Below are 56,808 nucleotides of genomic sequence, written 5' to 3'. Positions count from 1 at the left end.
GACCTACAGCGCCCAGGCGGACATCGGCGAGGTGCTGGACACCGCGACCCGCATCGTCGCGGGGGATGACTGGAGCTGGCCCAATGAGTGGGTCCGCACCGCCGACCGCATCCGCGCCATGGGGGACGCGAGCCTGTCGCGCCGCCACGGCATCAGCGCGGGCAACGCCTACCTGCGCGCGGCCAACTACTACCGCGCCGCGCTCATCCACCACCCCGAGCCCACCCACCCGGGCGTGGTCGCCATCGGGCGCAAGGCGGTGGACGCCTACAACAAGGCGCTCCCGCTGCTGAAGATTCCGGGCACCCCCGTGCGCATCCCCTACGAGCGCACCACGCTGCCCGGCTACTTCTTCCGTGCCCCGAGCGTCCGGGGCGTCGCGCCGCTGCTCATCTTCCAGCAGGGCCGCGACGCGTGGCCGGAGGAGTCCAAGTACGTCATCGACGCGGCGCTCGCGCGGGGCTACCACTGCCTCATCGTGCACGCGCCCGGCCAGGGCATGGCCATCCGCGAGCAGGGGCTGCCCTTCCGCCATGACTGGGAGCAGGTCATCCGGCCGGTGGTGGACTTCGCGCTGTGCATCGCGGGCGTGGACTCGCGGCGCATCGCGCTCCTGGGGTGGAGCATGGGCGGCGCGCTGGTGCCGCGCGCGGCCGCGTTCGAGCGGCGCATCAAGCTCCTCATCCCCAACCCCGGCGTCCTCAACTGGGGCGACTCCTCCTTCGAGCAGTTCAACACCTACTTCCCGGAGCTGATGCCGCTCCTGGACAGCGACCCCCAGGCCTTCGACGCGGCCATGCTCCAGTTGATGGGGCAGGTGTTCCTCTACCGCTGGTACATGCGGGACGCGATGTTCAAGCACGGCGTGAGCACGCCGTCCGCGCTGCTCTTCGAGCTGCGCCGGTACAACAACGAGCCCATCGTCCACCGCATCCGCTGCCGCACGCTGGTGATGGACGGCACGGCCGAGGCCTTCTCGCAGGGGCAGGCCCGGCTGCTCTTCGACGCGCTGGAGTGCCCGAAGGACTACATGCTCTTCACCACCGAGGACACGGGGCTCCTGCACTGCCAGGAGGGCGCGCAGGCCGTGGCGAACCACCGGATGTTCGACTGGCTGGACGAGTACCTCTGAGGCTCAGTCCAGCACGCCGCTGGGCTCACCGGACAGCGCGAACTCCGCCTCTTCCAGGGTGGAGAACGCCCGGCCGTGACGCTTCAGGTAGGAGGTGAGGCGGCTGGCCAGCCCATCACCCATCATCACGGCGTCCCGCACGAGCGCGCCGTCGCGGGGCATGCGCGTCCAGTGCTGGAGCTCGCCGGCCACCAGCGCATAGGTGCCTCCGAGGAGCGCATCGTGATCGAGGATGTGTCTCACCGCCGCGGCCTCGCGCTGCTGGGCCTGCGTCTCCCGGGCCCGGCGCCGGCGCTCCGCCCCGCGAGGGGCGCGCCGCTTCATCGCGGGCCGCCGCCCAGCACGACGCGGAAGACGGCCTCCACCTGCTGCGCGTCCCCGTCCCGCTCCCGGGCCCAGGCGCGGCGCACGGCGAGCAGCGCCTCCGTGCGCGCGGGCTCGTCCCCGGAGGCCCGGGCGCGGCGCTGGCGGCGGACCAGCTCCTCGCGGCGGGCGAGCAGCTCCACCAGCTCCCGGTCGAGCGCGTCGAGGTGCTCGCGCGGCTCCTGAGGTGCCTGGGCTCCCGGCTCCAGGCCGGGCGCGGCGAGCCCCGGAGCCTCGGGCGCCTGCGCCGCGGCGGGGAGCGCCTCCAGGTCGCGGTGGATGTCCTGGAGCGCCGCGAGCAGCCGCCCCCGCGCCTGCGTGGCGAAGGGGTTCTCCTGCTGGATGGCGTTGAAGAGGTGGCCCGCGTCCGCGCGCACGGTCTCGATGGTGCGCGACAGCGCCTGGAAGCTGGCGGGCGCGAAGGGCACGTCCGCCGCCGCGCCCGAGTCCACCATGCCCTTGGCCACGAAGAACGTGAGCGCGTGCGTGCGCGCCATCACCTGGTCGTGGCCCTCCGGCGTCTGCTCGATCACCTCGCAGCCCAGCCCCTCGTAGAAGCGCCGGGCGCGCGGGGCCGCCTCCGGATGCAGCGGGTTGGGGCAGAGCACGACGCGCATGGGACGCTCCGCCATGGCCAGGCTCAAGGGGCCGAAGAGCGGATGCGTCCCCACCCAGGGCACCGCGGCGCCCAGCACCTCCGTCAGCGCCTCCACGGGCTTCACCTTCACGCTGCCCACGTCCAGCACCAGGTGCTCCGGCGTGAGGAAGGGCCGCAGCGAGCGCAGCACGTCCCGCAGCTGGGGCACCGGCACCGCCACCACCACCAGCTCCGCCCCCTCCAGCAGCTCTGGCATCGAGCACGCGCGCAGCGGCTCCGGGATGTCCGCCACCGGATCCAGGGCGCGCTGCTCCACGCCCACCGCCTCCAGCAGCGCTCCCAGCGCGCGTCCAAAACGTCCGTATCCCAAGAGGGCGACATGCGGCATGCGCCGGAGTCTACGCGGGCCGAGGGTGGATGGACGACCGCCGGGCCCCTCGTGGCGAGGGACCCGGCGGGGGATGACCCTCCACAGGCGGGAGGGCCGGGGACTACCGGCCGAGGAGCATCTGCTCCGTGAGGCAGGAGTCCGTCTTCTCCGGGACGACGAAGAAGGGCTGCTGGCGGCTCAGGCCCTGGGCGGTGCCCAGCCAGCCGTCGCCGATCTGCCCGGCGCCGTCGTACACCAGGGCCAGCCAGTCATGCTGCGACGCGGGGAAGATGTCCGTGCTGTCGCTGTCGCGGTTGAAGTTGTAGGCGAAGGACGCGGTCTGGATGGCGCCGTTGCCGTTGATGTCCAGGTTCGCGCTCGCGGTGCCGGCGCGCTGCGCGCCGTTGATGCGCACGCCGATGTGGGCCAGGTCCGCCTCCGTGGTGGGGGCGACGGGCGCGAAGGCGGAGACCTCGTTGACGGACGCCTCGTTGACGGAGGCGACGCGGACGCGCGAGTAGTCCAGCACGCTGTCCACGCCGTCGATGCGCAGGCCCACCGTCTGGTACTCGTAGTTCATCACGCTCAGGTAGTTGGGCTTGTAGTTGGCGTCGTCGTTGCCGCCGTGCCGCAGGCCGATGTTGTGCCCCAGCTCGTGCATGAGGGTGCCGGCCTGCTGGAGCTCCGTGCCGCCCGGCGTGGACCAGCCCCCCAGCGTCACGATGAGGTCATGCGCGGGGATGCCGCGCGACAGGCCGCTGGAGGTCGTCGTGCCGTAGGTGTTCGCGAACAGGGCGTAGTGGAAGAAGGGCGCCCGGCGCGACTTGAAGTACTTGGCCTTGATGGCGTCGACGCCCACCCAGCCCGTGTCCAGGTTGGAGATGGCGTCCGCGGCGGCGATCTGCGAGTCCAGCACCAGGTGCAGCGCGATGCCCGTGGTGCCGTTGGGGTTGGACACCGGCGCGTTGGCGAAGGCCGTCGTCACGCGGTCCAGCGCGCCCTGGGTGGGCTTGCGGTCCGCGTAGTAGTCCACCTCCACGAACACGTCCTTCTTGCGCGGATCCGCGCCCCAGTAGCGCAGGTCCACGCCGCCGTAGCCATACAGCTCCGCGTAGTCGCTGATGCGGTCGCCGTCCGTGTCGGAGTTGTTGGGGTTGGTGCCGTACTGGTTCTCGGCCGCGTCGCAGACGCCGTCGCCGTCCGTGTCCACGGCGTTGAGCGCGCACAGGTAGACAGGCTGCACGGCGGAGACCTGGTACTCGTTATCGCCCTGCGTCATCGTCGAGTACTTGGGCCGGTGGTAGACGGTGACGGAGCGGTAGCCCGCGCGGGAGTAGACGAGCCGCAGCGCCTCCTCGCCGGACGCCGGCATGATGATCTGGACGTCGTCCTCGCCGTTGTGGTTGCCGTACGCGTCGAAGACGAAGAGGCCGGACGAGTCCGTCGTCTGGGTCGGGAGGCCGGTGCCACACCCGCTGCCGGAGCAGGTGCCGGAGGCGACGTAGACCGTCACGCCCTCCACGGCGCTGCCCGTCGCCGAGTCGTAGATGAAGCCGTAGACACACCCATTCAAGCCGACGAGCGCCATGGACGCCGTCAGCAAGCTCTTGTGAAACGTGGACATACGTCCCCCTCGGATGGAATCAGGGGCTGGCTTCTGTGGCCAGCCGCCACATCTACGGCGCGCGGGGCGGATATTCTTTCGGAATTCATTTCCGGGGCCGGAGCGCGGCGGGGGCGGTCGGATTGACAAGGCCTCCCGGCTGTCTTACTCCTGTCTTGTGATGAGGCCCGTCTGCTTCCAGGTCCTGCCTGTCCTGAGCGCGTTCGCGCCGACGGCGGACGTGCGCCTCGACCCCCGTCACGAGGTCCTGCTCGATATTTGAGCAGGCGGACCGGAGTCCTCCGGCGCGCGCCGTGGCTGGTTGCCCGCGTGCCGTGAGCTCCGGCTCCGCCCGTCCCCTCTCCGGGAGGGCCTTCGTGTGTCCTCGCGCCTCTCCGTGGCGGCCTGACGTGCCGCTCCGGCCCCGGGTGCGCGTGCGCGCCTGAAGGCCGCCCCCGGCCCCTTCCTCACGTCCAACCAGCGCCTCAATCCAATACACCCGCGGGCCTCGCCGCCCGGACGGGAACGGGAGACTTCCATGCCTCGCACCACGCGCATCGAGCGGTATCGCAACATCGGCATCATGGCCCACATCGACGCGGGCAAGACGACGCTCACCGAGCGCGTCCTCTTCTTCACCGGCCGCATCCACGCCACGGGAGAGGTGCACGCGGGCTCCACGGAGATGGACTGGATGGAGCAGGAGAAGAAGCGCGGCATCACCATCACCTCCGCGGCGACGACGGCCTTCTGGCAGCCCCGGCACGGACGGGAGGCGGGTGTGCCCCACCGCATCAACATCCTGGACACGCCGGGCCACGTGGACTTCACCATCGAGGTGGAGCGCTCGCTGCGCGTGCTGGACGGCGCGGTGGCGGTCTTCGACGCCAGCCAGGGCGTGGAGCCGCAGTCGGAGACGGTGTGGCGCCAGGCGGACCGCTATGGGGTGCCGCGCATCGCGTTCATCAACAAGATGGACAAGGTGGGCGCGGACTTCGCCCTGAGCGTGCAGTCCCTGGTGGACCGGCTGGGCGTGCGCCCGGTGGCCGTGCAGTGGCCCGTGGGCGACGGCGCGGACTTCCAGGGGCTCGTGGACCTGGTGCGCATGCGGCTCGTGCGCTTCCTGGGCGACGACGGCCGCTTCGAGGACGACGCGCCAGTGCCGCCGGAGCTGCTGGAGGCGGTGAGGCCGTACCGCATGCGCCTCATCGAGGTCTGCGCGGACGTGGACGCGGCGGTGCTGGAGAAGTTCGTGGACGGGCGGGTGGAGGACATCACCGCGGAGGACCTGGAGCGCGCGCTGCGCGCGGGCACCCTCGCGCGGACGCTGGTGCCGGTGCTGTGCGGCTCGGCCTTCAAGAAGAAGGGGGTGCAGATGCTCCTGGATGCGGTCGTCAACTACCTGCCGTCGCCCGCGGACCTGGCCGCCGTGGAGGGCTGTGTGCCGGGCACCGGCGAGCGCGTCCGCCGTCCCGCGTCGGACTCGGGGCCGCCCACGGCGCTGGCGTTCAAGCTGATGAGCGACAGGGCCGTGGGGGGCATCGTGTTCCTGCGGGTGTACTCCGGCACGCTGTCCTCGGGCACCGTCCTCCTCAACCCCGCCACCGGCCGCAAGGAGCGGGTGGGGCGCCTGATGTTCATGCACGCCAACCGCCGCGAGGAGGTGGCGGAGGTGCACGCGGGCGACCTGTGCGCGGCGCTGGGGCTCAAGGGCGTGCGCACGGGCGACACGCTGTGCGACCCGGAGGCGCCGGTGGTGCTGGAGGCGCTGAACGTGATGGAGCCCGTGGTGCAGCTCGCCGTGGAGGCGCGCTCGCCCGCGGAGCTGCCGAAGCTGGAGGAGGGCCTGCAGCGGCTGGCGGCGGAGGACCCGTCGCTGCGCGTGGGCGTGGACGCGGAGAGCGGCCAGGTGCTGCTGTCCGGCATGGGGGAGCTGCACCTGGAGGTGGTCGTGGACCGGCTGAGGACGGAGTTCGGCGTCGAGGCGCGCGTGGGACAGCCGAAGGTGGCGTACCGCGACACGCTCCGGGGCTCGGTGCGCCAGGAGTACCGCCATGTCCGCCAGTCCGGCGGGCCCGGGCAGTACGCGCGCGTGGTGCTGGACGTGGGGCCGGCGCCGCGAGGGGCGGGGCTCGTCTTCGTGGACGCCACGAAGGGCGGTGCCATCCCCCGCGAGCTGGTGCCCGCGATTGAGAAGGGCGTGGCCGGGGCCATGGCGCGCGGCGTGCGCGAGGGCGTGCCGCTGGTGGACGTGGAGGTGCGGCTGGTGGATGGGGACACGCACGTGAAGGACAGCACGCCGCAGGCCTTCATGGTGGCGGGCTCGCTGGCGCTCCAGGAGGCCGCGCGGCGCGTGGGCGTGCAGGGGCTGGAGCCGGTGATGGAGGTGGAGGTGGTGACGCCGGAGGAGTTCCTGGGCGACGTGCTGGGAGACCTGGCGTCGCGGCGGGGACGGGTGCTGGGGATGGAGGCGAAGGGCCCGGCGCGGAGCGTGTCCGCGCGGGTGCCCATGGCGCGCCTGTTCGGCTACGTGACGGCGCTGCGCGGCCGCACGCAGGGACGCGCCCAGGCCAGCATGCGCCTGGGGACGTACGAGCCGGTGCCGGAGGCGGTCAGCACCCCCAGCGCCGAGGCGAGGGCGTGAGGTGACGGCCCCGGGCTCCCTCCAGGTGGGGGAGCCCGGGGCCGTGTCCGGTCGCTCCCCTGCCTGGAAGGGCGGGGGAGTGCCCTGAAGAAGAAAAGCGCGCCCGTGTGTCGATTTCCGGGGCGCTCATTCGGCGTGCATTTGATTGAGTTCGCGCCGTGACGATGTCCAAGGCTCAGGCCGCGGTGCACGCGGTGTGGAGAATCGAGGCGGCCCGGCTCATCGCCGGGCTTGCGCGCATGGTGCGCGACGTGGGGCTGGCGGAGGAGCTGGCGCAGGACGCGCTGGTGGTGGCGCTGGAGAAGTGGCCGGTGACGGGCGTGCCGGAGAACCCGGGCGCGTGGCTCATGGCCACCGCGAAGCGCCGCGCCATCGACGAGCTGCGCCGTCACAAGCTGCTCGCGCGCAAGCACGAGGAGCTGGGGCACGGGCTGGAGGAGGCGGAGGTGCCAGACCTGGACGCGGCGCTGGACGACGACGTCGGCGACGACCTGCTGCGCCTCATCTTCACCTCCTGCCACCCGGTGCTGTCCCCGGAGGCGCGGGTGGCGCTCACGCTGCGGCTGTTGGGCGGCCTGACGACGGAGGAGATCGCCCGCGCCTTCCTGGTGCCGGAGCCCACGGTGGCCCAGCGCATCGTCCGGGCCAAGCGCACGCTGGCGGAGAAGGGCGTCCCCTTCGAGGTCCCCCGGGGCGAGGAGCTGTCCGCGCGGCTCGCGTCGGTGCTGGAGGTCATCTACCTCATCTTCAACGAGGGCTACTCCGCCACCGCGGGCGATGACTGGATGCGGCCGGAGCTCTGCCAGGACGCGCTGCGCCTGGGCCGCATCCTCGCGGAGCTGGCGCCGGGCGAGCCGGAGGTGCACGGGCTGGTGGCGCTGATGGAGATCCAGGCGTCGCGGTCCCGGGCACGGGTGGGACCGTCCGGCGCGCCCGTGCTGCTGCTGGAGCAGAACCGCGCGCTGTGGGATCCGCTGCTCATCCGCCGGGGGCTCGCGGCGCTGGAGCGCTCGGAGAAGGCGGGGGCGCCGGGCCCGTACACGGTGCAGGCCGCCATCGCCGCCTGCCACGCGCGGGCGCGCACGCCGGAGGAGACGGACTGGCAGCGCATCGCGGCGCTCTACGCGGTGCTCGCGCGGCTCACGCCGTCGCCGGTGGTGGAGCTGAACCGCGCCGTCGCCGTGTCGATGGCGTCTGGCCCCGCGGCGGGGCTGGAGCTCGTGGAGCAGCTCGTGGCCGAGCCGTCGCTCAAGCACTACCACCTGCTGCCCGCCGTGCGCGGCGACCTGCTCCTGAAGCTGGGGCGCCTGAAGGAGGCCCAGGCGGAGTTCGAGCGGGCCGCGTCGCTCACGCGCAACGCGAAGGAGCAGGCCCTGCTGCGTGCGCGCGCCGCCGCGTGCGAGACCGAGCGGCCGTCGTAGCCCCGCTCGCTACGGGTCGTGGCAGGTGACGACGTTGGTGATGCCGGTGCCCTTCACCCGGTAGTCGTAGTTGTGCTTGCCGGAGCCGTGGGCGGACTCGACTTCGGGCTGGGCCCGGAGCCAGGCCGAGGAGCCACATGGTGGGGAGGGGCGGGCATCCGTGAAGCATGCCCGCCCTCCCGTGGGTCACACGCTCAGGGGCGCGGCGACAGCTCCAGGTTGTCGAAGTTCGTGTCCCAGCCGTTGGACGTCGTCACGGTGAAGACCGTGCAGGGCGACTGCCAGCTGGGCACCACGTGCGTCACCTGGCCCGCGGCCAGCGGGAAGGTGAGGGTGGGCAGGTCGATGCAGCTCAGGGTGAGCGTGGCGCCGCTGTCCCAGGTGAAGGCGTCCAGGCCCAGGACGCGCCGCTGACCGAAGATGGACAGGCTGGCCTGGGTGAGGCCACCGCCGTTGAACGAGATGCTCTTCGTGTCGAACCCGCCCCAGGGCGACGCGATGTACCAGCGGTCGAGGCCGAAGTGGATGGGGCCGTGCGGGCCGTTGAAGGTCTCGTCCTGACCGGGGAACGCGTCGAAGGTGACGAGGTTGGTGGACGGGCCCACCGGGATGGTCAGCGCGTGGGTGTTGTTGCCCGGCACGCTGTCCGTCTCCGAGGAGGAGACGGTGGCCTGGCTCGTGAACGTCCCCGCGCTGAAGGGGATGGCCTGCACCTGGATGGTGAAGCTCGCGCCCGGCGCCAGGGTGGGCGTGCCGCACTCCAGGTCGCTGACGAACGAGCAGTAACCGCCGCTGCCGGACGAGGGGGTCCCTGAATAGAAGAAGGAGCTCAGGCCGGCGGGGACCGGGACGTTGACCGTGACGTGGGTGGCGGTCGCCGTGCCCTGGTTCGTCACGGTGATGTCGTAGAAGAGCACGTCGCCGTTGGCGCCCGCGCCCTCCGGGAACGCCTGCTGCACGGTCAGGTCCACCGTCGACGGGCTCCCGGGCGCCGAGGGGGCGAAGGTCACGTCCACCCAGAAGTTGGTGTTGAGCCACGCCTCCGTGGGGAAGGCGCTGCCGTTGAGGTTGCGCACGCCGTTGCCACCGGCCTCCACGGTGGAGGGCGCGTGCAGCGGGGGCACGTCCACGCCCGCCGTGTTGAAGTAGTACGGGGTGATGGCGTAGCGCCCGCCCGTGGCGAAGTACGACACGACATAGGTCGTGTTCGCGGCCAGGCTCACCGGCGTGGGGAAGGACAGCTCGCGCCAGCCGAAGCCCGTCTCGGCGGGCGTCGTCTCCGTGGTGGCCAGCAGCGTGCCGGTGGCGCTCCACAGGTGGCCCACGTGCGGGCCGTTGTCGGTGCTGCCCTTGTAGTAGCGGACCTTCGTCACCGTGCCCGCCACGTCCGTGCGGAACTTCACGCCGACCTCCGCCGGGGTGGTGTCGGCGTTCTCGTACTGGGGGGCGCCCGTGACGGCGTCCCACAGGCTGCACGGGGCGCAGGCCGCGCTCGAGAGCGTGGTGGCGGTCACGGCCGGGGAGTCCACGCTCACGTTGCCGGCGGCGTCACGGCCGCGCACGGTGTACGTGTACGCGGTGGATGGAGCCAGGCCGGTGTCGCGGAAGCGCGTGGTGGTGCCGGGCAGCTCCGCGATGAGCTGGCCGCCCCGGTACACCAGGTGCCAGCGGGCGTTGCCCTGCGTCTCGCCACTGCCGTCCACGGACGCGTACCAGGTCAGATCGATGGCGGTGGGCGAGCTGGGCAGGGCGGTGACGTGGGTGGGCGCGCGCGGGGGCGTGGTGTCGTTGGGCTGGAAGGCCACGTCCACCCAGTAGTTGCTCGCGTTGTACGTGTCCGTGGGGACGCCGCTGGTGCCGTAGCGGTAGAGGCCATTGTTGGCCGCCTCGGCGTGCAGGGGCGGCGCGTCCAGCGCGGACGCGAAGCCGTTGCCCGTCACGGCGTAGCGCCCCGCGGGCGCGTGGTACGAGACGACGTAGCTCGTGTCGGCGGAGATGGTGACCGGCGAGGCGAAGCGCACCTCCTGCCAGCCGGAGGCCGTCTCGTCCTGGAACGTGGCGGTGGCCAGCAGGGAGCCGGACGCCGTCCACAGGCTGCCGGTGTGCGTGCCCGTGTTGCCGGCGCCCTTGTAGAAGCGCACGCCCATGATCCGCCCGGGCGCGTCGCTGCGGAAGCGCACGCCCAGCTCCACCGCGCCGCTGTCGTCCGCGGCCTCCACGGCCGGGAGCGCGGTGGTGCCCAGCAGCGAACGCTCACCGGCCAGCAGCGGCCGCGAGACCGACGCCGCCTCCGGCGACTGCGTCGTCGGCGGCTCAGCGGGGGCACAGCCCGTCTGCACACAGGCGAACCCCAGCATGAAGGTCGTCATCCATCGTGATGCATGTCGAAGCACGTCGGACTCCCTTGTCTGTGAAACCCGACGGTGGCTTCGCATGTTGTCAACATGGAATCCAAGTTTTTCATGGATGGCTGGCAATTCTCGCGTGGCTGACGGAAAAAGGTCGGGGCGCGCGAGACAATTCCGCCAGGAATTGAAACAGCGCCATCTGTGCGGGCGGGCATGGCTTCAGCGCAGCAGCGCGTCTTCACGCTTCGCGCGGGAACTTCCACTGTCGGACATCCTCCCGGAAGGGGGCCGCCCACGGGGGGTTGCGGGCCAGGGGGACGTGCCTAGCTTGGCCGCGTCCATGACGAACGTAATGCACCCAACGACGCCTCCGACGCGCGTGGCACATGTGATGTACGGCCTGGAGATGGGCGGCCTCGAGCAGCTGGTCGTCCGGCTGTCCCAACATGGCCGCGATCGGGGCATTGAATCCGTGGTGCTGGCCCTGGGGCCGGATGGTCCTGTGCGCGAGCTGCTCCAGCGCGCCAATGTCCCCACGGTCTGGTTGGGAGGCCTCGCCGGCATGACGCCCGCGGCCATCCGCCGGCTGGCCCAGGAGGTGGATGTCTTTGGCGCGGACGTGGTCCATGGCCACGACGTGGGGCCCTGGCTCAACGCCGTCGCCACCCGGACGCTGCGTCCGCGCACGCCCGTGATGGGCACCTTCCATCAGACGGTGGAACCGCGGGGCAAGTTGCGCCCCGCCGCCATGGCCGCCGCCATGTTCACCCAGTCCCTGGTCGCGTGTGGCAGCGAGGTGCGCTCCAGCCTGGAGCGCTGGAGCCCGAGGCTGCGCTCCAACGTCGTCACCATCGAGAACGGCGTGCCGCTGGAGGTGGCCAGCGGCGAGGAGGCCCGCCATGCCGCGCGTGAGCGCCTGGGCCTGCCGAAGGACGCCAGGGTGGTGGGCTACCTGGGCCGCCTCTCCGAGGAGAAGGGCCCGGACCTGCTGGTGGACGCCTTCCTGCGCCACTTCGCGGACGAGAAGGACACCCACCTGGTGATGATCGGCCCCGGCCCCATGGAGTCCTCGCTGCGGGCGCGCGCCGCCGCGTCGCCCTTGGCCGGGCGGATGCACTTCACGGGCGCGCTCCTGGAGGCGAGCAGGCTCCTGCCCGCGTTTGATGTCTACGTGCAGCCGTCGCGCCGCGAGGGCCGCTCGCTGTCGCTGCTGGAGGCGATGGCGGTGGGGCTGCCCACCGTGTCGCACGCCATCCCGGCCATCCGCGAGGTGCACCGCGAGGGGCAGACCGCGCTCCTGGTGCCGTCCGGGGATGTGGATGCGCTCGGGAGCGCGGTGAAGCGCCTGGTCCACGACGCGGAGCTGCGCTCCAAGCTGGGCGAGGCCGCGAAGCGCGAGGCGCAGCGCTACTCGCTCTCCACGATGGTGGACACCTACGCGAGGCTCTACCGGAGTGCCGCGGCTCGCGCCCAGGCGTGAGCGGGCACGGGAGAACCACGGTTGCCGCACTCCACCCTCCTCCATGTGCGCAGCACCTGCGGCCTGTATGGCGCGGAGCGGGCGTTGCTGTCGCTGGCCACGTCGACGCCGTCGCCCTGGCGGGCGCAGGTGTGCAGCCTCGTCGCGCCGGGGCGGGTGGACGTGCTGTCGGGCGCGGCCCGGGAGCAGGGGTTGGACGCGCTGACGCTGGAGGTCCCCGGCCGCTTCAGCGCGACGGCCGTGGCGACGCTCGCCTCGGAGATGAAGCGGCGCGGCGTGGGGCTCTTGCACGCGCATGACTACAAGTCACTCACGCTGGGCGCCGCCGCGAGCGCGCTCGCCGGGGTGCCGCTGGTGGCCACGTACCATGGTGACACCGGCGCCACGCCCGCGCTGATCGCCTACGAGGGGCTGGCGCGCGTGCTGGGCAACTGCACCCGCGCGGTGGCGGCGGTGTCGCGCGAGCTGACCGCGCGCCTGCGCCGGTATGTCCACCGCTCGCCGGTGGTCTACATCCCCAACGCGCTGCCGCTCGCGGAGGCGTGCACGGAGGCCGAGCGAGTCCAAGCCCGCGAGGCGCTGGGGCTCGCGCCGGACGGGGCCGTCATCACGCTGGTGGGGCGCCTGTCGGTGGAGAAGGGCCCCCAGGTGCTCCTGGACGCGATGCACCGGCTGGCCCGGACGCCTGGCGCCACGGTGCCCACGCTGCTGCTGGTGGGTGATGGCCCGCTGCGCGGGTCGCTGGAGGCGCAGGCGCGGGGACTGCCGGTGCGCTTCCTCGGGTTCCGCTCGGAGGTGCGCGGCGTGTACGCGGCGGCGGACGCGGTGGTGATGCCGTCCCTGCGGGAGGGCATGCCGCTGGTCGCGCTGGAGGCGATGGCGCTGGGGCGGCCGCTGGTGGCCGCTGGCGTCGGGGAGCTGCCCTACGTGCTGGGCACGGGGCGCGGCTTGGTGGTGCCGCCGGGGGACGCGGGCACGCTGGCCTCGGCGCTCGCGGCCCTGCTGGCGGCTCCCGGATGGCGCGCGCGGATGGCGCGGGAGGCGCGGGAGTACGTCGTGGCCCACCACGCGCCGGAGCGGATGGCGAATCGGTACATCGAGTCGCTCTACCTGCCCGCCCTCGTGGACTCGCGCGAAGCGCGCGCCGCGGCTGTCTAACCCAGCGAACGCGACTCCTGGGCGTCTGGTCTGTCGCTGAGGCCGATTTTGCGGCCCCGGGAGCCAACTGCCGATCCGGAAGCGTGAGCGAGCGTCTAGCGTCACCGGCGCATCGTCGTTCCAGGTACTCCCAGCAGGTCACGCTGCTCGACAAGGGGCCTGCGGTGGTGGTCCACCGCGCCCGGGCCGCGAGGCGCCGTGCCCGACGGTGGGCGTGCGGTGGTGGCCCACCGCGCCCGGGCCGCGAGGCTCAGGTTGCTTCCGCTCGGGGGCTCTGCTTCCCGTGGGCCGCGATGGCCGGCGCGTTCTGGTAGAGCTCGCCCAGCCCGGCCCCGATGCCGTCCCACGCGAAGGCCTCCGCCATGAGGCGGGCGTTCTGGGCGAGCTTGCTGCACAGGTCCGGATCATTGCGCAGCCGGCGCAGCGCGCCCGCGAACTCCTCCGCGGACTCCGCCAGGAGCACGTGCCGCCCCTCCACCACCGGCAACCCCTCCACCGCGAGGCGCGTGGCCACCACGGGCACGCCCGCCGCCGCGGCCTCCAGCACCTTCAGGCGCGTCCCGCTGCCCGCGCGCAGCGGAATGGCCGTCGCCAGCGCGCGCGCCAGGTACGGCGCCACCGAGGGAACCGAGCCCGTCACCACCAGCCGCTCGTTCTCCAGGGCGCGCACGGACGCCGGAGGGCTGCGGCCCACCACCATGAGCTTGCCGGCCGACAGCTCCGACGACACCAGCGGCCACACCTCGCGCGCCAGCCGCAGCACCGCGTCCTCGTTGGGCCACCAGTCCATGGAGCCCACGAAGACCAGGTCATCGCCCGTGCTCCCGCGCGGCGCGAAGTCCGGCAGCTTCACGCCGTTGGGCACCACGTGCACCCGCTTCGCCCCCATGGCGCGCAGCTGCTCGGCGTCCACGTCCGAGCAGGCCAGCACGGTGTCCGCCTGGCACACGCACTCGCGCTCCAGCCGCTCCACGCGGTTGAACTGCCAGCGCAGCAAGGGGCGCAGCGGCGCCGCGCTCAGCGGGGCCATCCGCGCGAGCAGCTGGCTCTCCACGTTGTGCTGGTCGATGACCATGTGCGCCGACGGGTTCAGCCTCCGCGCCAGCGGCAGCAGCTGCGCCATGTGCAGGTGGTCGAAGTGGAGGATGTCGAAGGGACCGCGCTCCGTCAGCACGCGCTGGAAGACATCCTGGAGCCCCTGGCGCGCGAAGCGAAGGTAGGTGAGCGGCGTGCCCCGCAGGAAGGCCCGGGCGCTGTGCAGCGTATCCTGGGGGGCCACGCGCGGCAGGTCCACCAGGTGCAGCCGCGAGGCCGGCACGCCCAGCTCTCCCAGCCAGCGCTTGAAGCCCTCGGCATCGTTGCCCGGCCGGTGCACCGCGAACACGTCGAGCGCGAAGCGCGAGGCAAGGGCACGCACCAGCTCGATCGTGCGCAGGGTGCCGCCCGTATCCGACGGCAGCGGAACGTAGGGAAGGATGGCGAGGACGCGTCGCACGGTGGGAAACCAGACCTGCTTCGGGAGACGGGTAGCGTCGGCCGCGTGCTCCCCTCCGCGACCACGGGGTTGGTAAGCATCTGCGCACAGGGGGCCCAGCGGTGCATGTCGCTTTCCTCTCAATGGACAACACATCGGCCTTTCGCGACGCAACGCAAGACGGCACCGCGTCTTCCGAGCGACAGCCGTTTTCCCAGGAGACTGGACGCGGAGGCGACAGCGGGAGGGGCTCGAAAAGGCGGGCCATTTCCGGCATGAGGACGCCGCACGGCACGACGACGGAGGAAGCCATGGGCCATGAACAGACGCAGGGTGCCGCGGCGCGCGAGCGCATCGCGCGGCTGCGGCAGGTGATGCGGGAGCGCGGCGTGGCGGCGGTCTGGGTGCCGACGAGCGACCCGCACCTGTCCACCTACCTGCCGGGCCGTTGGAAGGGGCGGGAGTGGGCGTCGGGCTTCACCGGCTCGCTGGCCACGCTGGTGGTGACGGCGGACGACGCGGGCCTCTGGGTGGACAGCCGCTACTGGGAGCAGGCGGACGCCCAGCTGAAGGGCAGCGGCATCACGACGGTGCGGACGACGAACGCGCCCGGACAGTCCCCGCTGGACTGGCTGGCCGCGAACATCCCACAGGGGCAGACGGTGGCGGTGGACGGGGCGGTGCTGGGCCTGGGGCAGGCCCGCGCGGCGGCGGCGCAGCTGTCGGCGGTGGGGGTGGTGCTGCGCACGGACCTGGACGTGGTGGCGGAGGCGTGGACGGACCGGCCGCCCCTGCCCGCCGCGCCGGTGTACGCGCACGCGCTGTCGCCCGTGTCTCGCGCCGACAAGCTGCGGGCCGTGCGCGCGGAGCTGGGCGTGCTGGGCGCCACGCATCACTTCATCTCCACGCTGGACGATGTCGCGTGGTTGACCAACCTGCGCGGCTCGGACGTGGACCACATCCCGGTGTTCCTCGCGCACCTGCTGGTGGAGCCCGGAGGGGTCCGGCTGTTCATTGGTGAGGGCAAGGTGCCGGACGCGCTGCGCGCGGAGCTGGAGGCGGACGGCATCACCCTCCACCCCTACGACGAGGCGGCCCGCGCGCTGGCGGCGCTGCCAGAGGGAACGCGGCTGCTGGTGGACCCCCGGCGCATCACCCACGGGCTGCGCCAGGCGGTGGGCAGGGGCGTCACCGTGGTGGAGGGGCTCAACCCCTCCACCGTGGCCAAGTCGCGCAAGACGGACGCGGAGCTGGCGCACTTCCGGAATGCCATGGAGCAGGACGGCGCCGCGCTGTGCGCGTTCTTCGCCTGGTTCGAGTCCGCCCTGGGCCGCGAGCCCATCACCGAGCTGACCGTGGACGAGCGCCTCTCCGCGGAGCGCGCGCGGCGTCCGGGCTTCGTGTCGCTCAGCTTCTCCACCATCGCCGCGTTCAACGCGAACGCCGCCATGCCGCACTACCGCGCGACGCAGGCCTCGCACGCGACGGTGTGCCTGCCGGGGCAGGCGCCGCGGGGCCTGCTGCTCATCGACTCCGGCGGCCAGTACACGTCCGGCACCACGGACATCACCCGGGTGGTGCCCGTGGGCGAGCCCACGCCCGAGCAGCGGCGCGACTTCACCCTGGTGCTGCGCGGGATGATCAACCTGTCCCGTGCCCGCTTCCCCCGGGGGACCCGCTCCCCGAACCTGGACGCGCTCGCCAGGGCGCCGCTCTGGGCGGAGGGGCTGGACTACGGCCACGGCACGGGCCACGGCGTGGGCTTCTTCCTCAACGTCCACGAGGGGCCGCACGGCCTCTCCCAGACGATGCCCAATGACGTCACCACGGCGCTGGAGCCGGGGATGATCACCTCCAACGAGCCCGGCCTCTACCGGCCCGGCCGCTGGGGCATCCGCATCGAGAACCTCCTCGCCGCGGTGCCGGACCGGAAGACGGAGTTCGGCGACTTCCTGCGCTTCGAGACGCTGAGCCTCTGCCCCATCGACACGCGGCTGGTGGACCCGGCCCTGCTGTCCCGGGAGGAGCAGGACTGGCTCAATGCCTATCACGCCACCGTGCGCGAGCGGCTCCAACCCCACGTCCAGGGCGCGGCGCGCGACTGGCTGCTCCAGCGCACCCAGCCGCTCCGAGAGGCCTTGCTCGCGAGCTGACAAAGGCAGGCGGGGCGATGGAGCGGGCACCCAGCGCGTCCTGGGACGTCGGCCGGCCCGGTGGACAATGTCCGCCGGCGGGGAATGGCCAGGCTCCCGGACATGGGATGGATTGAGGCCCATGTCCCCGTCCCCGCCGTCGCGCCGCTGGATGCTGACCGCCTTCCTCGTCTGGCTCCCCGGCCTCGTGCATGTCTTCCCGCTGCTGGGGGCCTACCTGCTGATGTTCAACAAGGCCTACGCCCTGGCGCTGTTCGTCGGCTTCGCCCTCACCGGGCTGGCCCTGGGCCTCATCCAGGGCCTCACGCGCGGCCCCAGGGCGCTGTGGCTCACCCCGGCGTCCTTCGTCGCGGGGTGGGCGCCGCTGCCCCTGCTCATGGCCTGGAACGCCCCCTTCAACGTCGCGTGGACGCTGACCCTGTTCACCTCCGCCGGATGCGTGGGCCTGGGCCAGTGGATGCTCCGCTCCGAAGCCAGGGCCTGAGTCGCCCTGGAGGGCATGACGCGGCAGGACGGGAGCCGGTCGCATCGTGGAGATGCCATTGCGTCCGAGAGGTCATTCCGCGTCATCCGGGGCCCGCACAATCCATGTAACCCGCAAAGCGACACCACCGTATCGAGCCCATCGCCTCGGGATTCACGGATTGCGGAGAGTCAGGCAACATTCGCCGCCAAATGTAGAGAATCCCGGGGACTTTCTCGACCCTCGAAAAGGTAGGAGTTCTGCCCATGACCACCCCTGTTGATGGTTCCGCTGCCGCCGCCGCGCGTGCCGCCGCCGAAGCCGCCGCGCGCGCCGCCGCCGAAGCCGCTGCCCGTGCCGCCGCGAAGGCCGCCGCCGAGGCCGCCGCGAAGGCCGCCGCGAAGCAGCAGCAGCAACAGCAGACGAAGCAGCCCGCGGTGAAGCTCTTCAACAATGACGGGTTCTCGTCGGGCGGCGCGCAGAACCGCAACGGGGTGAACCGGCTGACGGGCGAGACGACCCAGCCGTTCGCCACGCCGCTCTCCACCGGCGGCGGCCACGCGCGTCCCATCAACGGCGCGGTCCCGGCGCGGGCCAACGCCGACGGCGCGGCCCCGGCGGGCGAGCCGAAGCCGCCCCACGCGGAGGCGCTGCCGGACAAGCCGGAGGACCTGCCCAAGCTCTTCCCGGAGCTGAAGGACAAGAACAAGGAGGACCTGAAGAAGGCCTACGACTCGCTCAACAAGCTGGGCACCGGCTCCTTCTCCGAGAAGGCCACCGCCCTGGGCGAGCTGGCCTCGCAGTTCCCGGAGACCGTCCCCAACGCCCTGGAGCGCATGGGCATCAAGGACGACAAGCTGGCGAAGCTGGCCACCAACTCCGACGCGCTCACCTCGCTGGGCAAGCTGACGGACCCCAAGGCGAGCAACGTCGACAAGGCGCAGGCCGCCCTCACCCTGGCGAAGGCCGCTGGCGACACGTTCGCGCCGGAGGACCTGAAGGGCGTGCTGGACACGGCGCTCAAGGGCCTGCCCGCGGCGGAGAAGCTGGTGGGCGCCATTGGCAAGTGGGCGGACCCCAACGCCTCCGCCACCGACAAGGCCACCGCCACGCTGGAGCTGGGCAAGGCGCTCAAGGACTTCGCCGGGGACAAGTTCCCCGCGCTCGCCAATGACCTGCGCAAGCTGGACGGGTCGCTGCGCGCCGCGGGCGCCGCCATCACCCTGGCGGACCCCAACGCCTCCACGCAGGACAAGGCGCTGGCCGCCGCGCAGCTCCTGGCGGAGGTGCCCGACCTCAAGAAGGACCTCAAGGCCTTCGCGGACGTCCTCAAGAACGCGGGCGTGAAGAACGCGGCGGACGTGGCCCAGCAGGGCTCGCAGCTGGCCAACGTGAAGGTGAAGGGGTTGGATCCGCAGCTGGCGTCCAAGCTCACGCCGGATCAGCTGAAGAAGCTGGAGGCCGCCGCCACCAAGCTGGGCGGTCCGGAGTCGATGGAGGCCGCGCTCAAGGGCATCACCGACCCCAAGGCCCTGGACAACCTGGTGGGCCAGCTGACCAAGGCGGACGCCGCGGCCGGCAAGCGGCTGGTGAGCGCCCTGGGCGGCATGGAGCACAAGGTCCTCAACGAGGTCCTGTCGGATCCGAAGACCACGGAGCAGTTCGCGAAGCTCGCGGGCAAGCTGGACGACGACGCGGCCAAGGTCGTCTCCAAGCTCGTCACGGAGATGGACTCCGGCGCGCTCAAGTCGCTGCTCAAGCTCACGGACGGCCTGGGCGCGGACGTGCTCAACACCACCGTGAAGGGCCTGGGCCCGCTCCTGGACAAGGCCGGCAGCAAGCTGGTGGGCCAGGGCCTGAAGGTGATGGACAAGGTGCTGGGCAAGATCGGCGTGGAGATCACCGCCGACGTGGCCGGCAAGGTCTTCAAGAACCTGGCGAAGGTCGTCCCGGTGGCGGGCGCGCTGCCCAACGCCATCGACGCGGTGAAGTACGAGAAGGAATCTCTGGAGCTGCACGGCAAGAACAACGACCTGGGCTACTTCGCGCACACCGCCGCGGCGCTGAACACCGCGGACGGCGCCCTGGGCATCGCGCTGGACCTGACCGGCGTGGGCGTGGCCGTGGACGTGGGCGCCAGCGTGCTCCTGGGCGCCGCCGAGCTGGCGATGGACATCGGCTTCAGCCAGGAGAAGGCCAAGTACGAGGCCGACCCCGAGGGCTACAAGGCCCCGGACTGGATGAAGGCCGTCAACCTGGCGGGCGCCGCGGCGCAGGGCCCCGCGGGCCTGGCGCACATGGCCGCGTACTACGGGCCGGAAGGCGCCGCGCAGCTCATCCAGTGGGGCGTGGAGAAGGGCGCCAAGGGGGCCGTGAAGGCCGCCGAGTTCGTGGGCGTGTCCCAGGCGGAGCTGGCCGGCGAGGGCCTCAAGGGCGCCGCGAAGGTCATCCACAAGCTGGCGGACGTGGTGCGCAACCCGTCCAAGTACGGCGAGGCCGCGGTGAAGGCGGCCACGGAGGCCTTCAACACCGCCATCGAGAAGGGCGGCGAGCTGGCCAAGGAGGCCAGGCAGGTCCTCGACAACGTCATCGACGGCGCGAAGCAGCTGGGCGAGAAGGGCCTGGAGACGCTCAAGTACATCGCCCAGAACCCGGGCGAGGCCGCGAAGAAGGCGCTCGAGGGCATCAAGAGCGTGGTGGACTCCGGCCTGGACCTGGCCACGGACGCCGGCAAGGCGCTCTACAAGAAGGCCGTCTCCACGCTCAATGACCTCAAGGCCGGCTACGACAAGCTCACCGGCGCCGCGAAGGAGAAGGCCAAGGAGCTCATCGACGGGGCGACGACGCTCGTCTCCAACACGGTGAACAAGGCCAAGGAGCTGGGCGAGAAGGGCCTGGAGCTCCTGGCCTGGACGGCCCAGAACCCGGGCGAGGCCGCGGCCAAGGCGAAGGAGGCCATCGGCGACGCCCTGGCCAAGGGCGGCGAGCTGGCGAAGAAGGCCTGGGAGTCCGTGAAGGACCTGGGCGCCAAGGGCGCCGAGCTGGCGGAGGGCCTGGTGAAGGGCCTGGCCAACGCGGGCGAGAAGGCCGTGGAGACGCTCAAGTACATCGCCCAGAACCCCGGCGAGGCCCTCACCAAGGCCGGCGAGTGGGTGGGCAGCACGCTGTCGAGCATGGCCCGCAAGGGCGGCGAGCTGGCCACCAAGGCGGCCGGCGCCATCAAGGACTTCGTCGACAACCGCGTGTCGTGGGCCAAGGACTTCGCCCGCGACCTGCTCAAGGACGGCGTGGAGTCCTTCGTGAACGTCGCCAAGGCCTGGAAGGACAACCTCTCCGAGGGCGGCAAGGAGCTGCTCGTCGCCGTGGCGGACCTGGGCGACGCGGGCGTGGACGCGCTCAAGGACCTGGCCGGCGCGGGCGGCCAGCTGGCGGAGGCCGCCGTCGGCCACCTGGGCGACCTGGCGAAGAAGGGCGTGGACGCCGCCAAGGACGCGCTCGGGACCCTGGCAGACCTGGGGGGCGAGGTGGGCGAGCTCGCCGGCGATGTGGCCGGCAAGGTGAAGGACTTCTTCGACAACCTCGACGTGCCGGGCGTGCCCTTCATCTAATCCGTCGCGTCACAGGCCTGTAGCGCAGAGCGGGGTCTGTTCCTTCACGGGAACAGGCCCCGTTCGCATTTGTGGTGTGTGGTTGGAAATTTTCACCGATTTGGCGATCGGGTGGTGTGAAGTCAGACAGACCCAGGGTGTCAGCGTTGCCCATTCGTGACGGAAACCCATAGGTCAGACAAGTCTGGTTGGAAAATTACGAACAGGTTAAACGGTGAGATCGATATTTCCAGATCTCACGCAACTCGCTGGGAGGCGTCTGGATAATCGGGGCAGGAATCACAGCCGCCAACGAGGAATCCCCGAATGAGCCTCTCCGCGACCACGTCCCAGCGCACGAACTCCGTCTTCTCGAACCGTTCACAGGCGCTGACGACGAGCTCGGCGCGCAATAGCGCGAACCCGAACGCCATCCTGTCCCAGTACAAGCCCACGGGCGCCTCGGCGCGCACGGCGGCGCAGGACGGGCTGCAGCCCGGCGTGGCGGCGTCCACGAAGATGGCGCAGGCGGACCTGGGCCGGCTCCAGAAGTTCAAGGGCAACATCGAGGCGGCGGCGGCGAAGCACGGCCTGCCCCCGGCGCTGCTGGCGGCCATCGCGAGCCGCGAGTCGCGCGCGGGCGCCGCGCTGGATCGCTCGGGCCACGGCGACAACGGCAACGGCTTTGGCGTGATGCAGGTGGATCACCGCTTCCACACGACGAAGGGCGGCCCCACCAGCGCCGAGCACATCGATCAGGCGGCGGGCATCCTCAAGGGCTATCTCAACCAGGTGAAGAAGGCCCACCCGGACTGGCCGGAGGCGCAGCAGCTGCGCGGCGCGGTGGCCGCGTACAACTCGGGGCCGGGCAACGTTCGCACCATCCAGAACATGGACGTGGGGACCACGGGCAATGACTACTCCAACGACGTGTGGGCGCGCGCGCAGGCGCTGGCGCCGCACTTCGGCGGGGCCGCGACGCCCGGCGCCAACAACAACACCACCACCACCAACACGCGCCCGTCGCAGACCGCCGACACCTTCGAGCCCGCGGGCACCCAGAAGCCGGGGACGAAGAAGTGGACCTCCGCTCCCTCGATGGACCAGGTGAAGGCGGGTGGCCACAACCTGAAAGAGGGCATGCAGGGGCCGGCGGTGAAGCAGATGCAGGAGATGCTGGGCGTCCCGGCGGACGGCAAGTTCGGCCCCGTGACGAAGAAGGCCGTGGAGGACTTCCAGCGCACGCACGGCGTGAAGGCGGGCGCCAACCACGGCCAGATTGGCCCTGACACCTTCAAGGCGCTCCAGCAGGCCCGCCGCCCCGGCGGCACCAACACGACCAACGGGACGAACAACACCCAGGGCACGAACAACACCCAGGGCACGAACAACAACGGCGCGGTGCTGGGCAACGGCGTCCGCATCAACACCAACGACCCCACGCTGAAGAAGCTGGCCACGTCGCGCCTGAACAACGGCGAGACGGGCTACTGCGTGCGCACCACGCTGGACAACATGAGCCGGCTGGGCATCCCGAACACGCCGGCGGCGACGGGCAACGACCCGAACAACCCCCGCGGCGGCATGGCGCAGATGCTGCGCAACGGCTGGGAGTCCATCCCGTTCCCGGGCGCTCAGCAGAAGGCCATCAAGAGCCCCTACGGCAACGCCACCGCGAACGTCGTGACCGCGGACCAGTACCGCAAGCTCGTGGCGGACGGGAAGGTGCCGGACGGCGCCATCATCTTCCAGTCGCGCCACGGCTGGGACTACAGCGGCGGGTCCAAGGGCAACGACATGGGCATCGTGCGCAACGGCGGCAAGACGACCCACAACTACCAGGACATGAGCTCCATCATCTACTCGGACTGCAAGGAGGTCGTCATCCTGGTCCCGAAGAGCGCCATCCAGCGCGACTGAGGCTGGCTCGAGGAGGCCCGGGAGGGGGCGGTGCTCGCGCCCCCTCTCGCGTCCGCGGCTCCGCGTGGGAGCGGACGCGCTCCGCCTCCAGCGCGCTCCGGGAGGGCTCCCCCGCGCGTGACCGCTCCGCGGTGATGCCGGGCCGCGCTACTTCTTCTTCTTGCGCGAGCCGTCCTCGTAGAAGGCCTCGTCCTCCTCGAGGCCGCCGTCGGGGCTCCAGCGCTTGCGCTCGGTGACGCGGCCGCCCACCCACTGCGAGTCCTCGATGAGGGTTCCGTTCTCCGCCCACACCTGGCGGCGGCCCTCCGCCTTGCCCTTCACGTAGTGCTCGCGGCTCTCGGGGCCGCCGTCCGGGAGGAAGGTCTCCGTCACGCCATCGGGCACGAAGCCGTTGTGCCAGTCCGCCCTGACCTGGTTCTGCCGCTCGCGCAGCGCGCCGTCGTCCTCGAAATAGGACTCCACCGCGCGGTCTCCGGTCACGACGAGCTCGTGCTTGCGCTCGCCGTTCTGGAAGTACTCCACGCGCTTCACCTGCTGGCGGTTCTTCCAGGTGACGACCTGCTTCCTGCCGCCGTCGTTGAAGAACTCCGTCTCGTCGCCCTCCTTCTCGCCCTTGACCCAGGTCGTGGAGCGGAGGGCCTTCCCGGCGGCGTACTGCGTGCTCACGCCATCGAGCAGGCCCGCGGAGAACGCCTGGGTCGCGAGGCGCTGCCCGTCCTTGTCGAAGAGCTCCGTCACGCCCTCGCGCCGCCCGTCCTTCATCCGGATGACGGCGCGCTTCTGGCCGTTCGGGTGGAAGAACACGAGCGGCGAGGGCCCCTTCCAGACGCAGTCCTTCAGGCCCGCCTCCCAGGACGCCTGGAGGCCGCAGCCCGCCTTGGTGAGCCGCCCGGCCTCGTCGTAGTCCGCGAAGGTGCTCTTCGCGTCCTCCGGCTGTCGGTCCACGCGCCGGGACACCTTGCCGTTGGGGTGGTAGCGCAGCGACTCGCCTTGCTCGTGGTCGTCCACGTACCGGGAGGTCTCCACCAGCCGGCCGTCCTCGTAGCGCTTGAAGCCGCCGTGCCGCTTGTCGGCGCGGTACTCCTGCTCCACGGCGCGGCCGTCGGACCAGCGGCGCACCTCCCAGCCGTCCTTCTTGCCGTCCTTGAAGGAGACGGTGTGCGTCTCCTTCTTCGTGTCCTCGTCCACGCAGCGCACGGTGCCGGTGAGGTTCGCGGTGGAGTGTCCGTTGTCCAGGTTGATGGACTCGCCCTTGAACGAGCAGCGCTCGATGGCCCACGCGGGCGCTGCGAGGAGGGGCACGGACAGCACGATGAGACGGATCACGGAAGGCGCGCGCATGGAGGGCTCACGGGCGTGGGGACGAAGGGGCCGTTCTCGCGCACCCTAACAGAAGGGGTTCACGTGCCGTGCGTGCCCGCCTGTAGAGTCGGGGTTCGCGACGACCGGGGGACTTCATGATGTGCGCACAGGGATCAAGCTTCGGGCTCCAGGGACGAAGGCTCGTGCTGGCGTGGCTCTTGGGGGTGGGGCTCGTGCTCGCTCCATCCGGAGGGCGGGCTGAGGCGCAGGGGCCCTTCCAGACGCATGTGACCGCGGCGCGCCAGCTCTATGACGCGCTCGAATACGAACGCGCGCTGGCGGAGCTGTCCCGCGCCCGGGGACATGCCTCGGGGGAGGCGGACGACGTGCTCCTGTCGCTCTACGAGGGCGTCATCCTGGCGGACCTGGGCCGGACGGAGTCGTCCAACGCCGCCTTCCGGGTGGCGCTGCTGCTCCAGCCGGTGGCGGAGCTGCCGTTGAAGGTCTCGCCCAAGGTGGAGCAGCGCTTCGAGGCCGTGCGGCGGCAGGTGCTGCGTGAGCTGGCGGAGCAGGAGGTGCCCGTGGCGCCGGCGCCGCCCCCGGCGCCTCCGCCGGTGGCCACCGCGCCTCCCGAGCCCGTCATGCCCACGGACCCGCAGGCCACGCCCGCGCCCCTGCCCTTGCCCTTGCCCGCGCCTGCGCCCGTGACCGCCGCGCCGGAGGTCTCCACGTCCGCGACGCTGCGAAGCCGCGCGTGGAGCCCCGCGACGGTGGGTGGGGTGCTGCTGGTGGGCGGCGGGGTGTCCTATCTCCAGGCCCGGAGCGAGCGCTCCCGGCTGCGGCGCGATGACGTGAGCCTCGCGACCTCCCAGGATGTGGACCGGAGCGTGTCGCGGGGAAAGACGTTCCAGGCGGTGGGCCTGGTGCTCGCGGGCGCGGGCGTGGCGGGGCTGGGGCTCTCCGCGGGCATGTTCCTGCTGGGCGGGCCTCCGGAGAAGCTGGGAGTCCAACTGGGGACGGACGGGACGTCCGCCTTCGTGTCCGGGAGGTGGCCGTGAGCGCGCGCGTGCTTCGCATCCTCTGGGTGGGCGGGCTGCTGGCCGCGCTCGCCGGCTGCACCGACTTCGAGCAGGAGGGACGCGAGTTCTGCCTGCGCAACCCGGAGCGCTGCGGCGCCCAGGACTCCGGCGCGGGGGATGGAGGCGAGGGCGGGGACGCAGGCTCGAATGACGCGGGGAGCGACGACGCGGGCACGTCGCGGCCCCCGCTGTTCCTGGAGGCCCCCGCGGCCTCGAACTACGTGGAGGGGGGCGGTCAGCTCACCTTCCGCGCCTCCGCGCAGGACCCCCAGGGCAGCGCGCTGCGCTTCTCCTGGACCACGAGCATCGGGCTCCAGGGCGCGGTGAAGGACTCGGACACCACGAGCCAGATCGCCTGGACGGCGCCGCGGTGCCTGCCTCCCGGAGTCGTGGCGTCGTTCACGGTGACCGTCACCAACGCGCTGGACCTGTCGGCCGAGGCGTCGTTCGTCGCCGTCGGCATCCCGGACTGCCCCACGTGGATGCGGACGGGGGACATGTCGAAGAGCCGCTCCACGCCCACCGCGACGGTGTTGCCGTCGGGCAAGGTGTTGGTGACGGGAGGCTCCCAGGCCGCCACCGCGGAGCTGTTCGACCCCTCGACGGGGGCGTGGACCACCACGGGCGCCATGGGCACGGCGCGCAGGTACCACACGGCGACGCTGCTGCCGTCGGGCAAGGTGCTGGTCACCGGGGGTGACACCGGGTCGACCATCACGGCGTCGGCGGAGCTCTACGACCCGGCGTCGGGGACCTGGGACGCCACCAGCGGCATGTCCACCAGCCGATACATGCACACGGCGGTCCTGCTCCCGTCGGGCAAGGTGCTGGTGTCGGGCGGCTACACCTCGGGGGCGGGCATCGCCACGGCGGAGGTCTATGACCCGACGACCGGGCTCTGGAGCAGCACGGGGAGCATGTCCGCGGGCCGCTCGCGCCACGCGCTCACGGTGCTGCCGTCGGGCAAGGTGCTGGTGACGGGGGGCTTCACCATGAGCGGCTCCCGCGCGACCTCCGAGCTCTATGATCCGGTGGCGGGCACCTGGGCCGCCACCGGCAGCATGGCCACCGACCGCTACCTCCACACGGTCACGTTGCTGCCGTCCGGCAAGGTGCTGGCGGTGGGCGGCCGGAACTACGGCAATACGCTCGCCACCGCGGAGCTCTACGATTCAGCGACGGGCACCTGGACCACCACCGGCGAACTGGACATCTCGCTGGTCAACGCCACCGCCACGTTGCTGCCTTCGGGCAAGGTCCTGCTCGCGGGAGGCAAGGGGGACGGGAAGACCGATGTCTCGGCCCGGCTCTACGATCCCGTGACGGGAACGTGGGCTCCCACGGTAGGACTCACCGCTCAGCGGTACGAGCACGCGGCCGTGCTCCTGCCCTCCGGCCGGGTGCTGGTGATGGGGGGCTCGGATGGGGTCGCGGTCGAGCTCGCCACCGCGGAGGTGTATTCGCCGGGATCGGACACCTGGAGCGCCACGGGCGCGCTGACCCCGGGCCGCGTCTTCCACTCAGCCACGTTGCTGCCTTCGGGGCAGGTGCTGGTCGCGGGAGGCTTCTCAAGCATTGAGCCGCTGTCCACGGCGGAGCTGTTTCACCCGAAGGACGGGACCTGGACGCCCACCGGCTCGATGCACACCCCCCGCCACGCGTTCTCGGCGACGCTGCTGCCGTCGGGCCGGGTGCTCGCGGTGGGAGGTAGCTCCAACAAGGGACCCACAGCCGCGACCGAGGTGTACGACCCCATGGTCGGCACCTGGTCTGTCGCGGGCAATCTGTCCACGCCTCGTACAGGCCACACGGCGACGCTGCTACCGTCGGGCAAGGTGCTGGTGGTGGGCGGCAGCGCCGCCGTCCTCGCCACGGAGCTGTACGACCCCGCGACCGGCGTCTGGTCCCCCACCGGGAGTCTTGCCACGGCCCGCTCGGGCCACACGGCGACGCTGCTGCTGTCAGGCCACGTGCTGGTGGTGGGAGGAGACAAGGGCCATGGCGCGACCGCCACGGCGGAGCTGTACGATCCGGTGACGGGGACCTGGACCGCCACCGGAAGCCTGGCGGGCCCCCGCTTCCTTCACACGGCGACGCTGCTGCCGAAGGGACAGGTGCTGGTGACCGGGGGTGTTGGCTCCTTCGACGCGCTCGCCACAGCGGAGATCTATGATCCGAACACGGGGGCCTGGGCCTTCACCGGGCCCATGGCCGTGGCGCACGCGTCCCACACGGCGACGCTGCTGCCGTCGGGCCGGGTGCTGGTGACGGGTGGTGTCGACGAGCATCAGGCGTACCCACCCACCGCGGAGGTCTACGACCCGGACACGCGCGTCTGGCGTTCCACGGGCGGCCTGGAGGTGGGCCGGAGCAACCACGCGGCGACGCTGCTGCCGTCGGGCCGGGTGCTGGTGACGGGGGGGGATGGCGACAGTGGACGCGTGTCCGCCACGGAGCTCTTCACCCCGTGAGCGCATGAGACACGACGGGCCGGGCGCGCACGCGGCGCACCCGGCCCGGAAGGAGGCTCGCGGTCGTCGGAGCGGCCCTCAGCGCGAGGCGACGGCCTGCGTCTCCGGCTTCTGCTCCACGGTGGCCTTGGCGGCGTCGATGGCGGCCTGGATGTTCAGCTTGCCGCCGGTGATGACCTTGCCCTTGAGGTCCGGGTCCTGGTCCACCGTCTTGAGGATGAGGTCGCGCACCTGCACGGCCGTCAGGTCCGGGTTCTCCGCGAACATGCGGGCGGCGGTGCCGGCCACCGTCGGCGTGGCCATGGAGGTGCCGCTCATCTCCTCCCAGTCGTTGCCCGGCACGGTGCTGAGCACGTCCTCGCCCACGGCGGCCAGGTCCACCACCTTGTCGCCGTGCGACGAGAAGCGGGCCAGCTTGTCGTTGTTGCGGTCCATGGACGCCACGGTGATGACGTTGGGCAGGTCCACGTTGGCGGGCATGTCCGGCACGTTGTTCATGTTGCTGCCGTTGCCGTTGGCCGTGGCCGCGAGCAGCAGGATGTCCGCGTCCGCCAGCTTCTGGATGGCGGCCTCCCAGCGCTTCTGGGACGCGGCGTCGCGGTACGAGTCACCGAAGCTCGCGTTGGCGGCGCGGATGTTCACGCCGTGCTCGGTCTTCATCTTCACCAGGTAGTCCACCGAGCGCTCGAAGTTGGTGAGCAGGTCCGCGCCGTCGTACAGGCCGCCCACGCTCAGGATCTTCGCCTTGCCCGCGGCGATGCCGGTGTTGCCCTCGCCGTTGTCCTCGGCTGCGATGATGCCCGCCACGTGCGTGCCGTGGTCCGTGCCCTCGCCCTTGAACGGGTCACCCTTGCCGGTGCCCACGTTGAAGCCGTGGATGTCGTCCGCGATGCCGTTGCCGTCGTTGTCGATGCCGTCCCCTTCAACCTCACCGGGGTTCGTCCACATCGAGTCGTCCAGGTCCGTGTGCTTGTAGTCCACGCCACCGTCGATGACCGCGATGACCGGCTCACCCGTGAGCTTGGGCTTGGGCTGCGAGCCGTCCACCGACTTCGCGTCCGTCACCTTGTCCGCGCCCGGCTTCACCGCGACGTTGGAGGAACCGAAGGCGAAGGCCGACGCCGGCACGCTGGCGCCCGGCGGCGTGGGACGGCCCGTCGGGCGGTCCACGAAGTTGCTCGGACGCGCACCCTGGGTGTCGAAGCCATCACGCACCGTCAGGGGCTTCGCCTTGGGCCCCTGGGCGCGCGAGGTGTCCGTGCGGGTGGTGGGGGCGATGGAGGCGGGCGACTTGCGGTTGATTTCCATGGTGTTCCTCCGGGCGGGGAGACGGAGTGGGCCCTACTGACTCCCACATTGTCGCATCGCACTATTTAAAGTTTCGCCCCAATGGGTTTTCCGCCGCGCGAGAGCGGCGGAACCGGGCGCGGGCGGGCGTTAAGGAAGGGCCCCTTTCACGGAGGACCCATGATCCAGGAGCAGTGGACCCGAGTCGACCGCTACATCACCGACCACCTGGTGGCGTCGGACGCCGCGCTGGAGGCCGCCCTGGAGGCGAGCGCGAAGGCGGGGCTGCCCGCCATCAACGTGGCCCCGAACCAGGGCAAGCTGCTGATGTTGCTGGCCCGGATGCATGGGGCGAAGCGCGTCCTGGAGGTGGGCACGCTGGGCGGCTACAGCACGCTGTGGCTGGCGCGGGCGCTGCCGCCGGGAGGTCGCATCATCACGCTGGAGGCGGTGCCCAGGCACGCGGAGGTGGCCCGGGAGAACCTCGCCCGCGCGGGCCTGTCCGACGTGGTGGAGGTGCGGCTGGGCAACGCGGCGGACACGCTCGCCCAGTTGGAGAAGGAGGGCCAGGCGCCGTTCGACCTGACCTTCATCGACGCGGACAAGGCGCGCACGGCGGAGTACTTCGCGTGGGCGCTCAAGCTGTCGCGCAAGGGCAGCGTCATCCTCACGGACAACGTCGTGCGCCAGGGCGGCATCGTGGACGCGGCCAGCACCGACGCGAACATCCAGGGCATGCGCCGCTTCTACGAGGCCGTGGCCGCCGAGCCCCGCGTGAGCGCCACCGCCGTGCAGACGGTGGGCAGCAAGGGCTACGACGGCTTCGCGCTCGCGCTCGTCACGGGGTAGCGCCGAGCGCGGGCCCGTCGCAGAGCGCCTTCACCGTCCGCCGCAGCCAGAGGTGCGCGGGGTCGCGGTCGAAGCGCGGATGCCACGCCTGCGCCACGGCGACGCGCGGCAGGGGCAGCGGCACGGGGCGCGCCGTCACGGGCATCAGCCGGGCCACGGCGCGCGCGAAGCCGCCGTTGACCACCGTGACGGCGTCCGTCCCCGCGACGAGCGCCGCCGCGGCGAGCATGTTGGGCACCACCGCCGTCACCCGGCGCGAGTGGCCATGCCGCTCCAGCACGTCGTCCAGCGCCGTGCGCAGCTTGCCCCGCCGGGACACCCCGACGTGGTCCGCGCGGGCGAAGCGCTCCAGCGTCAGCCGCCCCCGGGCGAGCGGCGACGCCCGCCCCACGAGGCACAGGAAGGAGTCCTCGCCCAGCCGCTGCACGCGGATCTCCGGCCCCAGCGCGCCCTGCACGCCGATGTCCAGGTCCACCTCGCCGTCGCGCAGGGCCTCCACGTCCTCCGCCCCCTCGGGCACGAAGCGCAGCGTCACGCCGGGGGCCTCGGCGCGCGCCCGCTGGTGGAGCGCGGTGCCCAGCAGCGGGATGACGCCGTCGTTCACCCGCACCGTCAGCGTGCGCGTCAGCTGCGCCGGCGCGGTGGGCGTGCCCGGCGCGAGCAGCGCGGTGGCGTCCCGCACCACGGCGCGCACCTGCTCCTGGAGGGCCAGGGCCCGGGGCGTGGGCACCAGGCCGCGCCCCGCGCGCACCAGCACCGGGTCTCCCAGGGCGGTCCGGATGCGCGTGAGCGTGCGGCTCATGGCCGGCGCGCTCAAGCCCAGCCGGTCCGCGGCGCGCGCCACGCTGCCCTCGCGCAGGAGCGCGTCGAGCGCCACGAGCAGGTTCAGGTCCAGGTCCGCCATGCGGGCCAGTCTAGCCGCGGGCCGCCTCCACGCCTCGGGCCGTCAGGCGGCGCGCACGGCGAAGAGGCAGTCGTCGTCCGCCCAGGGCAGGGGAATGGTGACGTAGCCGTGCTCCGGCCGCGCCAGGTGCGCCGCGAACTCCGGGCTCATCGTCACGTTGTCCGCGACCAGGATGGCGCCGGGCCCGAGCTTCGGCTCCAGCAGCCGCAAGAGCGGCAGGTACAGCGGCTTCGCGCCGTCGAGGAGCACCAGGTCCACGCCGTCCGGCACGTCCGCGCGCAGCGTCTCCAGCGCGTCGCCCACGCGGAACTCCACCAGGTCCACCAGCCCCGCGCGGGTGAGGTGCTCCTTCGCCCGGCGCGCCTTGGAGGCTTCGTACTCCGTGGTGATGAGCTGGCCGCCGCCGTTGTCGCGCAGCGCCGCCGCCAGGTGCACCGTGGAGATGCCGAAGGACGTGCCGAACTCCACCACCGTGCGGGCCCGGCGCGCGCGGGCGAGCGCGTAGAGCAGCCGGCCCAGCTCCTCCGACACCGGCAGGTAGGCCTCCGCGACGCTCGCGTAGAAGGCGCGCGGGTCGCGGTCCAGCCGGGCCCTGCGTTCGTCCGCGGGGAGGGCGCTGAAGGGCGCGAGCACGGCGGCGTCCGTCTTGCGCGCGTCGGCGAAGAGGTGGGTGAGCAGGGAGGCGACAGGGGGCGAGTGCAGGGTCGTGGTCATGTCCCCACCGTGCGCCCGCGCCGCGCCTGGCACCAGTGCACCGGACGCACGGTCTTCGTGCGCCCGGCGCAGGAGTCCTCCGAAACTACCAGACCTTCACGCGCTGCTCCGGCGGCAGGTAGAGGCCCTGGCCCGCCTTCACGTCGAACGCCGGGTACCACGCATCCAGGTTGCGCACGGTGGCCGCGCGGTACATGCCGGGCGAGTGGCCGTCCGTCACCAGCAGCCGGCGCAGCAGCGGCTCGCGGAACTTGTTGCGCCACACCTGCGCGAAGCCCAGGAAGAAGCGCTGCTCGCCCGTGAAGCCGTCCAGCGTGGCCGCGGGCTCGCCCTCCAGGGACATCACGTAGGCGTCGTGGGCGATGGAGACGCCCGCCACGTCGGCGATGTTCTCACCGAGCGTCAGCTCGCCGTTCACGTTCATGTCCGGCAGGGGCTTGTACGCGTCGTACTGGGCGGCCAGCGCCTTGCCCGCGGCCTGGAACTGCGCCAGGTCCTTCTCCGTCCACCAGTTGGACAGCTTGCCCTTCGCGTCGAACTGCGCGCCCACGTCGTCGAAGCTGTGGACGATCTCATGCCCGATGACGGAGCCGATGCCGCCGTAGTTCACGGCCGGGTCCGCGTTCGGGTCGAAGAACGGGGGCTGGAGGATGGCGGCCGGGAAGATGATGGAGTTCTGCTGCGGCGAGTTGAGCGCGTTGACCTCCTGGGGCGTCATGAACCACTCCTTGCGGTCCACGGGCTTGCCCAGCTTGGCCAGGTTGCGGTGGTGCTCGAAGAGCTCCGCGCGCTCCGCGTTGCCGAAGGCGTCTCCCCTCACGACCTCCAGGCCGGAGTAGTCACGCCAGGTGTCCGGGTGGCCAATGCCCACCTGCACCGTGGCCAGCTTCTCCTTGGCGCGGGCCTTGGTCTCCGGCGACATCCACTCGAGCGCGTCGATGTGGCGGCCCAGCGCGGCCAGGATGTTGCGCACCATCTGGTCCGCCTCGGCCTTGGCGGCGGGCGGGAAGTGCTTCTCCACGTAGCGCCTGCCCACCGCCTCGCCCATGGCGCCGTTGGTGAAGCTGGCGCCGCGCTTCCAGCGCTCGCTCAGCTGCTGCGCGCCGGAGAGCGTCTTCCCGCTGAAGTCGAAGCCCGCGTCCACGAAGGCCTTCGACAGGAACGGGGCGCTCTGCAGGATGGTGTGGAAGGCCAGGTAGTCCTTCCACGTCTGGAGGGGCTCGCTGCCCACCAGCTTCGCGATGCCGGTGATGGCGGACGGCTGCCAGACGATGAAGTCCTTCTGGGACGCCAGGCCCGCGCTCGCGAAGTACGCGGCCCAGTCCATGCCGGGCGCCTTCTTCGCGAAGTCCGCCTGCTTCCAGGGGTTGTTCACCTTGGCCACGTCCTGCGTGTCCTGCGCGGACCAGTGGACCCGGGCGATCTTCAGCTCCAGGCCGAAGATGGCGCGGGCCTTCGCCTCCGCGTCGGGGATGCCGGCGTTCTTCAGCTGCGTCGCGATGTGCTGCTGGTACTTCTCCCGCACCTCTTTGAAGCGCGGCGTGTCCTTCAGGTAGAAGTCGCGGTCCGGCAGGCCCAGGCCGCCCTGGAGGAGGTAGGCGGCGTAGCGGCTGGGCTCGTTCAGGTCCTCGGCCACCCAGAGGCCCAGGAGGCGGTCCGTGGTGGCCGCGCCGGTGTTGAGCGGATCCACGTCGCTGCGCAGCGTGGTGCCCAGCTGCGACGCCAGCGCCTTGCGGTTGGCGACGGCGGCGATGCGCTCCAGCTCCGGCTTGAGCGGCGTGGCGCCCTTCGCCTCGATGGCGGCCTCGTCCATGTAGCTGGCGTAGTAGTCGCCCAGCTTGCGCTCCTCGCTGCCGGCGGGGGCGTCCGACTTCGCGGCGGCCTCCAGGATGTCGCGCGTCTGCCGGGCGGCGTCCTCGGCCAGGCGCGTGAACATGCCGAAGGCGGAGCGGTCCGGCGGGATCTCCGTGGTCTCCGCCCACCTGCCGTTGACGTAGCGGTAGAAGTCATCGCCGGGGGCGACGGAGGTATCCATGCCCGGCGTGTCGACGCCGAAGCTCCCGAAGTGGGGCTTGGGCGCGGCGGGGGCCGCGGGCGCCGGGGCCGGGGTGGCGGCGGCCTGGGTCGGCGGTGGGGACTTCTCCGCGGGCGCGGTGGAGGCGCACGCGCTGATGAGCGCGGTCGCGCAGACGCCGAGCGTCATGCGCGCGGCGCCAAACGGCGGTCTGGGACGGAACGACATAGAGGCTCCTGGATGTAACCCGAACGGGGTGGCGCACTCTGGCGCACGCGGGCGTGCCACCAACAGTGCAAACGGTGGTTTCATCCCGGCGATTGCACTCCAGGGCCTGGCTCCGGCGGGGCTTCGCGCCATTCGAGGGACGTATGTCTTCCACCGCGTTTCGTCCTGCATACACAGTCCAGACCGAGCACACCGTGCTCCGCTGCTGGTCGCCGTCCGACGCCGCGCTGGCGCTGCGCGCCATCGAAGCCAACCTGGAGCACCTGCGCCCGTGGATGGAGTGGGCGAAGCGCTATCCCATGGACGTTGAGCAGCAGGCCGGGCAGCTGCGCCGGATGCGCGGGCTCTTCGACCTGGGCCAGGACTTCGCCTACGGCGTGTTCAGCCGCGACGGCTCCGAGGTCCTCGGCGGCACGGGGCTGCATCCCCGGGTGGGCGAGGGGGGCCTGGAGATGGGCTACTGGATCTCAGCCGCCCACACGGGCCGGGGGCTGGCGACGGAGATGGCCGGGGCGCTCACCCGCGTCGCCTTCCAGGTGGAGGGCGTGCGCCGGGTGGAGATCCACTGTGACCCGCGCAACGTCCGCAGCGCGGCGGTCGCGCGACGGCTGGGGTTCCTCCACGAAGGCACCCTGCGACAGCGGATCGCCGCACCCGATGGCGTGCTCCGCGACAAGATGATCTGGACCCTGCTCGCCGAGGAGTACCCGGCCAGCCCCGCCGCCGCGATCCGCGCCGAGGCCTTCGACGCGCTGGGGCAGAGGCTGTTCTGAAGCAACTCCGAGGCTGGGAGGTGCCGGCGCGGCGGGAGGGCCCGCCGCGCCGGCGGCCTTCGGTCCTGCTTGGGGGACTACCTGGCGACCGTGGCGTAGTCACCCTTGAGCGCGACGCCGGTGACGAAGCTGCCGGCGTGGCACTCGATCTCGGTGGCGCTCTTGGACTCCACCTTCTTGTAGTAGCTGACGATGTTCACCACCGCGTTGGCGCCGTTCTTCTTCGCGCCCTCCTGCAGGGAGATGAGCGCGGAGAGCGTGGCCCACTTGCAGGCGTAGTCGTCCGACTTGCCCACGCTGTTGGTCTTCTTGTTCGTGGTGTCGCTGCCCAGGTTCTTCAGCACGTTGGGCGTCTTCGCGCCGTCCAGGTAGAACTTCACCGAGCCGTCCAGCTTCTCCTTCGCCTCGGGCAGGGCGAGCACGTCCGCCAGCTTCACCTTCGTCACGGTGTCGCGCGCCAGCGCGGGGCTCGCGGCGGTCAGGGCCAGCAGGAGGAGGGCTTTCTTCATGGCGAGGTCTCCAGTCATCAAGGCCAGCGGCGGAAGATCAACGACGTGTTGATGCCGCCGAAGGCGAAGTTGTTACTCATCACCAGGTCCGTCTGCAACGCACGTCCCTCACCCGTGACATAATCCAGGGGCGCGCACTTCGGATCCACGGACTCCGGCGTCAGGTGCAGCGTGGGCGCGAACCAGCCCGAGCGCATCATCTGGATGGTCATCCACGCCTCCAGCGCGCCACAGGCCCCCAGCGTGTGGCCCATGTAGCTCTTGAGGCTGGAGAGGAGGACCTTCTCCCCGAAGACGGCCTTCGTCGCCGCGCTCTCCGCCACGTCGCCCGTGTCCGTCGCCGTGCCGTGGGCGTTGACGTAGGGGATGGCCGAGGCCGGCACGCCCGCGTCCTCCAGCGCCAGCCGCATGGCCTCCGCCATGGTGTCCGCGTTGGGCTGCGTCACGTGGCGGCCGTCGCTGTTGGTGCCGTACCCCAGCAGCTCCGCGTGGATGGTCGCGCCGCGCGCCTGCGCGTGCTCCAGCTCCTCCAGCACCAGCGTGCACGCGCCCTCGCCCAGCACCAGGCCGTCGCGCTCGGCGTGGAAGGGGCGGGGGGACTGGTGGGGCGCCTCGTTGTACTTCGTGCTGGTGGCGAACAGCGTGTCGAACACCGCCGCGCCCGTGGCGTCCAGCTCCTCCGCGCCGCCCGCGAGCATCGCCACCTGGCGGCCCAGCTTGATGGCCTCGTAGGCGTAGCCGATGCCCTGGCTGCCGGAGGTGCACGCGCTGGACGTGGTGATGATGCGCCCGGTGATGCCGAAGAAGACGCCGATGTTCACCGCCGCCGTATGGGACATCATCCGCAGGTACGTCGTCGCGGTGATGCCCTCCGTCGTCTTGTGGGTGATCATCTTCCCGAAGTCGCCCATGTTCTCCGGCGTCCCCGCGGAGGAGCCGTAGGCGATGCCCAGCCTGCCGCTCTTCACCAGGGGGCTGCCCAGCAGGCCCGCGTCCTGGAGCGCCAGCTCGCTGGCCCGCGTCGCCATCAGCGCCACGCGGCCCATGGTGCGCGTCGTCTTGCGCGAATAGGTGGACGGCGGCAGCTCGAAGGGCAGGGCGGGCGCGCCCAGCCGCGTGTTCAGCCCCTCGTACTGCTTCCAGGGCTCCATCACCTGGACGGCGTTCTGGCGCGCGCGCAGCGACGCCTCGACCGTCTTCCAGTCGTGTCCCAGGGGGCTCAGCGCTCCCACTCCGGTGACCACCACGCGCTTCATCCGATCATCCCCCCGTTCACCGAAATCACCTGCCGCGTGATGTAGCCCGCGTCCTCGGACAGGAGGAAGGCCACCGCGGCGGCGACCTCCTCGGGCCTGCCCATGCGGCGAGCGGGAATGAGCTTCAGCGCCTCCTCGAGCACCTCCGGAGGCACCATCTCCGTGTCCACCAGGCCCGGCGCCACGCAGTTGACGGTGATGTCGCGCTTGGCCAGCTCCACCGCCAGCGCCTTGGTGGCGCCGATGATGCCCGCCTTGGCGGCGCTGTAGTTCACCTGGCCCCGGTTGCCCATGAGCCCGGACACGGACGACAGCGTGACGATGCGGCCCGGCTTCCTGCGGCGCACCATGGGCATCGTGAGCGGGTTGAGCACGTTGTAGAAGGCGTCCAGGTTGGTGTGGATGACGCCGTCCCACTCCTCCGCCGTCATGGCCGGGAAGGCGTTGTCGCGCGCGATGCCCGCGTTGCACACCACGCCGTAGTAGCAGCCGTGGGCCTCCACGTCCGAGAGCAGCGCGGCCTGCGCGCCCGCGCGGTCCGCCACGTCGAACTGGAGCACGCGCGCCTCGCGGCCCGCCTCGCGCACCCGGGCGGCCACGGCGTCCGCCTCCTCGCGCTTGCTGCGGCAGTGCACCACGACGTCGTAGCCGTCGCGGGCCAGGCGCAGCGCGATGGCGCGGCCGATGCCCCGGCTGGAGCCCGTCACCAGCACCGTCTTGTCACCCATCTGTGTTGCCCCCTCCCAGGTCCTGCCCCGGCTGCGGCTCGTAGACCGTCAGCGCCGCCGTGGCCACCTGCTCCGTCCCGATGCGCAGGGTGCAGTCGAACTGGCCCAGCCCGTTGTCCGCGGAGAACTGGCGGTGGACCTCGACGCGCAGACACTCTCCCAGCTTGAAGACGGGGCGGGTGCACTCGTAGCGGCGGGTGCCCAGGAGGAAGCCCACCCGGGGCGCCCCGCCGCGCTTGCGCGCGTGCCACCCGGCCCACGCGGCCACCGCCTGCGCCATGTACTCGATGCCCACCCAGCCGCCCACGACGCCGTCCGAGCAGAAGAGGCTGTCCTCGCGCACGGTGACCTCCGCGAGCAGCGAGTCCGCGTCGCCCTCCAGGACGCGGTCGAGCAGCCGCATGCGGCCCTGGTGGGGCACCAGCTCCTCGACGGGCTGATCAATCACGATGCGCATCATGCGCGCTCCAACACGAGGGCGGCGTTGCTGCCCCCGAAGGCGAACGAGTTGCTCAGCACGCGCCGCACCGGGCGGCCCAGCGCCTCACCGGGCTTCACCAGCGACAGCGCCGGAAGCGAGCCGTCCACGGCGCCGTCCCAGAAGTGCGCGGGCAGCCTCCCGTCCGGGTTGTCCACGAGCGTGAGGTACGCGAAGGCCGCCTCCAGCGCGCCCGCGGCCCCCAGCGTGTGGCCGGTGAGCGGCTTGGTGGAGCTGGCCTTCACGTCCGGCCCCAGGAGCGCGTGCACCGCGCGGCTCTCCATGGCGTCGTTCTGCTGCGTGGCGGTGCCGTGCAGGTTCACGTAGTCCACCTGCGCTGGCGAGAGGCCCGCGCGCCTCAGGGCCGCCTGGATGGCGGCCATGGCGCCCCTGCCGCAGGGCTCCGGCGCGGAGATGTGGTGCGCGTCGGAGGACTCACCCCAGCCGGACAGGCGCACCGGCCCCGGCTCGCGGGTCATCAGGAAGAGCGCCGCCGCCTCGCCGATGTTGATGCCGTGGCGGTGGGCGCTCAGCGGGTTGCAGCGCTCGTCGCTCACGGAGTCCAGCGCGCGGAAGCCCGCCACGGTGAAGCGGCACAGGGAGTCCACGCCGCCGGTGAGCACCGCGTCCACGGTGCCCGCGCGCAGCATCCGCGCCGCGCTGGCCAGGGCCTTGGCGCTGGAGGAGCACGCGGTGGAGATGACGTAGGCGGGGCCGGCGGTGCCCACCACGTGCGCGAGCGCCAGCGCCGGGGAGCCCAGCTCCTGCTGCTCCAGGTGGAAGCGCGCGGGCAGCGCCCCCGTGGCCAGGTGGCCGGCGATGGCCGCCTCGCCTTCACCGATGCCGGAGGTGCTGGTGCCCAGCACCACCGCCACGCGCGCGGGGCCGAAGCGGGCCACGGCCGCGTCGATCTCCGCGCGCACCTGCTCCAGCGCGGTGAGCAGGAGCGCGTTGTTGCGGCTGTGCTGCGAAGGCGGCAGGGACTCCTGCGCCGCGAGCCTCGCGGTGACGACGCCCAGGTGCAGCGGGCGGTCCGCGTAGCCTTCGTGCGAGGCGACGCCGGACACCGTGTCCGCGAACAGCGCCCGAGCCACCTCCTGCTTCCCGGAGCCCAACGCGCAGACGACACCCAGCTGGTTGAGGAAGACAGGAGGCGGCATGGGTGTCACTCGGACGCGGCGTGCGATTCGATGGTGAGCTGGTAGTGCTCGGAGAGGTTGGTGAGCTGCGTGCGCCCTTCCCAGCGCGGCGCCCCATCGTAGCGCACCGTCACCCATTCCCTGCCGTCCTTCGACAGGGTGCGTCGCGTGGGTCCATCCTCCAGCGTCCAGCCGTCGGGCAGGGCGGCGCGCACGGCGTCGGCCGGCCAGTAGACGAGCTGCACGTCCCGCAGCACCAGGGCGGAGTTGAACTGGGCGGGCAGGCGGGGGTCGCGCTCCTCGTCCAGGTGGTTGCCGTCCCAACGCAGGGTGAGGATGCGGTGGCCCATGGCCAGCCCGGCCAGCTGGAGCTGGGCTGGATCCACCTCCAGGAGGGCCTCCAGGGAGCGCGGGCCGCCGGGGTCCTGCTCGTGCGCGAACACCAGCTGCTGCGCCAGGCTCACGGACGCCCCGAGGGCGGCGGGGGGCAGGCGCAGCTCCGGCAGCGGCTCGCCGGGGGCGGAAGGACGGGGCCGGGGCGCGGTGGTGCAGGCCACGAGCCCCGCGACGAGCAGGGCGGGGATCAGGCCGCGCACAGGGCCTCGAGGACGGCCAGGCGCCGCTTGCTGTCCGCCACGTAGGGGTTGTTCGTGTCCCACGCGTAGCCGGCGAGGATGGCGGAGATCATCCGGCGCACGTCCTCCGACGGGTTCGGGTGGAAGATGATGTCCTGGAAGCCGCCCTCGTACCAGGACTCCACGAAGGTGCGGAAGGTGTCCACGCCCGCCTTGAGCGGCTTCGCGTACTCGTTCTCCCAGTCCACCGGCTCCCCGGCGAACGCCCGGGCGATGCAGGCCGAGGCGAGGCTCGCGGACTTGAAGGCGATGGTGACGCCCGAGGAGAACACCGGGTCCAGGAACTCCCCCGCGTTGCCCAGGAGCGCGAAGCCCGGGCCCCACAGCGACTTCACGTTGGCCGCGTAGCCGGAGAGCTTGCGCGTGGGCGTGTCCCAGACCGCGTCCTTGAGGAGGCTCTGGAGCGACGGCGTCTCCCTCACGATGGCCTGGAGCCGCTCCGTGTCCGTGCCGGTGTACCGGTCCAGGAACTCCTTCTTCGCCACCACGCCCAGCGAGCAGCGGCCGCCGGAGAAGGGGATGGTCCAGAACCAGACGTCCACGTGCTCCGGGTGCGTCGTGACGCGGATCTTGTTCCGGTCGAAGGCGCCGGGCGGGATGCGGTCCTCCACGTGCGTGAAGATGGCGCCGCGCACGGGGAAGTGGGACGGGGTCTCCAGGTTCAGCATGCGGGGCAGCACGCGGCCGAAGCCGCTCGCGTCCAGGAGGAAGCGCGCCTTCACGCGGTACGTCTCGCCTTCGGGGGAGCGCGCCGTCACCTCCGGCTGCGCGCCGGAGACGTCCACGGTCAGCACCTCGTGGCGGAAGCGCACGGTGGCGCCCTTGCGCTCCGCGGCCCTGGCCAGGAGGTGGTCGAAGTGGGCGCGCTGCACCTGGTAGGTGGTGGCCCAACCCGGGCTGAACTTCTCGCGGAAGTCGAAGTCCGTGTACTTGCCGGCGCGCTCGAAGGCGGCGCCGTTCTTGTACTGGAAGCCCGCCTCCACCACGTCCTGGAGGAAGCCGGCCTCCTGGATGTACTCCATGCTCTGCGGCAGCAGGCTCTCGCCAATGGAGAAGCGCGGGAACTGCTCGCGCTCCAGGACGAGCACGTCACGGCCCTGCTTGCGAAGGAGGCCCGCCGCGACGGAGCCCGCGGGGCCCGCGCCGATGATGAGGATGTCCGCTGATTCGGTTTTCAATGTGTGGCTTTCCCGGGTGGAAGACGGAAGCAAGGGGTGATGATCCAGATGGTGACCTCGCCCAGCAGCATGGCGAGGCCGAAGGAGCGCAGCGCGGGCGTGGCGGACAGGCCCAGCAGCCCGAAGGACAGCAGCGTGCTCACGCCGGCCAGCGCCACCGCGAGCCACGCGGAGCCGTCGCCGGGGTGCTCCAGGAGGAAGATGCCGTAGTCCACGCCCATGCCCAGCAGCAGCACCAGCCCGAGCACGGTGAAGAGCTGCAGCGGCGCGCCCGCCCACCCGAAGATGGCGAGCGTCAGGAGCGTGCCCATCACGGACGGGATCCACGCGCGCCACGCCTCGCGCCCGAAGCGGGCCACCAGCGTGAGCAGCACCGCGACGTAGCCCGCGACGATGAGCCAGCCCATGATGCGGCGGTAGCGGGTGAGCAGGCCGGAGATCTCCGCCGTCTTGTCCACCCAGCGCACGCCCTCCAGGCCCTTCGCCACCTCCTCCAGGCGCGGCAGCACCTTGGGGTCGTTGAGGCCGCGGAGCATGAGGACGCTGTACTGCGCCTTGCCCAGCGTCCCCAGCCACTGCTGCCGGATGGCGCTGGCGGCGGGGCCGGCCAGGAACCGCGCGGCCGTGAGCGGCTCCGGCGAGAACGCGGCGCGCGTGGGGGCCTCCCCGGTGGACGCGCTGACGGCGGCGACGGCCTGGGCCTCCGCGCGGGCGCTCAGGGCGGCGTCCTCGCGCTGCTGCGCCTCGGACGGGAGCCAGTCGGACACGGCGCGGTAGCCCGCGAAGACCTTCTCCGCGACCAGCGTGTCCAGCTTCGTCTTCAGCGTGGCCTCGCGCTCGAGCACCTGCTCGTCGCTGTCGCCCTGCACCAGGAAGAACTGCGCGGGGCTGGGCAGGCCCAGCAGGCGCCCCAGCTCGCGCTGATCCGCGATGAGGTTCGCGGGCGCGCCCTGCAGCTGGCGCAGGTCGTCCCGGGGCTCCAGCTTCCAGATGCCCACGGCCACCAGCACCGTGAGGAGCGCGCCGGACGCCCACCAGGCCGGCGTGGACGCGACGCGCGGCCAGCGGGTGATGGACGCGGAGAAGCGCTCCGCGAAGGAGGTGATGGGCAGCGCGCCGGTGTCCATCGAGGGGAACCAGAACACCACGGTGAGGAACGCGCCGGTGAGGCCGGCGGCGGAGAACACCGCCATCTGCCGCAGGCCCGGGAAGGGCGCGACCCCCAGCGCCAGGTACGCCACCACGCTGGTGACGAGCGCGAGCACCATGCCGGGCAGCAGCGAGCGCATCACCCGGCCGCGCTCCGACGGGGCCTTGCCCTGGCGCGCGGCGAAGTAGTGGAAGCCGTAGTCCTCCGCCACGCCCACCAGGCTGGAGCCGAAGACGAGCGTGAGCAGGTGCACCCGGTCGAAGACGAGCGCGGTGACGGTGAGCGCCACCGCGCAGCCCAGCGTGAGCGACACGCCCACGAGGAGGATGGGCCGCAGCGAGCGGAAGGTGAGCCACACCAGGAGGAGCACCGCCGCCAGCGACCCGAAGCCGATGGTGGACATCTCCCAGCTGGCCTGCGCGGCGGCGGCCTCCGCGTACAGCGGCACGCCCGCGGCCACCAGCCGTCCGCCGGGCACCGCGGCCTCCACCCGCGCGCGCGTCCGCTCCACCGCGGCGGTGATGCGCGAGCCGTCCCCCAGCGCGAAGGCGGACACCTTGCTCTTCCACATGAGGAGCACCCACTCGCGCCCCTCGCCGGACAGCCACATCCGTCCGTCGCGGGGCCGGGCGGAGGTCTCCGCGGCGCGGGCCTGCCACCAGTCCTGCCACAGGCCCAGCGGATCCGCGTTCCAGTCCGTCAGCTGCGCGCCCGCGGGCTGGTACAGCTTCATCAGCGCCGTGCCGCCCAGCTCGTCCGGCGTGGCCTTCGCCAGCCACTGGCGCTGCGCGGGCGTGAGCAGCCGGTCGCGGTAGGGGCGGTAGAACTCCACCGCCTTCTCCAGCGTGGAGGTGTCCACCACCGCCGGCTCCAGCAGGTCGGAGGACTCCGACAGCGCGCGCGAGGCCTCGTCCGCGGCCTTCTGGGCGGACGGCCAGTCCTGGGCCCCCACCAGCAGCACCAGCTGCCGGCCGGCCTCGTCCGCGAGCTTGCGCGTGGCGGCGTCCACCTCCGGCGCCTGCTCGTCCTCCGGGAGGAGCGCGAGCACGTCCGTGTCCAGGCTCGCCGAGCGCCAGAACCGCACCTGGTGCACGCCGACGGCGAGCACCACCAGCGCCCACAGGATTGCCAGCTTATTGGCCAAGGCGTTCGGCTTCCGTCGCATCGGGGGGGGGCGTCTGCGCCAGCTGCTCGAACGAGATGACGCTGCTGTCGCCGCGCGTCTCGTCCAGCCGCACCTGCCGCACGTACCCGTCCCCCTCCAGGTGGATGTGCTTGAAGACGCGCGCGAGCCCCGCGTCCGTGGGCGTCAAATCCAGCTTCCAGCCCTTGTCGCCCACCAGCGCGCCCTCCACCGTGAAGCGCTTCTGGAGCGCCGCGATGTCGCCGGACAGGAGCGCGAAGAGCAGCTCGTTCACCGCCGCCAGCGCGGGCTCCTTGGCGGAGTCCAGGTGGTAGGCCGCGCCGCCCGTGCCCTGCTGCGCGCTCAGCGACTTGCGCGTGACGGTCAGCGTGGAGGCGAAGGGCGTGCGCGTGTTCCACAGCACGCCCTGGTCGCGGGCCAGGAGGAAGTCCCCCCTGGACACCAGCGGCTTCTTGAAGCCCGCCACGGTCTTCTTCTGTTCGAACTGGCCGCGCACCAGCGGCGCGTCCACCAGCCGCGCGCGCACGTCCTTCACCAGGTCCGCCGCGTGGGCGCTCAGGGACAGCAGCGACACCATCAACACGAGCAAGGGCTTCATTCCGGCCACACTCCCAGCTTCTTCCAGAGGACTTCCGGGCAGACGTACTGCATCTCGCCCGTCTTCAAGGAGACCGCGACCTGGATGGTGTGGGCCTGGTTCACCTTGCGCCCCGTGTCCGCGTCGCGCAGCAGGTAGTCGAAGCGCAGCCGGTTCTCCCACTCGGTGATCTCGGCGCGCACGATGATGCGCTGCTTGTAGGAGATGGGGGCGACGTACTTGAGCTTCATCTCCACCACGGGCCAGCCGTACCCGGACTCGCGCATCTGCGGCCAGTCATAGTCGTGCCTGCGCAGGAGGACGGCGCGCGCCAGCTCCAGGTACTTCACGTAGTGGCCGTGCCAGACGATCTCCATCATGTCGAGGTCGTGGAACGGCGGCTCTATCGCCAGCTCGCAGCTCAGGTCAGGCTTCATGGAGCCTCCAGTCCCGGCGGCGGATGGCGGTGAGGAGCTCCTGCAGCTCGCCGTCCAGCGCCCGGTCCTCCACCAGCAGGGGGATGCGCGCCTCCAGGTCCGCGTGCATCTCCGCCAGGGCGGGGCCGGGCTTCGCGTCCGCGTCCAGGCGCTGGCGCAGGGTGACGCCCTGGCGCGCCGCGATGAGCATCGCCGCGGCCACCTGCTCCGTCAGCTCCAGCACGCGCAGGCAGTCGCGCGCGGCGATGGTGCCCATGCTCACCTTGTCCTGGTTGTGGCACTCGGTGGAGCGGGAGAAGACGGACGCGGGCAGCGTCTGCTTCAGCGCCTCCGCGGTCCACGCGGAGACGCTGATCTGCGCCGCCTTGAGGCCGTGGTTGATGGCCGCGCGGGCGCCGGTGGACGCGGAGAGGTTCGCGGGCAGCCCGTGGTTGAAGCGCGGGTCCACCAGGAGCGCCAGCTGCCGGTCCAGCAGGTCCGCCACGTTGGCCACCGCGGTCTTCAGCCCGTCCATGGCGAAGGCGATGTGGCCGCCGTAGAAGTGGCCGCCGTGCAGCACCCGCTCGCCGTCCGGGTCGATGAGCGGGTTGTCGTTGGCGCTGTTGAGCTCGTTCTCGATGAGCGTGCGGAAGTAGGGCAGCGCGTCCTCCAGCACGCCGATGACGTGCGGCGCGCACCGCAGCGAGTACCGGTCCTGGAGCCGCTGCTCGTTGCGCGCGGGGCGGTCCGAGACCAGGTCCGCGCGCAGGCGGGCCGCCACGCGCTGCTGGCCGGCGTGGGGCTTCGCCGCGAAGAGCGTCTCGTCGAAGTGGTGCGCGTTGCCGGCGCTCGCCAGGACGTTGAAGGCGGTGAGCCGCGTGGCGAGCCGCGACAGGTACTCCGCCCGCTCCCACGCCAGGCACGCCAGGGCCGTCATCACGGCGGTGCCGTTCATGATGGCCAGGCCCTCCTTCGGCCGCAGCTTGAGGGGGGAGATGCCCAGCTCCTCCAGCACCCGGGCCGCGGGCTTGCGCGCACCCTGGTGCCACACGTCGCGCTCGCCGCACAGCACCGCCGCCACGTAGGACAGGGGCGTGAGGTCGCCGGACGCGCCCACGGAGCCCTCGGCTGGAATCAGGGGCAGCACGTCGTGCTTGAGCAGCAGCTCCAGCTGGGTGAGCAGCGCCACGCCCACGCCGGAGAAGCCCTGCGACAGGGACGCCAGCCGCGTGGCCAGCACCGCGCGCGTCTCCTCCGGGGTGAGGAACCGGCCCGCGCCGATGCCGTGGTACGTGTAGAGGTGGTGGGGCAGCTCCGCGACGAGCGCGGGCGGGATGGACACCGTCACCGAGTCGCCGTAGCCGGTGGTGACGCCGTAGATGACGCCGTCCTCCGCCAGCAGCCGGTCCAGGAACGCGGCGCCCCTGGCGATGCGCTGGCGGAAGGCCGGGGCGGTGCCCAGCTCCACCGGCCGCTCGCGGCGCGACAGGGCGCCCACGTCCTCGAGCGTCAGCCGCCCGCCGTCGAAGCGGACCGGGGTGTCAGAAGGTTGGGGGCTTCGCGGAGACATGCACCTGATCCCAGAAGGGAAAGAAGTTGAACCAGTCGTAGGGCGCGCGCTCGAGCAGCGCCGTCACCCGGCCCGCGTAGTGGCGGGCGCAGTCGGTGAGGGCCTCCTCGCGCCTGCCCCGGGGCAGCACGACGCGCTCGAAGAGGCGCTCGAAGTGGATGGTGTAGCCCTGGCCCTCATGGATGCAGCCCAGCAGGTAGAGCGGACACTTGAGCAGCGCCGCCAGCACGTAGGGGCCTACCGGGAATGGCGCCGGGTGGCCGAGGAAGTCGACGCGGACGGTCTGCGCGGAATTCACCGGGATGCGGTCGCCCGCGATGACCACGAACTCGCCGGCCTCCACGCGCTCGTTCAGCGCGACGGCGGTGGCCGGGCCCAGGTCCGTCACCTCCATCAGCCGGAAGCCGCTCTCCGGGTGGAGCCGCTTGAGCAGGCGGTTGAACTGCTCCGCGTGCAGGGTGTGCACCAGGATGTTGAGCTTCACCTCGCCCCGGCGCTCCGCCATGGTGCGGCACAGCTCCAGGCAGCCCATGTGCGCGGTGACGATGACGCCGCCCCGGCCCGACGCCGCGACCTGGTAGAACTCCTCGCGGCCCTCCGTGCGGACGCTCTCGAAGCGGTAGCGCCCGCTCACCGCGAGCAGCTTGTCCAGCAGGGTCTCCGCGAACATCAGCACGTGGCGCACGCTGTCGCGCCAGCGGGGCGCGTGTCCCAGGGCCCCGGTGGCGGCCTGCATCCGCTCCAGGTACTGGCGCGAGGCCTGGCGCAGCGCGGGCCGCCGCAGCCAGTTCACCAGCACCACCGGGTAGAGGCAGACGCGGAAGGGCCAGCGGCCCAGCAGGCGGTGGATCCAATAGAGGATCCAGATGCCCGCGACGAAGGTGGTCTCTCCCATCTCCGCCCAATGGCGGGGCTTCATCCGGCCACCTTGCGCCAGAGCAGCACGGGCAGCCGTCCCAGCATCCCGAAGAAGAGCCGGGCGTGCATGCCGGAGATGCGCACGTTGTCCCAGAGCACGTCGAAGTGGGAGATGCCGTCGGTGGGGTAGCGCACCTGGGTGGGCTGGTTGAGGATGCGCATGCCGCGCCAGAACAGGCGCACCAGCACCTCCACGTCGAAGTCCATCCGCTTGCCGATCCGCACCGAGTCGATGAGCGCCACGGTGGGCTCGAGCGGATACACGCGGAAGCCGCACATGGAGTCGCGGATGGCGAACGACAGCGTGTTGATCCACACCCAGATGTGCGTGGCGTAGCGGCCGTAGAGCCGGCCCTTGGGCACGGACTCGTCGTAGACGGGCGTGCCGCACACCAGCGCGTCCGGCTGCGCCTCCGCCAGCGCCAGGAAGCGGGGGATGTCGTTGGCGTCGTGCTGGCCGTCCGCGTCGATCTGCAGCGCGTGGCTGTAGCCCCGGGAGCGGGCCGCGCGCAGGCCCGCCATCATCGCGCCGCCCTTTCCCTCGTTCCGGGGCAGGCGGACCACCTCCACGTGCTCGCTGTCCTCGCGCGCCAGGCCGTCCAGCACCGCCGCGCAGCCGGGCTCGCTGCCGTCGTCCACCAGCACGCAGGGCAGCCCGTGGCCGCGGACGGCCTTCACCACCGCGCCCACGGCCTCGCCGTGGTTGTAGACCGGAATCACCGCGCAGACCTTCATCCCGCCCCTCCCCCCAACACGATGCGGCCGCTGGCGTGCGCGCCCACGGCCGACGTCAACTTGAACCCCAGCCGCCCGGACTCCTTCGCCCAGGTGAGCTCCAGCGTCAGCCGCGCGCCGGGCGCGATGATCTGCTGGAACTTCAGCGTCTCCAGCCGCAGGAAGTCCGGCGGCAGCGCGAAGTGCTCGCGGCCCAGCAGCAGCGCCCACTCCAACTGCACGACGCCGGGCAGGATGGGCGAGCCCGGGAAGTGCCCGTCGAAGTACGGCGAGTTCGCGGGGACCTCGACCGCCAGGAGCGCGCGGTCGCTGGAGCGCTCCAGCACGCGGAACGGGGGGCGCTTCGGGTCGAAGAGGGCGGTGAGCGCCGCCTCGGTGGCTTTGCCCTGGGAGTTGACCGGCATGGCCTCCAGATACCGGAACCGGCGCGGCAAGGCACTGGGCTCGAAATGCGGGGCCAGCTTCTCGCGCAGGGCCTGGCTCAGGGACCGCCTGCCCCCCGACTCCTGGAGCCGCCAGCCATCCGCGTCCGGCACGCCCACCACCGCCAGGATGACCCGGTGCCCCTCCTGGAGGGGCAGCACCCGCGCCTCGCGCAAGAGGCCCCCGGCCACCAGCGCGCGCTCCATGGCGGAGAGCGACACGCGCTTCTCCTCCAGCTTGAGCAGCCGGTCGCGGCGCCCCAACAGCTCGAAGCCGCCGGCCACGGGCCGCGCGCGGTCCTCGGTGGTGAACCACTCGCCCGCGGGCAGGTCCAGGTGCGGCGAGCGGACCCGGAGCGCGTCCTCGTCCGCGCGCACCTCCACGCCCGGCATCGTCCGCCAGGCCGCGAGCTCGTCCGTGTCCCGCCGGCGCCACGCGACGCCGCCCGTCTCCGAGCTGCCGTACACCTCCACCGGCGCCCGGCCCAGCAGGTCGCGGCAGGCCTGGAGCGCCTCGGGCGTCAGCGGCCCGCCGGAGGAGAACAGCCCGCGCAGGTTCGCGCGCGCGGAGGCCCAGGCCAGCGTCGCGGGCAGGCGCTTCAGGTGCGCGGGGCTCGCCACCAGCAAGGAGGGGCCGGCCTGGAGCGCGGCCAGGATGTCCTCCGGGTAGGGCAGGACGTGCGCGTCGAACGGACGGCCCGACGTCAGCGGCCACAGCACCCGGAACAGCAGGCCATAGATGTGCTGGTGCGACACGGTGGCCAGCACCGGCGCGTCGCCCGCGTCCGCGTCGAACAGCCGGCCCAGCGTGGCCACCTCGCTGGACAGCTGCGACAGGCGCTTGGGGATGGCGGTGGGCTCGCCGCTGGAGCCGGACGTGTAGACGACCAGCGCGGCCAGCCCCGGCGACAGCGCCTGGAACGCGGCGGGCGCCCCGTCCTCGTTCCCCGCGGGCGCGAGCAGCGGCAGGCCCTGGGGGGCCCGGCCCGCGAAGCCGTCCACGTGGGCCCGCAGCGCGTCCAGCGTGGCGGGGCGCGCGTCCGCGGGCAGGTAGACGCACGCGCCCGCGTGCCAGGCGCCCAGCAGCGCGGTGGCGAAGTCGAAGGCGTCCTCGGTGAAGAGGGCGAAGCGCCGGCCGCCGTGCGCCGCGAAGGTCGCGCGCCAGCCGGCGACCCGGGCGCGGAACGCACCGAAGTCCCGCACGCCGTCCTCGCCCCGGGCCACGGGGTGCCCAGCGGGTCGGCCGTGGACGAGGAGGGTTTCGAGCGCGAGCGGCTCAGCCATGGGCGTGCCGTGCGCGCACCCGCTGCCGCACCACCCACTCGCCCGCGAACAGGAGGCCCATGAGGCCGTAGGCGATGAGGCCGTTGTAGAGCGCCCAGGTCGCGTCGCTCGCGAAGAGCGCCGTGGCGCACGCGAGCGCGCCGTTGAGCACGAAGAAGCCGCACCACACCTGCGTCACCCGGCGCGTGTACGCCACGCCCGACGGCGGCAGGTCCTTCTCCCGGAGCCGCGCCAGCCGCTCGATCACGCTGGGCGGCCAGGCCAGGCTGGTGGCGAAGACCGCGAGGAGCACGCCGTTCACCAGCACCGGGTAGAGCTTCAGGGGCAGCGCGTTGTTGCCCAGCATGCTGGAGCCCGCGAGCACCAGGGCGCCCACCGCGGCCGCGAGCCACACCTTCTCCCGCGTGGCCACCGCGCGCACCACCGCCATGGCCGCCAGGGGCAGCGCCATCCAGCGGGGCTCGAAGTGGCCCAGGCCCAGATAGACGAGCGGCGGGTAGGCGAGGCTCAAGAGCCCCAACAGCACCGGGCGAAGACGCTTCACGCCGCCGCGGAGTCGCTGCCGAGCAGGCCGTACAGCGCGTCCACCACGTCCTGGATGGTCCGAACGGAGCGGAAGACCTCCGGAGGGACGCGCTGGCCCGTCACCGGCTTCAGGCGCACCAGCAGGTCGATGGCGTCGATGCTGTCGATGTCGAGGTCGTCGTGCAGCCGCGCCTCCGGGATGATGCGGGACGGCTCGATGTCGAAGGTTTCCTGGAGGATGGCGCTCAGGCGCTCGAACAGCTCGTGCTTGGTCATGGGGGTTCCTCGCTTGGGTTTTGAAGGGGCGACTCAGGAGCGGGTGCGGTGGGTGCTGACGAAGTCCGCGAGCGCCCGAACGCTGGCGAAGTGGCGGCGGTTCTCCTTGGAGTCGCTCGCCAGCGCGACGCCATAGGACTTCTGCAGCGCGAGGCCGAGCTCCAGGGCGTCAATGGAGTCCAGCCCCAGCCCCTCGACGAACAGCGGCGCCGCCGGATCGATGTCGTCCGGCGTGACGTCCTCGAGGTTCAACGTCTCGATGACCAGACGTTTGATCTCCTGCTCAAGCTCCAACATGTCCCTGGCTCCCCCTTCGAAAGTGGTCGTGCAGGCGGGTGGTGAGCTGGCGCGCGGCCCTGGCCGCCTCGCCCGCGTCCACGTCCTCGGACGACACATGGATGTCATCCTCCACGCGGATGACGTAGTGCATGGCCTTCTCCGGCACCCGCCACCAGGGCACGCCCTTGGCGAGGCCCCGGGGCACGCAGCGGATGATGACCGGCGTGATGTCACACGGGCCCCGCACCGCGATGTTGGCGGCGCCGCGCTGAAGCTGCATGGTCCCGTCGAGCGGCGTGCGCGAGCCCTCCGGGAAGATGATGAGGTTGTTGCCGGCCTTCACGGACGCGATGCAGTCCTGGACGAGCCCGGGCCCGGAGTCGTTGCACTGGTAGCGCGCCGCGCGGATGGGGCCGCGCGTGAAGGGGTTGTTCGCCAGGCTCGCCTTCACCACGCAGTCCGCGTTGGGGACCAGCGAGATGAGGAACACCACGTCGATGAGCGACGGGTGGTTGGCCAGGATGAGCAGCCCGGAGCGCGACAGCTTCTCCACGCCCTCCAGCTCGTAGGTGAGCACGCCCAGGAAGCGCATGTACCCGATGAAGAAGCGGAACGTGTGGTGCACCGCGAGCCGCGCCAGCCGCTGCTGCCGCTCCGGGTCGCGCACGAAGAGCGCGAGCAGCGGGAAGTAGAGGAGGCGCAGCGCCAGGCCCCCCAGCCCGAAGGTGGCGAAGGACAGCCCGGTGGCGAAGATGCGCCACGGCCGGTCGAGCCGCTCAAGCATGGCGCGCCCACCGCCAGCGGCGGCCGCCCGTCGCGTGCTCCCACCGGGAGGCGCCGGAGACGAGGAAGCGCAGGGCGCGGAGGTCCACCGGGAGGTCCGCTGCGTCCGGGCTCGCGTCCGGGGCGCTGGCCGCGCAGTCCAGGTGGATGGCGTCCGCGCCGGTGCTGGCCGAGAGGAGACAGGCCCATGCATGGGGAAACGCCACGTCCCGGGAGAAGTGTTCCCACGGCGCGGGCACGGGCTCGTCGTAGACGACCACCATCACGCGGGGGGCGCCGTCGGACAGCAGGCCGCACGCCTCCGTGAACGCCGCCTCCACCGTCTCCTCCCCCGCGGCGACGGCGGCGTACGCGGACGTGTCCCCGCGCGCGATGGAGTAGAGCGCGCCGATGGCGTTGTGCACCGACAGGCTGAAGGAGGTGGGCGACAGCGGCTCCGCGCGCGCCAGCTGGGTGAGCAGCTCCACCGAGCGCCCGAGGTCGCCATACCGCGACGCGAAGACGACGGGCGCGTCCGGCGCGTCCACGTGCGCGTCATAGGCGGCCTGGAGCGCGATGCGACCCAGCCGGTCCACGCGGCGACGCATCATCGCCGGCATCGCCGCGAGCGCGGGCGTGCCTTCGGCGGGGAGCGCGTGCGGAGTCGCGAGCCACGTTTCCCAGGAAGAAGGGTGGATGAGCCCGGGGGCCCACGCGGCCCAGCGCTGTACGGAGAATCCCATCATGGTGACGGAGAGGCCCCAGGCGCCCCCAAAGACAACCTTTACCAAAGCATCCACAGGGTGACAATTGGGCGGACTCCCCAGGCGGGGCGGGCGCCAGGAGCTCGCCGCTCCGCCTGCTCGGCGGCTTCCACAACTCCCTGTTCTTGCTGGTGGACGACGCAACACGGCCTCGGCCTTCACGTTCTTGCAGGTTTGTCCAGGGGAGCGGCGCGCCGGGGCGTGAGAAACCCGGCGAGTCATCTGAAATGGGCGGTGGAGGCGGGGTGCGCCCGCGTGCTGCGAGACGCGTCCACGGGCGCGCGTATTCACGCGGCGCGCGCGGGTCGCGCGTGCTTCAGGGCTCGGCGGGGAAGAGCGCGCGCAGCTCGCGGAGCGTGCGGGGGCTGGCGCCGCGCGGGCCGGTGACCCAGATGCGCTCGGGCTCGAGCGCGAGCTCGCGCCAGGACACGGCGCCGCCGTCCGGCAGCAGCACCTCGCCGTCCAGCCGCACCACCGAGTGGCGCCGCGACACCGCCTCCAGCCCGAACAGGAGCCGCTCCACGTCGGACCAGCGCGCAGGGGCGAACAGCAGGTCCAGGTCCGACAGCGGCCGGACGAAGGGCACGCCCGAGCGGTGCTGCCACGCCAGCGAGCCGAAGACGCCCACCGTCAGGTCCAGCGCGGCGCCCAGGGCGATGACGTCGTCCAGGGCGGGCCCCCAGGCCGCGGGGGCCGTGGCGCGCGCCTCCTGCGCCGTGGGCGGGGGCAGGCGGCGCTCCACGGCGGCCAGGGCCACGTGCAGCGACAGGTGGCGGTGGCGGCGGTCGGGCAGGGTGAGCCCCAGCCGCAGCGCGTCCTCCGGGTCCTCCAGCTCCTGGCGGGCGACGGCGAAGGGCCGGCCCTGCTCCCGCCACGCCGTCACCTGCTCGAGCACGTCCGGGGCCAGCGGGGAACGCAGGGCCTCCGCCCAGCCGGCGCGCAGGTATACCCAGTCGTGCCGAACCGGACGCTCACCGTCCATCAGCGTGCATCTCCCGGGGCCGGATGAACCGAGGACCTCACCCGCTGATTCATTACCCGGATTCGCGCGTCCGGTGGGGCGCAACCTGCACGACGCGCCGCGGGAGGCCCGCACCTCGTCAATCTCCCCGGAAAACCGGGTGGGAGCCCGGCGCACGCATCAGGGCTTCCCCGGATGGCTTTTCGCGGCGGGCTAGCGGGGCTTCTGGAGGATGGGGCTCGCGGCGCTCACGTGCTGGCGGCGCATGTCGATGAGGATGTCGTAGTTGCGCGGCTCGGGGGCGACGGGGCCGGCGGCGAAGCGGTAGAGGCCGCTCACGTCGCGCTCGCGGGGGAAGCGCTCCTTCACCAGGGCCTTGAGCATCTCCTTGGCCACCCACTCCGCGTCCACGGAGACGGAGCCGAACTCGTCCAGGTAGTGGAAGGGCGCGGTGGAGTCCGCCTGCTTCGCGGTGAGGACGAAGACGCGCGGCTTGCGGTCCGGGACGACGAGGCTCGCGCCCCGCTCCATCACCGCCAGCTCCCGGCCCTGGGGCAGGGCGAACAGCTCCAGCGACTGCTCGTGCGCGAGGAAGGCGCTGAAGGCCACGAACACGGTGAGCAGGCCCGTGGCCACGCGCGGGCCGTGCTTCGGCCAGATGGTGCCCAGGTTCACCAGCGACGCGGCGAAGAACACGGCCCACACGCCGGTGAGCGCGTTGAGCGTGCGGTAGGTGGGCCACCGCTCCCCGGCGAGGAAGCTCACCGAGTACGCCGCGCCCGACAGCGTCACCAGCGCCAGGAGCCAGCGCCCCACGCCGCCCAGCCCGGAGCGGCGCCCCTCCACCGCGACGCCCACGCCCAGCAGCGTCAGCGTCAGCGCCACCATGGCCCAGTAGCCGTCCATGTCGCCCACCGGCGCCTCGTTGAGCGCCGACAGCGCGAGCGCGTTGGGGAACACGTGCGTGAGCGCCCAGACGGTCTTGTCCACCCAGTGCTTCTCGAAGGTGAGCCGGGGCGAGGGCGGGAAGACGCCCGCCTTGAACAGCACCTGCGTGACGGCGTACGCGAGCGCCAGGCCCGCGCCCATCACCAGCAGGTGCTTGAGCATCCAGCGCGCGGTGTCCTTCAGCGACACGTCGCGGTGCACCACCAGCGACGCCGCCAGCAGCACCGCGGAGAACAGCCCGCTCACCTGATAGATGAGCGTCGCGGTGGCCATGGCCCCCACCGCGGCCAGCGCGGAGGGCCACCGCACGGGCGCGGACGCTCCGGGCGGGCCCATGGCGCGGCGGGCGAGGGTGAACGCGCCCAGGCCCAGCATCAGCGCCACCGCCTGCGGCCAGCAGATGCTCCAGTTGGCGATGACCTGCGCGGACGGCGTCACCGTGAGGAACCCCGCCAGCAGCGCGGCGGAGCCCGGCCGCCAGCCCTCCCTGCGCAGCAGCAGGAACACCGCCGCCGCGAGCACGCCCAGCCCGGCGACGCCCAGCAGGCGCAGCCCCATCAGCCCGTCGATGCCGCCCGCCGCCTTCGCGGACGCCTCCAGCATCCAGCCGTAGAGCGGCCGGCCCTGCGAGGCGCAGACGCGGAGGATCTTCCCCGGCTCCTCGCGCGCCTCGCGGAGGATGGCGTAGTCATCCCGCAGGCCATACCGGTGGATGATCGCGCTCCAATAGATGAGCCAGGGGAGCAGGAGCAGCAGGGCCACGGCGCCGGGAACCACCAGCGCGCGCGGCGTGGGACGCTTCGTCAACGAAGGGGCCATCAGGGTTGACGCAACGTAGCAGAGGCCTCCCCACGACTCTCGGAGGAACCGGGACACGGCAGCGTTCCAGTCAGGTTGAGAAGGGCGGGGCTCCAACCACTTGCGGGTCCTCACCGAACTCCGGGCCTCGGGGCGCTCTCACGACGGTGAGCACGGGCCGCGCGTCCGACAGGGACGGGGTGAAGAGCGAGGGCTGGTCGGGGTCCGCGAACACGGTGGCGAAGTCCTCCGGCGTGAGGCCCCGCGCGAGCCGGGCCGCGAACGAGTCCTTGAGCAGGCGCACGTAATATTCGACGTCGTAGTCGCGCGCGTCATCGTCCGTGGGGGCACCCCGGGCGGGGCGGGAGGCGGGCTCGCCGTCCTCGGCGTCCGCGTCCGGGAGCAGGCCCGCGCGGCCGCCCGTGGCGCGGTAGATGCGCACGCGCTCGCCCAGGGCCCAGTGCTCGCGGCCGTTCGAGAGCAGGGCTTCGTACGGCAGCTCCTTTCGCTGCTTGCGCGTGGCCAGGTACTGCGAGGGGGACTTGGTCAGCCGCACCTGCGCGGAGACCTCGAAGGTGGGCACCTGCCGCCGGCGCAGCGCCATCACCGCGTCCACGTAGGTGTCGCGCACGGCGCGCACGTCCCCTGCGAGCAGGTGCTGGAGGGCGCGGCGCAGGAAGGCTTCTCCGTAGGGCTCCGCGCGGCTGGAGCGGAAGGCCACGCCGCGCAAGAGGAGCGGGCCGTGGTACGGCTGGAGCGCGTAGTTCTTGGGCTCGTGCGACAGCATGGCGGCGTAGCGCCCGTCGAACTCCAGCTTCACGCGCGGCGGCAGCAGGCTGGCGACCTCGGACACCACGCGGCGCTCGTCGGCCTCCGTCCAGTCCTCCGGCACCGCGAAGTAGACGCCGTCCGTGTCCGCCTCCAGCAGCGTCACGCCCCGGTGCGCCAGCTCGCGGCACATCAGGCCCAGCAGCTCGCGTCCGCGCCGCGTCACCTCGTTGGCGGCGTGCACGTCCGAGAAGCGGGTGAGGCCCACCGCGCCCAGGTAGCCGTAGGCGGAGTTGATGAGGATCTTCATCGCCGCGGAGACCGCCTCGTGCGTGTGGCGCTCCTGCGAGCCGGGCGGGGCCCTCTTCGCCTGGGCCTTCGCGTCCAGGCGCTGATCCACCAGCCGGTCCACCAGCGCGAGCAGCGCGTTCAGCCGGTCGCGCCTGGGGCCGATGCGGTACTGGCGCATGAGCGACGGGTAGAGGCTGGCCACGTCCGCCTTCACGATGTGGCGCGCGACGCCGGTGGCGAACAGGTGCAGCGCCGCGCCGCTGTGGGACGTGCCGTCGCCGGATTCATGGGCCGGCAGCGCCGCGCCCGAGCGCAGGTAGGCGCGCACCAGCAGCGGATCCAGCACGCCCGTCGCCGGGCCCGCGTCCGCCAGCCGCTCGTAGCGCCTGGGGGCCATGCGCGCGAGCGCGAACGCCGCTCCGCCCAGCAGGTGCGCCAGGCCCGCGGCCTCCGTCACGTCCTCGCGCGCGTAGCGGCGCACGCGCTCGGGGTCCTTCAGGAAGACCTCGTGCACGCGCGCGCCGGGGATGAGCTCGCGGTCCGGCCCGGACAGGCCCAGGTGCCGCGCCACCGCCTTGAGGCCGTGGCCGGGCAGGTCCCGGGCGGCGAAGTCGTGGCGGCGCACGGCGTCCAGCGTGTCGATGAACTCGCGGCCGGGCACGGTGTAGCGCGCGCGGCGCATGGCGTCCGCGTCCCGGCCTCCGGGCCCCCGGTTCAGCGCGGCGCCCCTCGCGGACGGGCGGTGGCGCAGGCCCGGCAGCCCCGCCCGGCCCAGCGCGAGCGGCACGTTCAGCCGCTTCGCGCGCTGGTCCAGGAAGGGCAGGTCGAAGCCGTGCAGGTTGTGGTTCTCCACCACGTCCGGGTCGGCCTCGCGGACGCGCGCGACGAGGCGGCGCAAGAGGTCCGCCTCGCCCGCGTCGCCGTCCGCCGTCACCTCCAGCGTCTCCGCGCGGCCGCCCGGGTCCCTCAGCGCGACGAGGAAGATGCGGTCCTTCGATGGATCCAGCCCGGTGGTCTCCAGGTCGAACTGGAGCCGGCGCAGGTCGTCGAAGCCCAGGTCGCGGAAGTACGTGCGGCCGGTGGCCACCAGGTACTGCTCCTCCGGAGGCAGCACCAGCGCGGCGGCCGGGCCCAGGTCGCGCAGGTGGCCCACGCGCTGGTCCAGCCGCTTCGACGCGCCCTTGAGCACCGCGGATGCGAGCGCGCGGCCGTCGTCCGCGCTGACCAGGAACCGCAGCGCGCCGGGGCCCTCCAGCTCCCGGTACGTCACCACACCCGGCGCGGGCGACGGGCCCTCGGGCCTGAGCGCGTTCCCCAGGTGCTCCAGGTCCTGGAGCGACGCGAGCAGCACCCACGGGCGGTACCGCGCGTCCTCGCGCAGGCGCGCGTGCGTGCCCGGCTGCCGCTTCCAGATGAAGGCGCGCCCGTCCGGCTCCGCCCAGACGGACACGATGCCCGGCGTGGGGTCCCAGCCCCACAACCACTCGTCCTCCAGCGGATGGGGCGGCGGGACCATGGGTGGGGGCTCAGGGGGCGGGAGGTGCTTCGCGCGGGCACTGCTCCGGCCGCTCTTAGGCGCGCGGGCGCCCGCTTCGCAAGGGTGGGCGGACAGGAGCGGCGGGGCGCTGTCGGAAGGGCTTCGCATCGCGGGGGCCTGCTGTCAGCTTGAGGCCCCTGGCTGACAGCGGTATGTCAGGATTCACCATCATGCAGCGCACCGAGCGACTCTTCGCACTCGCGGAGTACCTGAGAGGCCGCCGCACGGGCGTCACCGCGGAGGTCCTGGCGGAGCGCTTCAGCGTGACGGTGCGGACCATCTACCGGGACCTGGACGCGCTGCGCGCCGCGGCGCTGCCGGTGGGCGCGGAGCGGGGCCGGGGCGGCGGCTACGCGCTGGACCGGGGCTACAGCCTGCCGCCGGTGAACTTCACCGCGCGCGAGGCGGCGCTGGTGGTGGCGCTG

General features: G+C 72.1%; 46 protein-coding genes (2 of these 46 running past the window's edge). 14 read left to right on the top strand and 32 right to left on the bottom strand.

All coding sequences use genetic code 11. The annotated features are described in order from the left end of the window. A protein-coding gene (locus U8525_RS24830; RefSeq protein ID WP_374268792.1) for an alpha/beta hydrolase family protein crosses the window boundary here: on the top strand, window positions 1-1,132 show its 3' portion. It extends 200 nt beyond the left edge of the window; 1,132 of the gene's 1,332 nt are visible here — the last part of the coding sequence; the start codon falls outside the window, past its left edge; the stop codon is at window positions 1,130-1,132. 3 nt (window positions 1,133-1,135) lie between these two features. Here the strand turns inward: U8525_RS24830 and U8525_RS24825 are convergent, their stop codons facing one another. The 3 genes from U8525_RS24825 to U8525_RS24815 all read right to left on the bottom strand — a co-directional run bounded on the left by U8525_RS24825 (window position 1,136) and on the right by U8525_RS24815 (window position 4,087). Next, window positions 1,136-1,456 (bottom strand): hypothetical protein, encoded by a 321-nt coding sequence (locus tag U8525_RS24825; protein WP_374268791.1) that lies wholly within the window; start codon window positions 1,454-1,456, stop codon window positions 1,136-1,138. After that, window positions 1,453-2,481 (bottom strand): prephenate dehydrogenase/arogenate dehydrogenase family protein, encoded by a 1,029-nt coding sequence (locus tag U8525_RS24820; protein ID WP_374268790.1) that lies wholly within the window; start codon window positions 2,479-2,481, stop codon window positions 1,453-1,455. Before U8525_RS24820 ends, U8525_RS24825 begins: the two co-directional genes overlap by 4 nt. A gap of 103 nt (window positions 2,482-2,584) precedes the next feature. Further along, on the bottom strand, window positions 2,585-4,087 hold the full coding sequence (locus U8525_RS24815; protein WP_374268789.1) for a hypothetical protein: 1,503 nt from the start codon (window positions 4,085-4,087) through the stop codon (window positions 2,585-2,587). A 517-nt stretch (window positions 4,088-4,604) separates the two neighbouring features. Here U8525_RS24815 and fusA point away from each other — a divergent pair. Further along, window positions 4,605-6,710: an elongation factor G gene (gene fusA / locus U8525_RS24810; RefSeq protein ID WP_374268788.1), complete on the top strand. Its 2,106-nt coding sequence runs from the start codon at window positions 4,605-4,607 to the stop codon at window positions 6,708-6,710. 164 nt (window positions 6,711-6,874) lie between these two features. Further along, window positions 6,875-8,131, top strand: a complete 1,257-nt coding sequence (locus U8525_RS24805) for an RNA polymerase sigma factor (protein WP_374268806.1) — start codon at window positions 6,875-6,877, stop codon at window positions 8,129-8,131. A gap of 194 nt (window positions 8,132-8,325) precedes the next feature. Here U8525_RS24805 and U8525_RS24800 read toward each other — a convergent pair whose 3' ends face one another. Further along, entirely contained in the window at window positions 8,326-10,500 is a 2,175-nt protein-coding gene (locus U8525_RS24800) for a DUF4082 domain-containing protein (RefSeq protein ID WP_374268787.1), read from the bottom strand. 358 nt (window positions 10,501-10,858) lie between these two features. Here U8525_RS24800 and U8525_RS24795 point away from each other — a divergent pair, with 358 nt between their 5' ends. After that, window positions 10,859-11,959, top strand: coding sequence for a glycosyltransferase family 4 protein (locus U8525_RS24795; protein WP_374268786.1), 1,101 nt, complete (start codon window positions 10,859-10,861; stop codon window positions 11,957-11,959). Between the two features lie 21 nt (window positions 11,960-11,980). Further along, a complete protein-coding gene (locus tag U8525_RS24790) occupies window positions 11,981-13,117 on the top strand; it encodes a glycosyltransferase family 4 protein (protein WP_374268785.1) in 1,137 nt (378 codons plus the stop codon). A gap of 250 nt (window positions 13,118-13,367) precedes the next feature. Here the strand turns inward: U8525_RS24790 and U8525_RS24785 are convergent, their stop codons facing one another. Next, on the bottom strand, window positions 13,368-14,612 hold the full coding sequence (locus U8525_RS24785) for a glycosyltransferase family 4 protein (RefSeq protein ID WP_374268784.1): 1,245 nt from the start codon (window positions 14,610-14,612) through the stop codon (window positions 13,368-13,370). 254 nt (window positions 14,613-14,866) lie between these two features. Between U8525_RS24785 and U8525_RS24780 the strand changes: the two genes are divergently transcribed. From U8525_RS24780 to U8525_RS24765, 4 genes are all read left to right on the top strand, one after another. Further along, the gene (locus tag U8525_RS24780) at window positions 14,867-16,744 is read left to right on the top strand and encodes an aminopeptidase P family protein (RefSeq protein ID WP_374268783.1); all 1,878 of its coding nucleotides are present in this window, start codon (window positions 14,867-14,869) and stop codon (window positions 16,742-16,744) included. Between the two features lie 121 nt (window positions 16,745-16,865). After that, window positions 16,866-17,228: a hypothetical protein gene (locus U8525_RS24775; RefSeq protein WP_374268782.1), complete on the top strand. Its 363-nt coding sequence runs from the start codon at window positions 16,866-16,868 to the stop codon at window positions 17,226-17,228. A 245-nt stretch (window positions 17,229-17,473) separates the two neighbouring features. After that, on the top strand, window positions 17,474-20,815 hold the full coding sequence (locus U8525_RS24770; RefSeq protein WP_374268781.1) for a Dauer Up-regulated: 3,342 nt from the start codon (window positions 17,474-17,476) through the stop codon (window positions 20,813-20,815). Between the two features lie 306 nt (window positions 20,816-21,121). Continuing rightward, window positions 21,122-22,714, top strand: a complete 1,593-nt coding sequence (locus U8525_RS24765; protein ID WP_374268780.1) for a peptidoglycan-binding protein — start codon at window positions 21,122-21,124, stop codon at window positions 22,712-22,714. A 147-nt stretch (window positions 22,715-22,861) separates the two neighbouring features. On the opposite strand, the gene U8525_RS24760 is transcribed toward U8525_RS24765, so the two are convergent. Beyond that, complete coding sequence (locus tag U8525_RS24760) at window positions 22,862-24,055, bottom strand: toxin-antitoxin system YwqK family antitoxin (protein ID WP_374268779.1); 1,194 nt, start codon at window positions 24,053-24,055, stop codon at window positions 22,862-22,864. A gap of 164 nt (window positions 24,056-24,219) precedes the next feature. Between U8525_RS24760 and U8525_RS24755 the strand changes: the two genes are divergently transcribed. After that, window positions 24,220-25,074, top strand: a complete 855-nt coding sequence (locus U8525_RS24755) for a hypothetical protein (RefSeq protein WP_374268778.1) — start codon at window positions 24,220-24,222, stop codon at window positions 25,072-25,074. Further along, window positions 25,071-27,566 carry a kelch repeat-containing protein gene (locus U8525_RS24750; protein ID WP_374268777.1) on the top strand — a complete coding sequence of 832 codons (2,496 nt, stop codon included), beginning with the start codon at window positions 25,071-25,073 and terminating at the stop codon, window positions 27,564-27,566. The genes U8525_RS24755 and U8525_RS24750 overlap by 4 nt, the downstream gene beginning before the upstream one ends. 78 nt (window positions 27,567-27,644) lie before the next feature. Here the strand turns inward: U8525_RS24750 and U8525_RS24745 are convergent, their stop codons facing one another. Continuing rightward, complete coding sequence (locus U8525_RS24745) at window positions 27,645-28,874, bottom strand: S8 family peptidase (RefSeq protein ID WP_374268776.1); 1,230 nt, start codon at window positions 28,872-28,874, stop codon at window positions 27,645-27,647. Window positions 28,875-29,033: 159 nt separating this feature from the next. Between U8525_RS24745 and U8525_RS24740 the strand changes: the two genes are divergently transcribed. After that, the gene (locus tag U8525_RS24740) at window positions 29,034-29,702 is read left to right on the top strand and encodes an O-methyltransferase (protein WP_374268775.1); all 669 of its coding nucleotides are present in this window, start codon (window positions 29,034-29,036) and stop codon (window positions 29,700-29,702) included. Here the strand turns inward: U8525_RS24740 and U8525_RS24735 are convergent. From U8525_RS24735 to U8525_RS24725, 3 genes are all read right to left on the bottom strand, one after another. Beyond that, window positions 29,692-30,606, bottom strand: coding sequence for a LysR family transcriptional regulator (locus U8525_RS24735; protein ID WP_374268774.1), 915 nt, complete (start codon window positions 30,604-30,606; stop codon window positions 29,692-29,694). The genes U8525_RS24740 and U8525_RS24735 overlap by 11 nt on opposite strands. Window positions 30,607-30,648: 42 nt before the next feature. Continuing rightward, window positions 30,649-31,320, bottom strand: a complete 672-nt coding sequence (locus U8525_RS24730) for an O-methyltransferase (protein ID WP_374268773.1) — start codon at window positions 31,318-31,320, stop codon at window positions 30,649-30,651. An 85-nt stretch (window positions 31,321-31,405) separates the two neighbouring features. Continuing rightward, on the bottom strand, window positions 31,406-33,562 hold the full coding sequence (locus U8525_RS24725; protein WP_374268772.1) for a M13 family metallopeptidase: 2,157 nt from the start codon (window positions 33,560-33,562) through the stop codon (window positions 31,406-31,408). Window positions 33,563-33,756: 194 nt separating this feature from the next. Between U8525_RS24725 and U8525_RS24720 the strand changes: the two genes are divergently transcribed. Next, complete coding sequence (locus tag U8525_RS24720) at window positions 33,757-34,335, top strand: GNAT family N-acetyltransferase (RefSeq protein ID WP_374268771.1); 579 nt, start codon at window positions 33,757-33,759, stop codon at window positions 34,333-34,335. A gap of 77 nt (window positions 34,336-34,412) precedes the next feature. Here the strand turns inward: U8525_RS24720 and U8525_RS24715 are convergent, their stop codons facing one another. The 22 genes from U8525_RS24715 to U8525_RS24610 form a co-directional block, all read right to left on the bottom strand. Further along, on the bottom strand, window positions 34,413-34,844 hold the full coding sequence (locus U8525_RS24715) for an excinuclease ATPase subunit (RefSeq protein ID WP_374268770.1): 432 nt from the start codon (window positions 34,842-34,844) through the stop codon (window positions 34,413-34,415). Between the two features lie 17 nt (window positions 34,845-34,861). Next, complete coding sequence (locus tag U8525_RS24710) at window positions 34,862-36,100, bottom strand: beta-ketoacyl-ACP synthase (protein WP_374268769.1); 1,239 nt, start codon at window positions 36,098-36,100, stop codon at window positions 34,862-34,864. Further along, on the bottom strand, window positions 36,097-36,828 hold the full coding sequence (fabG, locus tag U8525_RS24705) for a 3-oxoacyl-ACP reductase FabG (RefSeq protein WP_374268768.1): 732 nt from the start codon (window positions 36,826-36,828) through the stop codon (window positions 36,097-36,099). The genes U8525_RS24710 and fabG overlap by 4 nt, the downstream gene beginning before the upstream one ends. Then, window positions 36,821-37,288 (bottom strand): 3-hydroxylacyl-ACP dehydratase, encoded by a 468-nt coding sequence (locus tag U8525_RS24700; protein ID WP_374268767.1) that lies wholly within the window; start codon window positions 37,286-37,288, stop codon window positions 36,821-36,823. The genes fabG and U8525_RS24700 overlap by 8 nt, the downstream gene beginning before the upstream one ends. Then, window positions 37,285-38,466, bottom strand: coding sequence for a beta-ketoacyl-ACP synthase (locus U8525_RS24695; RefSeq protein WP_374268766.1), 1,182 nt, complete (start codon window positions 38,464-38,466; stop codon window positions 37,285-37,287). The genes U8525_RS24700 and U8525_RS24695 overlap by 4 nt, the downstream gene beginning before the upstream one ends. A 5-nt stretch (window positions 38,467-38,471) precedes the next feature. Then, a complete protein-coding gene (locus U8525_RS24690) occupies window positions 38,472-39,041 on the bottom strand; it encodes a DUF3261 domain-containing protein (protein ID WP_374268765.1) in 570 nt (189 codons plus the stop codon). After that, window positions 39,029-40,258 (bottom strand): NAD(P)/FAD-dependent oxidoreductase, encoded by a 1,230-nt coding sequence (locus U8525_RS24685; RefSeq protein ID WP_374268764.1) that lies wholly within the window; start codon window positions 40,256-40,258, stop codon window positions 39,029-39,031. The genes U8525_RS24690 and U8525_RS24685 overlap by 13 nt, the downstream gene beginning before the upstream one ends. Beyond that, the gene (locus U8525_RS24680; RefSeq protein ID WP_374268763.1) at window positions 40,255-42,552 is read right to left on the bottom strand and encodes an MMPL family transporter; all 2,298 of its coding nucleotides are present in this window, start codon (window positions 42,550-42,552) and stop codon (window positions 40,255-40,257) included. The genes U8525_RS24685 and U8525_RS24680 overlap by 4 nt, the downstream gene beginning before the upstream one ends. After that, a complete protein-coding gene (locus tag U8525_RS24675) occupies window positions 42,542-43,150 on the bottom strand; it encodes an outer membrane lipoprotein carrier protein LolA (RefSeq protein ID WP_374268762.1) in 609 nt (202 codons plus the stop codon). The genes U8525_RS24680 and U8525_RS24675 overlap by 11 nt, the downstream gene beginning before the upstream one ends. Beyond that, a complete protein-coding gene (locus U8525_RS24670) occupies window positions 43,147-43,566 on the bottom strand; it encodes an acyl-CoA thioesterase (protein ID WP_374268761.1) in 420 nt (139 codons plus the stop codon). The genes U8525_RS24675 and U8525_RS24670 overlap by 4 nt, the downstream gene beginning before the upstream one ends. Beyond that, a complete protein-coding gene (gene hutH, locus U8525_RS24665) occupies window positions 43,556-45,115 on the bottom strand; it encodes a histidine ammonia-lyase (RefSeq protein WP_374268760.1) in 1,560 nt (519 codons plus the stop codon). The genes U8525_RS24670 and hutH overlap by 11 nt, the downstream gene beginning before the upstream one ends. Beyond that, entirely contained in the window at window positions 45,087-46,034 is a 948-nt protein-coding gene (locus U8525_RS24660; protein ID WP_374268759.1) for an acyltransferase, read from the bottom strand. Before U8525_RS24660 ends, hutH begins: the two co-directional genes overlap by 29 nt. Further along, window positions 46,031-46,768, bottom strand: coding sequence for a glycosyltransferase family 2 protein (locus U8525_RS24655; protein WP_374268758.1), 738 nt, complete (start codon window positions 46,766-46,768; stop codon window positions 46,031-46,033). The genes U8525_RS24660 and U8525_RS24655 overlap by 4 nt, the downstream gene beginning before the upstream one ends. Then, window positions 46,765-48,474 (bottom strand): AMP-binding protein, encoded by a 1,710-nt coding sequence (locus U8525_RS24650; RefSeq protein ID WP_374268757.1) that lies wholly within the window; start codon window positions 48,472-48,474, stop codon window positions 46,765-46,767. Before U8525_RS24650 ends, U8525_RS24655 begins: the two co-directional genes overlap by 4 nt. Continuing rightward, the gene (locus U8525_RS24645; protein ID WP_374268756.1) at window positions 48,467-49,018 is read right to left on the bottom strand and encodes a hypothetical protein; all 552 of its coding nucleotides are present in this window, start codon (window positions 49,016-49,018) and stop codon (window positions 48,467-48,469) included. Before U8525_RS24645 ends, U8525_RS24650 begins: the two co-directional genes overlap by 8 nt. After that, a complete protein-coding gene (locus U8525_RS24640; RefSeq protein ID WP_223741657.1) occupies window positions 49,015-49,275 on the bottom strand; it encodes an acyl carrier protein in 261 nt (86 codons plus the stop codon). Before U8525_RS24640 ends, U8525_RS24645 begins: the two co-directional genes overlap by 4 nt. A 33-nt stretch (window positions 49,276-49,308) precedes the next feature. After that, window positions 49,309-49,572, bottom strand: coding sequence for a phosphopantetheine-binding protein (locus U8525_RS24635; RefSeq protein WP_374268755.1), 264 nt, complete (start codon window positions 49,570-49,572; stop codon window positions 49,309-49,311). Then, window positions 49,559-50,338, bottom strand: a complete 780-nt coding sequence (locus tag U8525_RS24630) for a lysophospholipid acyltransferase family protein (protein ID WP_374268754.1) — start codon at window positions 50,336-50,338, stop codon at window positions 49,559-49,561. Before U8525_RS24630 ends, U8525_RS24635 begins: the two co-directional genes overlap by 14 nt. Next, window positions 50,331-51,062, bottom strand: a complete 732-nt coding sequence (locus U8525_RS24625; RefSeq protein ID WP_374268753.1) for a beta-ketoacyl synthase chain length factor — start codon at window positions 51,060-51,062, stop codon at window positions 50,331-50,333. Before U8525_RS24625 ends, U8525_RS24630 begins: the two co-directional genes overlap by 8 nt. 334 nt (window positions 51,063-51,396) lie before the next feature. Next, a complete protein-coding gene (mdcG, locus tag U8525_RS24620) occupies window positions 51,397-52,062 on the bottom strand; it encodes a malonate decarboxylase holo-[acyl-carrier-protein] synthase (protein ID WP_374268752.1) in 666 nt (221 codons plus the stop codon). 192 nt (window positions 52,063-52,254) lie between these two features. Continuing rightward, window positions 52,255-53,796, bottom strand: a complete 1,542-nt coding sequence (locus tag U8525_RS24615; protein WP_374268751.1) for a hypothetical protein — start codon at window positions 53,794-53,796, stop codon at window positions 52,255-52,257. Between the two features lie 82 nt (window positions 53,797-53,878). Then, window positions 53,879-56,362: a ribonuclease H-like domain-containing protein gene (locus tag U8525_RS24610; protein ID WP_374268749.1), complete on the bottom strand. Its 2,484-nt coding sequence runs from the start codon at window positions 56,360-56,362 to the stop codon at window positions 53,879-53,881. A gap of 191 nt (window positions 56,363-56,553) precedes the next feature. Here U8525_RS24610 and U8525_RS24605 point away from each other — a divergent pair, with 191 nt between their 5' ends. Then, on the top strand, window positions 56,554-56,808 hold the start of the coding sequence (locus U8525_RS24605) for a helix-turn-helix transcriptional regulator (RefSeq protein ID WP_374268748.1). 381 nt of this gene lie beyond the right edge of the window; the window shows 255 of its 636 coding nt (coding positions 1-255); its start codon is at window positions 56,554-56,556; the stop codon falls past the right edge of the window.

The organism is Corallococcus sp. RDP092CA (genome assembly GCF_041903675.1).
Classification (GTDB): domain Bacteria; phylum Myxococcota; class Myxococcia; order Myxococcales; family Myxococcaceae; genus Corallococcus.
The sequence above is the reverse complement of the archived record's forward strand: the minus strand, read 5'-3'. Positions and strand labels throughout refer to the sequence as shown.

What these genes read in the sequence shown, in the direction of transcription:
- U8525_RS24640 (WP_223741657.1), bottom strand. Translation starts at nt 49,275, where the DNA reads ATGACCAAGCACGAGCTGTTCGAGCGCCTGAGCGCCATCCTCCAGGAA.
- U8525_RS24655 (WP_374268758.1), bottom strand. Translation starts at nt 46,768, where the DNA reads ATGAAGGTCTGCGCGGTGATTCCGGTCTACAACCACGGCGAGGCCGTG.
- U8525_RS24735 (WP_374268774.1), bottom strand. Translation starts at nt 30,606, where the DNA reads ATGGCGGACCTGGACCTGAACCTGCTCGTGGCGCTCGACGCGCTCCTG.
- U8525_RS24820 (WP_374268790.1), bottom strand. Translation starts at nt 2,481, where the DNA reads ATGCCGCATGTCGCCCTCTTGGGATACGGACGTTTTGGACGCGCGCTG.
- U8525_RS24780 (WP_374268783.1), top strand. Translation starts at nt 14,867, where the DNA reads ATGAGGACGCCGCACGGCACGACGACGGAGGAAGCCATGGGCCATGAA.
- U8525_RS24725 (WP_374268772.1), bottom strand. Translation starts at nt 33,562, where the DNA reads ATGTCGTTCCGTCCCAGACCGCCGTTTGGCGCCGCGCGCATGACGCTC.
- U8525_RS24825 (WP_374268791.1), bottom strand. Translation starts at nt 1,456, where the DNA reads ATGAAGCGGCGCGCCCCTCGCGGGGCGGAGCGCCGGCGCCGGGCCCGG.
- U8525_RS24765 (WP_374268780.1), top strand. Translation starts at nt 21,122, where the DNA reads ATGAGCCTCTCCGCGACCACGTCCCAGCGCACGAACTCCGTCTTCTCG.
- hutH (WP_374268760.1), bottom strand. Translation starts at nt 45,115, where the DNA reads ATGTCTCCGCGAAGCCCCCAACCTTCTGACACCCCGGTCCGCTTCGAC.
- U8525_RS24715 (WP_374268770.1), bottom strand. Translation starts at nt 34,844, where the DNA reads ATGAAGAAAGCCCTCCTCCTGCTGGCCCTGACCGCCGCGAGCCCCGCG.
- U8525_RS24805 (WP_374268806.1), top strand. Translation starts at nt 6,875, where the DNA reads ATGTCCAAGGCTCAGGCCGCGGTGCACGCGGTGTGGAGAATCGAGGCG.
- U8525_RS24800 (WP_374268787.1), bottom strand. Translation starts at nt 10,500, where the DNA reads ATGACGACCTTCATGCTGGGGTTCGCCTGTGTGCAGACGGGCTGTGCC.
- U8525_RS24695 (WP_374268766.1), bottom strand. Translation starts at nt 38,466, where the DNA reads ATGCCGCCTCCTGTCTTCCTCAACCAGCTGGGTGTCGTCTGCGCGTTG.
- U8525_RS24675 (WP_374268762.1), bottom strand. Translation starts at nt 43,150, where the DNA reads ATGAAGCCCTTGCTCGTGTTGATGGTGTCGCTGCTGTCCCTGAGCGCC.
- U8525_RS24625 (WP_374268753.1), bottom strand. Translation starts at nt 51,062, where the DNA reads ATGATGGGATTCTCCGTACAGCGCTGGGCCGCGTGGGCCCCCGGGCTC.
- fabG (WP_374268768.1), bottom strand. Translation starts at nt 36,828, where the DNA reads ATGGGTGACAAGACGGTGCTGGTGACGGGCTCCAGCCGGGGCATCGGC.
- fusA (WP_374268788.1), top strand. Translation starts at nt 4,605, where the DNA reads ATGCCTCGCACCACGCGCATCGAGCGGTATCGCAACATCGGCATCATG.
- mdcG (WP_374268752.1), bottom strand. Translation starts at nt 52,062, where the DNA reads ATGGACGGTGAGCGTCCGGTTCGGCACGACTGGGTATACCTGCGCGCC.
- U8525_RS24760 (WP_374268779.1), bottom strand. Translation starts at nt 24,055, where the DNA reads ATGCGCGCGCCTTCCGTGATCCGTCTCATCGTGCTGTCCGTGCCCCTC.
- U8525_RS24775 (WP_374268782.1), top strand. Translation starts at nt 16,866, where the DNA reads ATGTCCCCGTCCCCGCCGTCGCGCCGCTGGATGCTGACCGCCTTCCTC.
- U8525_RS24740 (WP_374268775.1), top strand. Translation starts at nt 29,034, where the DNA reads ATGATCCAGGAGCAGTGGACCCGAGTCGACCGCTACATCACCGACCAC.
- U8525_RS24670 (WP_374268761.1), bottom strand. Translation starts at nt 43,566, where the DNA reads ATGAAGCCTGACCTGAGCTGCGAGCTGGCGATAGAGCCGCCGTTCCAC.
- U8525_RS24700 (WP_374268767.1), bottom strand. Translation starts at nt 37,288, where the DNA reads ATGATGCGCATCGTGATTGATCAGCCCGTCGAGGAGCTGGTGCCCCAC.
- U8525_RS24660 (WP_374268759.1), bottom strand. Translation starts at nt 46,034, where the DNA reads ATGAAGCCCCGCCATTGGGCGGAGATGGGAGAGACCACCTTCGTCGCG.
- U8525_RS24650 (WP_374268757.1), bottom strand. Translation starts at nt 48,474, where the DNA reads ATGGCTGAGCCGCTCGCGCTCGAAACCCTCCTCGTCCACGGCCGACCC.
- U8525_RS24610 (WP_374268749.1), bottom strand. Translation starts at nt 56,362, where the DNA reads ATGGTCCCGCCGCCCCATCCGCTGGAGGACGAGTGGTTGTGGGGCTGG.
- U8525_RS24770 (WP_374268781.1), top strand. Translation starts at nt 17,474, where the DNA reads ATGACCACCCCTGTTGATGGTTCCGCTGCCGCCGCCGCGCGTGCCGCC.
- U8525_RS24635 (WP_374268755.1), bottom strand. Translation starts at nt 49,572, where the DNA reads ATGTTGGAGCTTGAGCAGGAGATCAAACGTCTGGTCATCGAGACGTTG.
- U8525_RS24730 (WP_374268773.1), bottom strand. Translation starts at nt 31,320, where the DNA reads ATGACCACGACCCTGCACTCGCCCCCTGTCGCCTCCCTGCTCACCCAC.
- U8525_RS24745 (WP_374268776.1), bottom strand. Translation starts at nt 28,874, where the DNA reads ATGGAAATCAACCGCAAGTCGCCCGCCTCCATCGCCCCCACCACCCGC.
- U8525_RS24815 (WP_374268789.1), bottom strand. Translation starts at nt 4,087, where the DNA reads ATGTCCACGTTTCACAAGAGCTTGCTGACGGCGTCCATGGCGCTCGTC.
- U8525_RS24710 (WP_374268769.1), bottom strand. Translation starts at nt 36,100, where the DNA reads ATGAAGCGCGTGGTGGTCACCGGAGTGGGAGCGCTGAGCCCCCTGGGA.
- U8525_RS24630 (WP_374268754.1), bottom strand. Translation starts at nt 50,338, where the DNA reads ATGCTTGAGCGGCTCGACCGGCCGTGGCGCATCTTCGCCACCGGGCTG.